Source organism: Kribbella sp. ALI-6-A, from assembly GCF_001984195.1.
In the GTDB taxonomy this organism is placed as follows: Bacteria; Actinomycetota; Actinomycetes; order Propionibacteriales; family Kribbellaceae; genus Kribbella.
Map to the genome: position 1 here is coordinate 738,434 of NZ_MTQN01000009.1, position 57,671 is coordinate 796,104.

The 57,671-nt window shown below is 69.1% G+C and carries 45 protein-coding genes (1 of these 45 cut by a window edge); 20 read left to right on the plus strand and 25 right to left on the minus strand.

Annotated elements, in window-relative coordinates:
- Positions 1–37, minus strand: partial view of an NAD-dependent succinate-semialdehyde dehydrogenase gene (locus BWI15_RS12395; RefSeq protein ID WP_077014466.1) — the 5' portion only. It extends 1,322 nt beyond the left edge of the window; 37 of the gene's 1,359 nt are visible here — the first part of the coding sequence; it begins with the start codon at positions 35–37; the stop codon falls past the left edge of the window.
- 168 nt (positions 38–205) lie between these two features.
- Here BWI15_RS12395 and BWI15_RS12400 point away from each other — a divergent pair, with 168 nt between their 5' ends.
- From BWI15_RS12400 to BWI15_RS12420, 5 genes are all read left to right on the plus strand, one after another.
- Complete coding sequence (locus BWI15_RS12400) at positions 206–1,276, plus strand: beta family protein (protein WP_077014467.1); 1,071 nt, start codon at positions 206–208, stop codon at positions 1,274–1,276.
- Positions 1,277–1,418: 142 nt separating this feature from the next.
- Positions 1,419–3,551 (plus strand): M6 family metalloprotease domain-containing protein, encoded by a 2,133-nt coding sequence (locus BWI15_RS12405; RefSeq protein WP_237771239.1) that lies wholly within the window; start codon positions 1,419–1,421, stop codon positions 3,549–3,551.
- 116 nt (positions 3,552–3,667) lie between these two features.
- Positions 3,668–4,117 carry a hypothetical protein gene (locus tag BWI15_RS12410; RefSeq protein ID WP_077014468.1) on the plus strand — a complete coding sequence of 150 codons (450 nt, stop codon included), beginning with the start codon at positions 3,668–3,670 and terminating at the stop codon, positions 4,115–4,117.
- 11 nt (positions 4,118–4,128) lie between these two features.
- Entirely contained in the window at positions 4,129–4,338 is a 210-nt protein-coding gene (locus BWI15_RS12415; protein ID WP_269087164.1) for a helix-turn-helix transcriptional regulator, read from the plus strand.
- Positions 4,335–5,288, plus strand: coding sequence for an NAD(P)-dependent alcohol dehydrogenase (locus BWI15_RS12420; RefSeq protein ID WP_077014470.1), 954 nt, complete (start codon positions 4,335–4,337; stop codon positions 5,286–5,288). The genes BWI15_RS12415 and BWI15_RS12420 overlap by 4 nt, the downstream gene beginning before the upstream one ends.
- Here BWI15_RS12420 and BWI15_RS12425 read toward each other — a convergent pair.
- Complete coding sequence (locus BWI15_RS12425; RefSeq protein WP_077014471.1) at positions 5,278–6,147, minus strand: phosphotransferase enzyme family protein; 870 nt, start codon at positions 6,145–6,147, stop codon at positions 5,278–5,280. The genes BWI15_RS12420 and BWI15_RS12425 overlap by 11 nt on opposite strands.
- Positions 6,148–6,377: 230 nt before the next feature.
- Between BWI15_RS12425 and BWI15_RS12430 the strand changes: the two genes are divergently transcribed.
- Both BWI15_RS12430 and BWI15_RS12435 read left to right on the plus strand, forming a co-directional pair.
- Positions 6,378–7,136 (plus strand): ABC transporter ATP-binding protein, encoded by a 759-nt coding sequence (locus BWI15_RS12430; RefSeq protein WP_077014472.1) that lies wholly within the window; start codon positions 6,378–6,380, stop codon positions 7,134–7,136.
- Complete coding sequence (locus BWI15_RS12435; RefSeq protein ID WP_077014473.1) at positions 7,133–9,790, plus strand: ABC transporter permease; 2,658 nt, start codon at positions 7,133–7,135, stop codon at positions 9,788–9,790. The genes BWI15_RS12430 and BWI15_RS12435 overlap by 4 nt, the downstream gene beginning before the upstream one ends.
- A 47-nt stretch (positions 9,791–9,837) precedes the next feature.
- Here the strand turns inward: BWI15_RS12435 and BWI15_RS12440 are convergent, their stop codons facing one another.
- From BWI15_RS12440 to BWI15_RS12505, 14 genes are all read right to left on the minus strand, one after another.
- A complete protein-coding gene (locus BWI15_RS12440) occupies positions 9,838–12,711 on the minus strand; it encodes an ATP-binding protein (protein WP_083750712.1) in 2,874 nt (957 codons plus the stop codon).
- Positions 12,712–12,921: 210 nt separating this feature from the next.
- Positions 12,922–14,184, minus strand: a complete 1,263-nt coding sequence (locus tag BWI15_RS12445) for a DUF6923 family protein (RefSeq protein WP_077014475.1) — start codon at positions 14,182–14,184, stop codon at positions 12,922–12,924.
- A gap of 6 nt (positions 14,185–14,190) precedes the next feature.
- Complete coding sequence (locus BWI15_RS12450) at positions 14,191–14,958, minus strand: bestrophin-like domain (protein ID WP_077014476.1); 768 nt, start codon at positions 14,956–14,958, stop codon at positions 14,191–14,193.
- Entirely contained in the window at positions 14,955–16,061 is a 1,107-nt protein-coding gene (gene ispG / locus BWI15_RS12455; protein WP_077014477.1) for a flavodoxin-dependent (E)-4-hydroxy-3-methylbut-2-enyl-diphosphate synthase, read from the minus strand. Before ispG ends, BWI15_RS12450 begins: the two co-directional genes overlap by 4 nt.
- A gap of 40 nt (positions 16,062–16,101) precedes the next feature.
- Positions 16,102–17,172 carry a 4-hydroxy-3-methylbut-2-enyl diphosphate reductase gene (gene ispH, locus BWI15_RS12460; RefSeq protein WP_193432154.1) on the minus strand — a complete coding sequence of 357 codons (1,071 nt, stop codon included), beginning with the start codon at positions 17,170–17,172 and terminating at the stop codon, positions 16,102–16,104.
- 14 nt (positions 17,173–17,186) lie between these two features.
- Complete coding sequence (locus tag BWI15_RS39705; RefSeq protein ID WP_083750714.1) at positions 17,187–18,260, minus strand: family 2 encapsulin nanocompartment cargo protein polyprenyl transferase; 1,074 nt, start codon at positions 18,258–18,260, stop codon at positions 17,187–17,189.
- A gap of 10 nt (positions 18,261–18,270) precedes the next feature.
- The gene (locus BWI15_RS12470; protein ID WP_077014478.1) at positions 18,271–19,662 is read right to left on the minus strand and encodes a family 2B encapsulin nanocompartment shell protein; all 1,392 of its coding nucleotides are present in this window, start codon (positions 19,660–19,662) and stop codon (positions 18,271–18,273) included.
- The gene (locus BWI15_RS12475) at positions 19,659–21,656 is read right to left on the minus strand and encodes a terpene synthase family protein (RefSeq protein WP_237771240.1); all 1,998 of its coding nucleotides are present in this window, start codon (positions 21,654–21,656) and stop codon (positions 19,659–19,661) included. The genes BWI15_RS12470 and BWI15_RS12475 overlap by 4 nt, the downstream gene beginning before the upstream one ends.
- 379 nt (positions 21,657–22,035) lie before the next feature.
- Positions 22,036–23,451 carry a family 2B encapsulin nanocompartment shell protein gene (locus BWI15_RS12480; protein ID WP_077014479.1) on the minus strand — a complete coding sequence of 472 codons (1,416 nt, stop codon included), beginning with the start codon at positions 23,449–23,451 and terminating at the stop codon, positions 22,036–22,038.
- Between the two features lie 411 nt (positions 23,452–23,862).
- On the minus strand, positions 23,863–24,750 hold the full coding sequence (locus tag BWI15_RS12485; RefSeq protein ID WP_077014480.1) for an ABC transporter ATP-binding protein: 888 nt from the start codon (positions 24,748–24,750) through the stop codon (positions 23,863–23,865).
- The gene (locus BWI15_RS12490; protein WP_077014481.1) at positions 24,747–25,565 is read right to left on the minus strand and encodes an ABC transporter ATP-binding protein; all 819 of its coding nucleotides are present in this window, start codon (positions 25,563–25,565) and stop codon (positions 24,747–24,749) included. The genes BWI15_RS12485 and BWI15_RS12490 overlap by 4 nt, the downstream gene beginning before the upstream one ends.
- Positions 25,558–26,433 (minus strand): ABC transporter permease, encoded by an 876-nt coding sequence (locus BWI15_RS12495; protein ID WP_077014865.1) that lies wholly within the window; start codon positions 26,431–26,433, stop codon positions 25,558–25,560. The genes BWI15_RS12490 and BWI15_RS12495 overlap by 8 nt, the downstream gene beginning before the upstream one ends.
- Positions 26,434–26,438: 5 nt before the next feature.
- Positions 26,439–27,533 carry an ABC transporter permease gene (locus BWI15_RS12500; protein ID WP_077014482.1) on the minus strand — a complete coding sequence of 365 codons (1,095 nt, stop codon included), beginning with the start codon at positions 27,531–27,533 and terminating at the stop codon, positions 26,439–26,441.
- On the minus strand, positions 27,530–29,371 hold the full coding sequence (locus BWI15_RS12505) for an ABC transporter substrate-binding protein (RefSeq protein ID WP_077014483.1): 1,842 nt from the start codon (positions 29,369–29,371) through the stop codon (positions 27,530–27,532). The genes BWI15_RS12500 and BWI15_RS12505 overlap by 4 nt, the downstream gene beginning before the upstream one ends.
- A 404-nt stretch (positions 29,372–29,775) precedes the next feature.
- On the opposite strand from BWI15_RS12505, the gene BWI15_RS12510 reads away from it, so the two are divergent.
- The 4 genes from BWI15_RS12510 to BWI15_RS12525 all read left to right on the plus strand — a co-directional run bounded on the left by BWI15_RS12510 (position 29,776) and on the right by BWI15_RS12525 (position 33,923).
- On the plus strand, positions 29,776–30,591 hold the full coding sequence (locus tag BWI15_RS12510) for a class I SAM-dependent methyltransferase (RefSeq protein WP_077014484.1): 816 nt from the start codon (positions 29,776–29,778) through the stop codon (positions 30,589–30,591).
- Positions 30,592–30,682: 91 nt separating this feature from the next.
- A complete protein-coding gene (locus BWI15_RS12515) occupies positions 30,683–32,476 on the plus strand; it encodes a BTAD domain-containing putative transcriptional regulator (protein WP_077014485.1) in 1,794 nt (597 codons plus the stop codon).
- Complete coding sequence (locus BWI15_RS12520) at positions 32,476–33,288, plus strand: class I SAM-dependent methyltransferase (RefSeq protein ID WP_077014486.1); 813 nt, start codon at positions 32,476–32,478, stop codon at positions 33,286–33,288. Before BWI15_RS12515 ends, BWI15_RS12520 begins: the two co-directional genes overlap by 1 nt.
- Positions 33,289–33,332: 44 nt before the next feature.
- Entirely contained in the window at positions 33,333–33,923 is a 591-nt protein-coding gene (locus tag BWI15_RS12525) for a carboxymuconolactone decarboxylase family protein (RefSeq protein ID WP_083750715.1), read from the plus strand.
- 32 nt (positions 33,924–33,955) lie between these two features.
- On the opposite strand, the gene BWI15_RS39710 is transcribed toward BWI15_RS12525, so the two are convergent.
- Positions 33,956–37,420: a sacsin N-terminal ATP-binding-like domain-containing protein gene (locus BWI15_RS39710; protein ID WP_193432155.1), complete on the minus strand. Its 3,465-nt coding sequence runs from the start codon at positions 37,418–37,420 to the stop codon at positions 33,956–33,958.
- A 92-nt stretch (positions 37,421–37,512) separates the two neighbouring features.
- On the opposite strand from BWI15_RS39710, the gene BWI15_RS12535 reads away from it, so the two are divergent.
- From BWI15_RS12535 to BWI15_RS12550, 4 genes are read left to right on the plus strand one after another with little or no spacing between them, the layout of a single operon-like run.
- Positions 37,513–37,728, plus strand: a complete 216-nt coding sequence (locus BWI15_RS12535) for a hypothetical protein (RefSeq protein WP_143465531.1) — start codon at positions 37,513–37,515, stop codon at positions 37,726–37,728.
- 42 nt (positions 37,729–37,770) lie between these two features.
- Entirely contained in the window at positions 37,771–38,367 is a 597-nt protein-coding gene (locus tag BWI15_RS12540; RefSeq protein WP_077014489.1) for a nitroreductase family protein, read from the plus strand.
- Between the two features lie 34 nt (positions 38,368–38,401).
- On the plus strand, positions 38,402–39,205 hold the full coding sequence (locus BWI15_RS12545) for an SGNH/GDSL hydrolase family protein (RefSeq protein WP_077014866.1): 804 nt from the start codon (positions 38,402–38,404) through the stop codon (positions 39,203–39,205).
- 22 nt (positions 39,206–39,227) lie between these two features.
- Positions 39,228–39,824 (plus strand): GNAT family N-acetyltransferase, encoded by a 597-nt coding sequence (locus BWI15_RS12550; RefSeq protein ID WP_083750759.1) that lies wholly within the window; start codon positions 39,228–39,230, stop codon positions 39,822–39,824.
- Here BWI15_RS12550 and BWI15_RS12555 read toward each other — a convergent pair.
- Positions 39,821–40,435, minus strand: a complete 615-nt coding sequence (locus BWI15_RS12555; RefSeq protein ID WP_077014491.1) for a class I SAM-dependent methyltransferase — start codon at positions 40,433–40,435, stop codon at positions 39,821–39,823. The two genes, BWI15_RS12550 and BWI15_RS12555, sit on opposite strands and share 4 nt — an antisense overlap.
- Before the next feature lie 45 nt (positions 40,436–40,480).
- Positions 40,481–40,870, minus strand: a complete 390-nt coding sequence (locus BWI15_RS12560; protein ID WP_077014492.1) for a YciI family protein — start codon at positions 40,868–40,870, stop codon at positions 40,481–40,483.
- A 100-nt stretch (positions 40,871–40,970) separates the two neighbouring features.
- On the opposite strand from BWI15_RS12560, the gene BWI15_RS12565 reads away from it, so the two are divergent.
- Both BWI15_RS12565 and BWI15_RS12570 read left to right on the plus strand, forming a co-directional pair.
- The gene (locus BWI15_RS12565; RefSeq protein ID WP_237771241.1) at positions 40,971–41,870 is read left to right on the plus strand and encodes a metalloregulator ArsR/SmtB family transcription factor; all 900 of its coding nucleotides are present in this window, start codon (positions 40,971–40,973) and stop codon (positions 41,868–41,870) included.
- A gap of 5 nt (positions 41,871–41,875) precedes the next feature.
- Positions 41,876–42,466 carry a dihydrofolate reductase family protein gene (locus tag BWI15_RS12570; RefSeq protein WP_143465533.1) on the plus strand — a complete coding sequence of 197 codons (591 nt, stop codon included), beginning with the start codon at positions 41,876–41,878 and terminating at the stop codon, positions 42,464–42,466.
- A gap of 19 nt (positions 42,467–42,485) precedes the next feature.
- Here the strand turns inward: BWI15_RS12570 and BWI15_RS12575 are convergent, their stop codons facing one another.
- Together BWI15_RS12575 and BWI15_RS12580 are read right to left on the minus strand one after the other, a co-directional pair.
- Positions 42,486–43,439 (minus strand): LuxR C-terminal-related transcriptional regulator, encoded by a 954-nt coding sequence (locus BWI15_RS12575; RefSeq protein WP_077014494.1) that lies wholly within the window; start codon positions 43,437–43,439, stop codon positions 42,486–42,488.
- 84 nt (positions 43,440–43,523) lie between these two features.
- Complete coding sequence (locus tag BWI15_RS12580) at positions 43,524–44,345, minus strand: GNAT family N-acetyltransferase (protein WP_077014495.1); 822 nt, start codon at positions 44,343–44,345, stop codon at positions 43,524–43,526.
- Between the two features lie 666 nt (positions 44,346–45,011).
- On the opposite strand from BWI15_RS12580, the gene BWI15_RS12590 reads away from it, so the two are divergent.
- On the plus strand, positions 45,012–45,188 hold the full coding sequence (locus tag BWI15_RS12590) for a hypothetical protein (RefSeq protein ID WP_237771242.1): 177 nt from the start codon (positions 45,012–45,014) through the stop codon (positions 45,186–45,188).
- A gap of 189 nt (positions 45,189–45,377) precedes the next feature.
- Complete coding sequence (locus tag BWI15_RS12595; RefSeq protein WP_077014496.1) at positions 45,378–45,698, plus strand: hypothetical protein; 321 nt, start codon at positions 45,378–45,380, stop codon at positions 45,696–45,698.
- Positions 45,699–46,206: 508 nt separating this feature from the next.
- Here BWI15_RS12595 and BWI15_RS12600 read toward each other — a convergent pair.
- Both BWI15_RS12600 and BWI15_RS12605 read right to left on the minus strand, forming a co-directional pair.
- On the minus strand, positions 46,207–47,256 hold the full coding sequence (locus BWI15_RS12600; protein ID WP_237771243.1) for a LacI family DNA-binding transcriptional regulator: 1,050 nt from the start codon (positions 47,254–47,256) through the stop codon (positions 46,207–46,209).
- A 61-nt stretch (positions 47,257–47,317) separates the two neighbouring features.
- The gene (locus BWI15_RS12605) at positions 47,318–49,402 is read right to left on the minus strand and encodes a discoidin domain-containing protein (RefSeq protein WP_237771244.1); all 2,085 of its coding nucleotides are present in this window, start codon (positions 49,400–49,402) and stop codon (positions 47,318–47,320) included.
- A 465-nt stretch (positions 49,403–49,867) separates the two neighbouring features.
- Between BWI15_RS12605 and BWI15_RS12610 the strand changes: the two genes are divergently transcribed.
- Positions 49,868–50,800: a DUF1996 domain-containing protein gene (locus BWI15_RS12610; RefSeq protein WP_083750717.1), complete on the plus strand. Its 933-nt coding sequence runs from the start codon at positions 49,868–49,870 to the stop codon at positions 50,798–50,800.
- Between the two features lie 51 nt (positions 50,801–50,851).
- Here BWI15_RS12610 and BWI15_RS12615 read toward each other — a convergent pair whose 3' ends face one another.
- Both BWI15_RS12615 and BWI15_RS12620 read right to left on the minus strand, forming a co-directional pair.
- Positions 50,852–51,853, minus strand: a complete 1,002-nt coding sequence (locus tag BWI15_RS12615) for a sugar phosphate isomerase/epimerase family protein (RefSeq protein WP_077014499.1) — start codon at positions 51,851–51,853, stop codon at positions 50,852–50,854.
- Between the two features lie 386 nt (positions 51,854–52,239).
- Positions 52,240–57,633, minus strand: coding sequence for a ThuA domain-containing protein (locus tag BWI15_RS12620; protein WP_077014500.1), 5,394 nt, complete (start codon positions 57,631–57,633; stop codon positions 52,240–52,242).
- Positions 57,634–57,671: the final 38 nt, after the last annotated feature.

Here is a 57,671-nt window from a genome sequence, read left to right on the forward strand (position 1 = left end):
CCAGTTCACCCGTCGCCGGGTCTGTGACTGAGTACATGGGGGACGAGTCCTCCGTTCTCTACGACAGTGCGCAAGAGCACAGGCTAACTGCTGCAGTACATACTGTATACAGTCATCTCACCTCTCACGATCGTGTCGTCTGCAAGCCTGCGCCAACCCTCGTACCGTTGACGAAGGGTGACGGTGTGTGACAGGAGGCGACCAGATGAACCGAGCGAGCGCCTTCCGGAGTCTTGTCGCGCTGCGGGCGAAAGGGGGCGAGTTCGCGGCTCTCGACGTCGTACCCGACGGCTTTCCGGTCCAGCCTCTGCTCTGCCTCGACTACGACCCGAACGTGTCGACCACGAACCTGCTGGACCGCGTCACCGACGTCACCCGACGACTGGCGGCCATGGACCGGCTGGTGATGCTTGATGCGACGGGGCTGAGCGCCGCACCGCAACTCGTGGGCGGAGCCGCGGGAATCCTCGGCGATCTCGCCGACCGGCTCAGCTTTCCACCGGATCTCTTCGAGTCCCCCGCGACCTTCATCCCGGTCGTGCGCCTCGATGCGACCGACGACCAGCTCGCACGGATCGGGCGACTCGCCGACGAGATGGGCACGGGGTACGCCGTCCGCCTTCGCCCGGCCGACCTGGGCACTGAGCCGCTGTCCGGACTGCTGCGCCGGCTGCCCGGATTTCTCGACCGCCTGCCCGGAGATCTCGACGTGGTCGACCTGATCCTCGACCTCGTCTACCTGCCGGCAGTCGATCAGCGGCTCGTCGAGACGACCGCAACCATCCTCGACGCCGTACGACGCTGGGGATCGTTCCGTTCGACCACGCTCCTCAGCGGCTCGGTGCCGAAGACACTCAACCAGACCGACTTGTGGGAGCAACCTCGATACGAGGAACTGCTGTGGCGAGCAGTGGTCGACGCCGGTATGGACGACGTTCTGCTCGGGGACTACGGCGTGACCCATCCGGTGTTCGAGTCGGGTGGCTGGCCCAGCAAACACATCAGCGTCAAGTACACGTGCGCTGACCATTGGCTCTACCTGCGAGAGCGGATCCGCGAACCTGACGAGGAGAACTCGCGAACCCGCACTGTGCGCCTGGTCAGCCGGCACCTGGTCGCCTCGGGCAGCTTCGCCGGACCGGACTACTCGTGGGGTGATCGCCAGTTCGCCGAGGCTGCGAACGGCGCCGGCAGCGCGCTCGGCGCGACCACCAAACCGGTCGCCTTCGCAACCTCCCACCACCTCGCCTATCACGCGACGCGTGCCGCCGCCTGACCCGTCACTGCCGCAAGACAGGGGAAAACCCTCGAATGACTCCTGTTCGGCGACGGCTTCGACTGGGCATGCTGTGGCGAGAAATCCCCGTCACCCCGGCCTTCGGGGTTACTTGCCGCCCATCGTCGATCGGATACCGCCCGTGCCCGACCAACGGAAGTCCCGTCTTGTCCTGCGGCTGGTGAGTGTGCTCGCCGCCGCGGCCATCGGTGGAGTCGCGCTCGCGGCTCCGGCGCCGGCCACCCTGGCCGACCGGCCCGACCCGGCCAACGCCTGGCAGTTCGACCACTGGCCGCAGCAGCAGCCGTGGCAGCAGGCTCAGCCGCAGCCGGCGGCGAACCGCCTGGCCGGTCCGGCCAGTGGCACCGGAGCGTTCGGTGCCCCCATCGATCCGCAGAACTGGGAGAACCCGGATCACATGACGTGGTCCGACTACAAGAAGCCGCCCGGCACGAACTGGGCCGACCCGGCCGTGAAGGGCTCGACCCGCACGTTCAAAGGTGCGCTGGTCCTGGTCGACTACCCGAACCAGCCGTTCGTGGTGACCCAGCCCAAGCACTCCACCCCGTTCGGCAACCCGAGCGCCGAGGCGAACGGCGTACCGCGGGACCAGGTCGCGCAGTTCTACCACGACTTCCTCAACAAGCCGGGCGCGCTCAACCGCGGCCACACCCTGCACGAGTACTGGATGGAGGACTCCGGCGGCCGGTACGGCGTGGAGCTCAGCGCGTTCGGCCCGTACCTGATGCCCGGCAAGTCGCACGAGTACGCCATGGAGTTCCAGGCCGACGTGGACTGTCCGGGCACCGACGACTGCACGCGCAACATCCGCGCCGACGGCCAGGCCGCGTGGGTCGCCGACCAGGGCCCGCAGGTCCCGGCCGGGTTCGACTTCGTCTTCTTCCTCAGCGCCGGCCAGGACGAATCGTCCACCTGGCAGGAGTTCGGGATGATGAAGTTCCCGACCAGGGAGCAGGTCACCGAGGAGTTCGGCCCGCCGATCCCGGATCAGCGCAACTGGGCCGAGACCCGGTACGTCGAATGGACGTCCTGGGCAGCCGGCGCGTCCATCTGGCCGAACGCCGGCGGCGGGTCGTCGACCCAGGCGGAGAGCTCCGGCATGGGCGTCTTCGCGCACGAGTTCAGCCACATCCTGGGCATCGGCGACAACTACAACAACCCGTACGGCGACCCGCCGCGGCGTGCGTACACCGGCATCTGGGAAATGCTCAGCCGCGGCAGCTTCAACGGCCCTGGCGGACCGCACAGCCGATGGATGATCCCGGCGACCGGCGGCGCCTCGATGGGCGCCCAGCACATGCTGCGCAACAAGATCAAGCTCAAGATGGTCGACGAGCAGAACGTGCTCCGGCTCAACCGGGAGGCCCTCGCGCAGTCCGGTGTCGTGGTCGCCGACGTGACCGCGCGGGTGGCGCAGCCGGGACCGAACGGCCTGTCCGGCATCAACATCACGCTCGGCGGCGGAGACCTCGCACCGCCCTGCAACATCGCCACCGACCCGCTGTGCGACGGCCGCGGTTACCAGAACTACACGCTCGAGGTCGTCGACCGGATGGGCACCGACTCGTTCACCCCCGACTCCGGCGTCCTGCTGGCCAAGACCAAGGACCAGGACCGAGCGCCGTTCGAGTGGGTGATCGACGCCAACCCGCAGGACATCAACATGACCGACTACGTGATGCCCGACGGCACCAAGGTGCCGATCACGATCGGCGACTACCGGCAGCTGTCCGACGCGCTGTTCCACGCCGGCACCAACTCCGGCAGCGAGTACGAGTACGTCGACCAGGCGAACCGGCTGCACTTCTACGTCACCAACGTGAAGCGCGACGCCAAGGGCATCCTGTCCTACACCGTCGCCGTCCGCTCGCTCGACGGCTCCGACCCGGCCCAGCGCGGCGTCCGGGTCCTGCCGACGGTCGGCCTGCCCGCCCGTGACGGGCTGGCGACCTGCAACTTCCCGCTCACCAACACCGGCAAGGCCGCCGCTCCCGCCGGCCAGCACCCCGAGGACGTCAGCAAGTACCTGAACAGCGACGTCTACCGCCTCACCGCCAAGGTCGAGGGCCGCGGCTGGTCCGTCAACCTGCCCAACGCCCTCACCACCGCCAAGGCCGGCCAGCGCGTCACCGTCCCGGTCCAGGCCAAGCACGACACCGGCGCGGCAGCGATCGGCCGCGTCACCCTGACCGCCACGTCCGAGTCCGACCCGACCAAGAAGTCCACGACCAGATGCGTGGCGGTCGCTCGCTAGTTCTCTCCTTTGCCGGGTGGGGGCCATTGGGGTCCCCACCCGGTTCTTCTCTGCCGTCGGCTGTAAAGAATCTTTGACACGATGTCCGTTGTGCTTTACCTTCGAGAGTGTCAAAGATGTTTTACACAGGGGGTGGGATCGTGGCGTTCCAGGAGAAGCGGGCTTGGGTGTTCCTGAGCGTGTCCGTGGTGGGCTATCTGGTGTACCTGGTGGTCGTGCTGCGCCGGGTGGACGGCGATTGGGGTGACACGCCGTACGTCGCGGTGATGCTGTGGTCGATCGGCGCCGCGATCGTGGCGGCGATCGTGGTCGAGATGGTGGTCGCCGGGGCCGGCGCCAAGGAGGACGGCCTGCAGAAGGATCAGCGGGATCTGGAGATCGCGCGGTTCGGGGAGCAGGTGGGGCAGTCGTTCGTGGTGATCGGTGGGGTCACCGCGATGGGGCTGGCGATGCTGGAGGTGGACCACTTCTGGATCGCGAACGCGGTGTACCTGGCGTTTTTCCTGTCCGCGGTGCTCGGGTCCGTGGCGCGGATCGTCGCGTACCGGCGGGGGCTGCCGTGGTGAAGCCGACGCGGGTGACGAACGCCATCCGGGCGTTGCGGTTCGCCCACGACGAGATGACTCAGGCCGAGCTGGCGCGGCGGATCGGGGTGACGCGGCAGACGGTGATCGCGATCGAGCAGGGGCGGTACTCGCCGTCGCTGGAGCTCGCGTTCCAGATCGCGCACGTTTTCGGCGTACCGCTCGAGGACGTTTTTCAGTATCCAGGGGAGGAATCATCATGAGAGCAGTTGTGCAGGATCGGTACGGACCGCCGGAGGTGCTGCGGGTGGCCGAGCTCGAGCCGCCCGTTGCTGGGGGCAACCAAGTGTTGGTCCGCGTGCGGGCGGCGGGCGTCGATCAGGGGACGTGGCATCTGATGGCGGGGCAACCGCGCATCGTCCGGCTGGGATTCGGACTGCGCCGGCCGAAGGTGCCGGTCAGCGGGCGGGACGTCGCCGGCGTGGTCGAGGCGGTCGGCGCCGGGGTCACGTCGTTGCGTGTCGGTGACGAAGTGTTCGGAACGTGCGAGACAGGTTCCTTCGCCGAGTACGCCGTGGGCCGCGTCAGCCGGTTGACGCGCAAACCGGCCAACCTCACCTTCGAGCAGGCGGCCGCGGTCCCGATCTCGGCCGGTACGGCGCTGCAGGGCCTTCGCGGGATCCAGCCGGGAGAGCGCGTTCTCGTGCTCGGCGCGGCCGGCGGCGTCGGCTCGTACGCCGTCCAGCTGGCCAAAGCGTTCGGCGCTCACGTCACCGGCGTCTGCAGTACGCCGAAGCTCGACCTGGTCCGGGAACTGGGCGCCGACGAGGCGCTCGACTACACCCGCGACGAGCTGCCGACGGCGGCGTACGACTTCATCCTGGACACCGGCGGGAACCGCTCTCTGCGTTCTCTGCGGCGTGCCCTGAAACCCAAGGGCCGCGTGGTGATCATCGGCAGCGAAACCAGCGGACCGCTCGGCGGAATGAGCCGGATCCTGCGCGCGGCGTTGATCTCACCGTTCATCGGCCAGCAACTCCGCGGCCTGATCAGCTCGGAACGCGCCGAGGACTACGCCGAACTCCGCGACCTGATCGAGGCCGGCCAGGTCACGCCCGCGATCGACCGGACCTACCCGCTCGAAGAGGCCGCCGCCGCGATCCACCACCTCCGCGACGGGCATCCGCGGGGAAAGCTCGTCATCACCATCTGATGACGTCGGCGACCTGCAGCAACCGCTCCCCGCGGCCACGCAGGTCGTCGTACGACGTGAGCCCGGCTCGATGCCTCCCGGCCCAGTGCACGAAACTCGTTGCCTCGCGCACGACCTGCAGCCACGGCAGCGCCGCGATCTCGCCGTCGCTCAGCGGCAACCACTCGAAGTACCCCCGCCGGAACGCGTCGCTGACCGGCCAGGGCTTGGGTGTCGACCACTCGTCGGAGTCGAAGCTCCACAGTCCGGTCTCGAGATCCATCGCCCGGTACCCCGGGCCGGCGAACTCGAAGTCCAGGATCGCGGTGACGCGATCTCCCACGACCAGTACGTTGCCCGCAGCGAAGTCGCCGTGGATCAGCTGCACCGGCAGATCATCTCGCGGCCGGATCCGGGCCAGCACCTCGCCGACTGCCGGTACCTCCTCCATCAGTTCCATCGGACTGGGCACCAAGGGATGCACCTGCGTCAGGTCGCCGTTCCACACCTTCCGCACCGGCAATCCCTCCAAGCCCGCCAGCGCGACATCCAACTCCCCCAGCGCTCGCCCGCAAGCTTCCGCCTGCCGCGCATCCGACCGCGACGGATGCTCCCCCACGATCCGCCGGCACAGACTCGCCACGCCGTCGCCGTACGGCACCCAGGTCCGGCCGTCCCGCGTCACCACCGGCTCCGGTACGGCGAACGACAAGTCCCCCAGCGCCCGCAGGACGGCGTGCTCGTAGTCCGGCAGCCCCGAGTTCAAGTGCACCCGGAGCACGAACTCGTCGTTCACGAAGTAACTCGTGTTGTTCGTCCCCACCCCCACCGGCCGCACGACGGCATCCGCCAGCCCCCACGCCTTCAGCACGTCGTCCATCCGGCCATCCTCCTGCCCTGTGACCTCGTCGGGCGAACCGTTTTCCCGCGACAGGCTCCTGGAAGGTCGCGTTCGAGTAGGGATCCCGACCACGCCGTGTCCCCCGGATGCTCCCTGATCGATCCCCCACTTCGCCGGAAAGCCGTTGTGCCGGCCGGGCACCAGGAGCAGACTCGGCGCAGGGACGGGGACAAGCTCGGCTGGGGGCCGCTGATCAGCCGGGAGGGGCAATGATCGGCACGGAAGAACCGACGAACCGATCCACCGACGTCGTGCAGGCCGACGAGCTGGTCCGTGTGTACGGCGAAGGCGACACCGCGGTCCGCGCGCTGCACGGGGTGAGCGTGCGGATCGAGCCCGGACAGCTGACGGCGGTGATGGGACCGTCCGGCTCGGGCAAGTCGACGCTGATGCACATCCTGGCGGGGCTGGACAAGCCGACGTCCGGCTCGGTCCGGATCGCCGGTACCGAGATCACCACCCTCGGTGACGACAACCTGACCAAGTTGCGCCGGCAGCACATCGGCTTCATCTTCCAGTTCTTCAACCTGCTGCCGATGCTGACGGCCCGGGAGAACATCCTGCTGCCGTTGACGATCGCCGGCCTGGGTGCCGATCCGGAGTACTTCGACGCGCTCGTCGCACGGGTCGGTCTCGCCGATCGGCTCACCCATCGACCGGCTGAGCTCTCCGGTGGCCAGCAGCAACGAGTCGCGATCGCCCGGGCGCTGGCGTCCCAGCCGACCGTGGTCTTCGCCGACGAACCCACCGGCAACCTCGACTCCCGCACCAGCAAGGAGATCCTCCATCTGCTGCGGCAGTCTGTCGAGGAGTACGGGCAGACCACCGTGATGGTGACCCACGACGCCCGCGCGGCCGCGATGGCCGACCGGATCCTGTTCCTGGCCGACGGCAGGATCGTGAAGGAGACCGGGCGGATCAGTCAGCACGACATCCTGCAGCTGATCGACACGCTGGACCTGCAGTGATCCGCTTCGCGCTGGCCGGGATGCTCAGTCGCAAGCTCCGGACCGCGCTCACCGCGATCGGCGTCGTACTGGGCGTCTCACTGATCTCCGGCACCTACGTGCTGACCGACTCGATCACCAGCGCCTTCGACTCGATCTTCTCCGAGAGCTACAAGAACACCGACGCCACGGTGAGCGGAAAGACCGCGTTCGACACGACCTCGGACTCCGCCGGCGGGGTCGCGCCGCCGTTCACCGCGACCGTGCTGCCCGCGATCCAGAAGCTGCCCGAGGTCGACGCCGCCGACGGCAGCGTGTTCGGCGAGGTCCAGATGATCGGCCGCGACGGCAAGGCGATCGTCTTCGGCGGCTCGCCCAACCTCGGCTACAGCGTCAACCCGGACCTGCCGCAGTTCAACACGCTCAGCCTGGTCGGTGGCAGCTGGCCCGGGCCGAACGAGATCGTGATCGACACCCAGACGGCCGAGAAGAAGGGCTTCGCGGCCGGCGACGAGATCGCCGTTCAGGCGCGCGGCCCGGCCGAGCGGATGCGGATCTCCGGCCTGGTCGAGTTCGGTGAGGTCTCGTCGATCGGTGGCGCCACGCTGGCCGGCTTCGACCTCGCCACAGCGCAGAAGTTGCTCGGCAAAACCGGCCGGCTCGACCAGATCCTGATCTCCGCCAAGGACGGGGTGTCGCCGCAACAGCTTGTCGATGCCGTCGGCAAGGTCCTGCCCGCCGGGACACAAGTCCGTACGGCGCAGGAGCAGGCCGCCGCGGACGCCGAGGAGACCAGTGGATTCCTGGACTTCTTCCGCACCTTCCTGCTGGTGTTCGGCGGGATCGCGCTGTTCGTCGGCTCGTTCGTGATCGCGAACTCGCTGTCGATCACGATCGCCCAGCGCACCCGTGAGTTCGCCACGCTGCGTACGCTCGGCGCCTCGCGACGGCAGATCCTCGGCTCGGTCGTGCTCGAAGCGCTGATCACCGGCGTCCTCGCGTCGGTGGCCGGGCTGATCTTCGGGCTCGCGATCGCGACCGGGCTGTTCAACCTGTTCGACGCGGTCGGGTTCTCGCTGCCGAACAACGGGCTCGTGTTCCGGACCCGCACGATCGTCGTCGGTCTGCTGGTCGGGATTCTCGTCACCGTCGTCGCCAGCCTGCGGCCCGCCTGGCGCGCGACCCGGGTGCCGCCGATCGCCGCCGTACGGGAAGGGGCCAAGCCGATTCCGGGACGCTTCAACCGGTACCGGCCGCTGGGAGCGGCATTGCTCGCGATCGCGGGGATCGCCCTGGTGGTGGTCGGGCTGTTCGTCGACGGGTTGCCGACGTCGACGCTGCTGGTGATGCTCGGCGGGGGTGTCCTGCTGCTGTTCGTCGGAGTCGCGCTGTTCTCGTCCCGGCTGGTCAAGCCGCTGGCCGCGGCGTCCGATCCGGTCGCGCGGTGGTCCGTGGTGACCTTGACGGCGATCGCCTGGCCGGTGCTGGTCCTGTCCTGGCTGATCAAGCGGGCGTTTCGGCGGACCGCGGAGTTCCCGCGCGTACTGCCTGACGGACCGGCGACCACGATCGGCGGGCAGAACAGCCGCCGCGATCCGGCCCGGACCGCCTCGACCGCGGCGGCGCTGATGATCGGGCTCGCCCTCGTCACGCTGGTCGCGACGCTCGGGGCTGGGATCATCAAGCCGTTCGAGGACGCCGTGGACGGCATCTTCAGCGCGGACTACGCGATCACGGCACAGAACAACTTCAGCCCGCTACCGCCCGACGTGGCCGCGGCGGTCGCCGCGACTCCTGGCGTCTCGGCGGTGACCAGCGTGCGCGGCGGACAGGCTTCGGCGTACGGCGAGAGGATCCAGATCACCGGTGTCGACGCCGCCGCGCCGGCGCTGCTCACCTTCGACTGGCGATCGGGCTCGCAACGGTCGCTGGCCGATCTCGGCGCCGACGGCGCGATCGTCGACGCGGAGTACGCCGACAAGCACGCGCTCTCCGTGGGATCGCAGCTCACGTTGACCACGGTGACCGGCAAGGCGCTGCCGCTGAAAGTGGTCGGGGTGTTCCGGCCGCCGGCCGGTGGGTCGCCGTTCGGCAACGTCACCATCTCGACGCCGACCTTCGACGCGAACAACCCGCAGCCGTTGAACGTGTACACGTTCGTCAACCTGACCGGTGGCGTCACGGCCGCGAACACAGCTGCTCTCGAAGGGGCACTGAGCACCTTCCCGAACGCCAAGGCGCTCGATCGTGACGCGTTCAAGAAGTCGCAGACCGACGGCATCAAGAGCATCCTCAATGTGCTCTACGTGCTGCTGGCGCTGTCGGTGCTGGTCAGCCTCTTCGGCATCGTGAACACGCTGGTGCTGACCGTCTTCGAGCGCACCCGCGAGCTGGGCATGCTGCGCGCGGTCGGGCTGACCCGCGGGCAGGTGCGGAAGATGATCCGGCACGAGAGCGTGATCACCGCCCTGATCGGCGCCGCGATCGGCATCGTGCTCGGTCTGGGCCTGGCGCTGCTGCTCGCGGCGCGCCTGGAGGAAGTCGCGTTCGCCGTACCGGTCGCTCAGCTGATCGTCTTCGGCGTCCTGCCCATCGTCGTCGGCATCCTCGCCGCCATCTGGCCGGCCCGCCGAGCCGCCCGGCTGAACCCCCTGGAGGCGTTGCAGTACGAGTAGGGATCAGTCACCGATCACACTCGCCGACCGAGCGGACCCTCGGGGATCTACGGGTTCACCAGCGGGCCGAGGTCGTGGCGGGAGCGGATCTTCAGCTTGCGCATCGCGTTGGTCAGGTGATCCTCGACGGTGCTCACCGACAACGACAGCTCGGCAGCGATCCGGCTGTTGCTGAGCCCGCGCGCCGCCAGCCGGGCGACCTCCAGCTCCCGCGGAGAGAGCGCGTTCCCGTAGCCCCGCCGTCCCCGCCGCGACGTCACTGCGACGCCGGCCTCGCGCAACGCGTCCCGGCACCGCCGCGCGTCCCACCGCGCACCGAGCTTCTCGTACGTCGCGGTCAGCGTGACCAGTTCCGCCGGCTCCTCCGCGTCGAGCGCTCGCCGGGCCTTCTGCTCCAGCACCAGACATTCGTCGTACGGGCGACCGATCGCCCGGTACGCCGACGCCGCGTCCTCGAAGGTGAGATCCCCGACCACTGCCGCCCGCACCAATTTGCCGGCAGCAACAGAAGCAGGAGCGTCGCGGCCGGTCAGACCGGCCTCGAACTCGGTCAACAGTCCCACGGCGTCGTCCCGCCGCCCGACAGCGTCCAACGCAAGACACGCGGTCGCGACCAACTCGCCCGCCCAGGCCCATCCGTCCTTACGCCGTACGACCTGCACGAGCTCCTCGACTGCAGCCAGCGACGCGCGACCCTCGCCGATCGTGAGATAGATCCGCCCGAGTGTCGCCAATGCTGCCGCCCGTACTGGGAGTTCGCCGCCGACCGACATCAGCAACTCCTGAGCCCCGGCGACATCACCCTCAGCCAACCGCATCCTCCCGGCCACGAGGTCGAGCTCAGCTTGCACCAGCGGCGCCGACTCAGCCGCAGCCCTTGCCCTCAGCAACTGCTCGGGCAACAGCTCCCAGTCGCCCGCGAGCCACGCCTGCCACAACCGGGTCCCCACGCCCGCCGGCAGCGCCGCACTCCGCCGGTCATGCCCCAGCCACAACAGGCCCCGCGCCGAGTATGCCGACTCGTCCACGCCCGACAAGTCCCCCAGCGCAACCGCCAACCGCCCGCGATTCCGCCGCACCATCGCACGTGCGACGCGCTCGGGGCCGTCGCTCACCCGGCCGACGTCGCCCGACGCCGGCCGTTCTCGCGAGCCGGGAACACCGGAGACGTCAGTCCGCCCGTTGCCTTCGCCGCGGACACCCAGGCCGCGCGTCGGCCCGTCCTCCCCATCACCGCCCGCCCCGCGCGTCTCCCCCAGCAACCTCAGCGCCCGATGCATCCACGCCCGGTGCTCCGCGATCTCCTCCGGCCCCGTCGTCGGCACCGCCAGCACCGACATCGCCCACGCCGCACTCGCCGGATCCTCCGCCAACTCCTCGACCGCCGCCGCCAACTCGCGCCGCGCGGTACCGAACTCCCCCGCCCGGTCGTGCAGCAGAACCCCGAGCGCCAGCCTCAACCGCCCGCGATCGGCACTCGGCTGCAACGCCTCGTCCAAGACCACCCGCACCGCGACCACTGCTTCGGCCCACAGCGACGATTCGACAGCCGCATGCGCGAGCCGGGTCGCCAGCCGCGCCCGGTCCGGCCACGGCAGGACCTCGATCCGCAGCATCTCCAGCAACTGCGAGATCGCGCTCTCCGCCTCTCCCGCCGCGACCAGCTGGGCCGCGGCGAGCTCGGCCTGCGCCAGCCACACGTCGATCAGCCCGCCCCGCCGCGAGTGGTCCGCGATCCGCGGATGCGCCGCGGGGTCCCGCGCCGCCAGCGCCTCGGCCGCCCGTCGGTGCAAACGCCGCAACTCGTCCGGTGGGATCGTGTCGTACACCGCCCGCTGCGCCAACGCATGCCGCAGGTCGTACAACCCCGGCCGCACCTGCCCCAGCAACCCACGCGCCAGCCCGACGTCAACCGCCTCGGTCAGCTCGGGCCCGTGCACCTCGGCGACCGCACCGATCAACCCGTCCGACGCCGGCGAATCCAGTACGGCGGCCGCCCAGACAACGCGTCGGCACGCCTCCGTCAACTGCTCCAGCTTGATCGTGACCGACGCCCGCAACGCGACCGGCGCTCGCGTCTCCACCAGCGCGCGCTGCACTGCCGGCACCGGTCCGTCCGGCCCGACCGCCAGGTCCCGGAGGAACTCCTCCACGACGAACGGCAACCCACCAGTCCGCTCGACCAGTTCCTGCGCCAACGAATCGGGCAACGTCTCCATGCCGAGCAGTTCCGCCGCCAGCTCCCGTACGGCGGTCGCCGGCAACGGAGGCAACCGCACCTCGGCCGTACGCGTCCCGGCCCGCACGCATCCCGCCAGGGCGGTGATCTCGCCCGCAAGCCGCGTGTCCTCCGGCCGGTACGTCCCCACCAGCCGCACCTCCCGCGGCAACCGGCTCGCCACAAACCGCAGCAGCTGCAGCGTCCCGCGATCGGCCCAGTGCAGATCCTCCAGGAAGAGCACCGCCGGACCGAGCGACCCGAGCACCTCGGTCACCCGCGCGAACACCGAATGCCGCATCCCCGGAACGAGCTCACCCCGCCACGGCGTCCCCGTCCCTGGCTGCTGATTCAGCACCGGAGCCAACGCCTCGAGCGCCGGAGTGAGCGGAACCTGATCCTGCACCGGATGACACTGACCGGTCAGCCACCGCGCGGGATGGTCCCGCGCGATCTCGGCGACAAGACGGCTCTTACCGGACCCGGCCTCCCCCACCACCAGCACCAGACTCGGCGCCGCCGCGAGCGCGGTTCGGAGCACCCGCGTCTCCCGTTCCCGCCCCACCAGCCGCGCCTGGAACGGCCGGTCCGCCCGGTCGTCCCCCTCCAGCCGATCCCGTCTCTCCGACCGATCCCGTCCCTCCACACGACCCCGCCCGTCCGACCGCTCCGGCCGGCCCCCGCTCTCCCCGTGCACCGCCATTCGCCTAGTGCTCAGGGGCAGAACAGAGCGTCATCTCGGCCAAGCAGCCAATAGCCACCCTCTGTGGCAACACCGCCGAACAGTAGCCGTTTGTTTCGTTCAAACTACTCTCAGTCAACAACTTCATGTACATAGTGTGACCGCTCCCCTGTCTTCCCGCACCGCCGACCCGCGTCGAAGTGAGCCGGTCTCACCTCCGATCCGTCCGGATCACCGCCGCATCCGTCGCTGGGCCGCCATCGCCGCGCCGCCGCTGAGGATCACCAGCAACGTCGCCATCGACCACCGCCGCAGCACCTGCACGGTCCGGTCCGGCTCCTCCGGAACCGACGCCATCCGCGGCGCCACGCTGATCACCGGCGGCGTCACCTCGACCGGCGGCCTTGGGGTCGGCCGCGGCCTAGGAATGGGAGTCGACGTCGGAGGCCGCGGAGGTGGCGGCAACTCCACCGCGTCCGTCGGCGTAGCGCTCGGCCGAGGCGTCGGACGCGCCGAGGGTCGCGGTGAAGGTCGCGAGCTGGGCGGCGGAGGAACCGACGGCCGCACCGTTCGCGGCGGCACCGGCGGCGTCGGTGTCTCTTCCGGCGGACGCGGAGTCAGCGTGGGCGGTGGAGGTGGTGGCGGCGGGGGCGGCGGCGGTGCAGATTGTTGCTTCAAGCAACCAGCCGAGTCCCCACTCCACGCCGACGGCAACGAGTTCAGCTCCCGGGCCTCCCCAGAGAGCGCGATCCGAACGGTCCGACTCGGCAACCCCGGACGCGTACGTACGGCATAGAGCGCTCTCCCCGACATCACCACCGAGCTGTACGCCGCCACCGACGGCGCACCCCGAACCTCCGCCACCACACGGACAACCCCACTGCCCGGATCGATGCTCACCACCTTCGCGTGCCCGAACCCCAGCGTGGAAACGCCGTACAGCAGCCCATTCGACGGATCCACGGCGAAGTCGTCCAGCGTCAACGTCCCGACGATCGGCTTCAACCGGACCACCCGCAGCACACTCCGGTACGTCGGGCTGCCGGGATCGATGTCCATCGTGTAGAGCCGCATCGCGTCGCGCAGGTAGAGCCGGTTGCCTGAGACCGCGCCGGCGACCGGATCCGCGACGCCACCGACACCGCGCCGTATCTCACCCAAATCCTTTACCGTCCCACGGCGATCGATCGACACCAGATGCGGCTTCCGCTTCAACCAGCCCTGCCGATCGCGCAGAGCGATCCCGTAGACCAGGTCCTGTCCGCGGGCGTACCCCATCGCATCGATCTGGTAATCGAGCTTGCCCAGCTCAGTGATCCGCCCGGACGGAAACTCGACGCGTCGCAACCGGGACAGGGAGATCGGTCCACTCGAGTCCACGTGCAGCACCACACACGTGGACTCGGCCGACGACTCTTCCACCACCAGCACGGCCGGCAGTACCGCCAGTCCTGCCGCCCCCGCCAATGCCCCACCCCGCCGTACCCCTCCCATCACTGGTCAGCCTCCGCGACTGAGGCGGGACAGCGCCGCGACGAACGCGTCCGGACCGACGTTCGCGCCGCCGGTGAACGGGTTCTGCAACTGGTAGATCGCGAACAGCAGCAGGGCGATCGCCCCGGACAGCATCGACACGATCACGGCGTACGAGTACACGCCCGGTCCGCCGAACAGGAACATCAACCCGATCGACATCACACTGCCGACCAGGATCGCGAACCAGACCACCGCGTTCACCCCGCTCCCGGCGGAGTTCAGCCGCTCCTGCCGGGCCTCGTACACGTTCCACAGCTGCGCCGACGCCTCGACGCGGCTGTCCTCCTCCCGGTCGCTCTTGGTCGGAACGCGCTCTATCTCGTTCTGCAGCTGCGTCAGCAGGGTCCAGCCGCGCTCGTTGACCGGCTTCCCCGCCCGCAGATCGGGCCACTCGTTCTCGGACACCTGACTGGCGTAGTCCTGCGTCAGCTTCTCGATCCGGGCCCGGGCCGGCTGGGCGAGCGAGTCGCTCGCCCAGCGCACGGCGATCAGCGCGTTGGCCTCCTGGTAGGTGTTCTCCTCGGCCTGGGCGGCCGCGTCGAACAGCGAGATCAGCACGAACGCCGCGACCACGACGTTCACCCCGCCGACGATCGTGAACACCTGCCCGGCGACCTCGTTGTTCGCCTCCCGCCCGAAGTGCTGGCGGGCCTTGCGCAGGATCACCGCCATCACCGCGGTGACCAGCATCAACCCGACCACCCAGAACAAGCCACTCAAGGTCAAACTCATGACCGCTCTCCCCACTCGCGTTGTAGCGCCTCCTCGAGCAGTGCCTCGACGATGCGGTTCTCCGGCACCGTCCGGACCACCTCACCGCGGACGAAGATCTGCCCCTTGCCATTGCCCGACGAGACCCCGAGATCGGCCTCCCGCGCCTCACCGGGACCGTTCACGACGCACCCCATCACCGCGACGCGCAACGGAACCGGGAATCCCTCGAACGCCGCCGCGACCTGCTCGGTCAGCGTGTAGACGTCGACCTGCGCCCGGCCGCACGACGGGCAGGACACGATCTCCAACTGGCGAGGCCGAAGCCCGAGCGACGCCAGGATCCCGGCGCCGACCTTGACTTCCTCGACCACCGGCGCGGACAGCGAGACGCGGATCGTGTCCCCGATGCCTTCGGCCAGCAGTACGCCGAACGCGACCGCCGACTTGATCGTGCCGTGCAGCAACGGCCCGGCCTCGGTCACACCGAGATGCAGCGGGTAGTCGCACCGCCGGGCGAGTTCGCGGTAGGCGGCGATCATCACCAGCGGGTCGTGGTGCTTCACCGAGATCTTGAGATCGCGGTATCCGTGCTCTTCGAACAGCGAACACTCCCACAGCGCCGACTCGACCAGCGCGGCCGGAGTCGCCTTGCCGTGCTTGGCCAGCAACCGCTGATCCAGCGAGCCCGCGTTCACCCCGATCCGGATCGGTACGCCGGCCGCCGACGCGGCTCGCGCGATCCCCGCGACCTGGTCGTCGAACGCGCGGATGTTGCCCGGGTTCACCCGCACCCCGGCACAGCCCGCGTCGATCGCGGCGAACACGTACCTGGGCTGGAAGTGGATGTCCGCGATCACTGGCAACGGCGACCGTGCCGCGATCGCGGGCAGCGCGTCGGCGTCGTCCTGCGACGGTACGGCGACTCGCACGATCTGGCAGCCCGCCGCGGTCAGCTCGGCGATCTGCTGCAGCGTCGCGTTCACGTCGGCGGTCGGAGTTGTCGTCATCGACTGCACCGACACCGGTGCGCCCCCGCCGACCGGCACCGACCCGACCATTATCTGCCGCGACTTCCGCCGGACCACCGGAACGCTCGGCACACCCAACGACACCGCCGTCATCGCCGCCTCCTGGCGGATTGCGCCGGGCACGCGACACCCGTCATGGCTGCCTCACCGCGACCGGCAACGTGAAGTGAACGGTCTCCCGGGTGATCTCCCGCTCAACCACCTCGACCTCGCCGCGTTCGCGGATCGCCGCGATCACTCCGTCCACCAGCCGCGGCGGCGCCGACGCGCCCGCGGTCAACCCGATCACCCGGACGCCGTCCAGCCACTCCTCCCGGACCCCGGTCGCATCGTCGATCAAGTACGCCGGGGTGCCGCGGCGAACGGCGAGCTCGACCAGGCGGCGCGAGTTCGACGAGTTCTCCGAGCCGACCACGAGAACCAGGTCGGCTTCCTCGGAGAGCGCTCCCAGTGCCTCTTGCCGGTTGGTGGTCGCGTAGCAGATGTCGGCCGAGTCCGGTCCGCGCAGGTTCCGGAACTTGTTGCGCAGGGCATCGAGGATCGCCGTGGTCTCGTCGACCGCCAGGGTGGTCTGGGTCAGGTACGACACCCGGTCGGGATCGTCGACCTCCAACGCGGCGACGTCTTCGACGCTCTCCACCAGCACGGTCCGGTCCAGGGCCTCTCCCATCGTGCCCTCGACCTCCTCGTGCCCGGCGTGCCCGATCAGTACGACGGTGTCGCCGCGCGCGGCGTACCGGCGGGCCTCGGCGTGCACCTTCGTCACCAGCGGGCAGGTCGCGTCGACCACGTCCAGCCCGCGCCGCTCTCCTTCCGCGCGGACCGAAGGCGCCACCCCGTGCGCCGAGAACACCACGGTTGCGCCGTCGGGCACCTCGTCCAGCTCTTCGACGAAAACCGCCCCGCGGCTCTCCAAATCAGCCACCACGTGCGTGTTGTGCACGATCTGTTTGCGCACGTAGACCGGCGGCCGGCGGTGCTCGAGCAGCAGCTCGACGATCTCGATCGCTCGTTCGACCCCCGCGCAGAACGACCGCGGTGAGGCCAGCAGGATCGTCCGCCGGTCCGCGGCCCCCGTCCCCGCGACGGCCGGTCCGACCGCGCTTGCCGCGCTTGCCGCGCTTGCCGGCGCGACCGGCGCGACCGGCGCGACCGGCGCGACCGGCGCGACCGGCGAATGGGCCAACTCCGTGTATTTCGGCATAGCTCCCCCCATGCTCATCGGTCCCGACGGGTCGCCAATCGCGCCAGCCGCTCCAGGTCGTCCGCGGGCCGCCCTGTCGTCGCCGACCGCAACTCCCCCAGAGCCGCGGTCAGCAGAGCGTCGGCCTGGGCCTGGCTCTGAGAGCGCGATCCCGCCTGGTCGATCAGGTCTGCCGCCCGGACCAACTCCTCGTCGGACAGGTCGTGCGTCCCGCCGTACAGCTCGGCGAGTCCTCGCCCCGCACGGGTCCCGGAGCCAAGCGCGGCGACCACCGGCAACGACTTCTTCCGGCGCCGCAGGTCGGAGTGGACAGGCTTACCTGTGACCCGTGGATCGCCCCAGATGCCCAGGAGGTCGTCGACGTACTGGTAGGCCAAGCCCAGGTCCTCACCGAACAGCCGCAGATGATCGACCTGATCGGTCCGGCCGCCGCCCAGCAACGCCCCCAGGGCGGTCGAGCAGCCGAGCAAGGCGCCGGTTTTCAGCTGGGCCATCCGGATGCACTCGGAGAGCGCTACTTCGTTTCTGGTCTCGAAGTGCGCGTCGGCCAGCTGTCCCTCGACCAGTTCCTGCACGGCCTGGCCGAGCATTCTCGCGGCCTGGTCGGCCGCCGGATGCCCGCTGGCCACCAGAACGTCGAACGCCAGGCCGAGCAAGGCGTCACCCGCAAGGATCGCCGGACCGAGACCGAAGACCGTCCACGCCGTCGGCCGGTGCCGGCGCGTGGTGTCGCAGTCCATCACGTCGTCGTGCAGCAGTGAGAAGTTGTGCACCAGCTCGACCGCCACCGCGGCCGGGATGCCATCGGCCGCCGTACCACCGACGGCCTGGGCCGCGAGCAGCGCGAGGGCCGGGCGCAGCGCCTTTCCACCGTCCGCGCGGGTCGGCGTACCGTCCTCGTCCTCCCAGCCGAAGTGGTAGTTGGTGATCCGTTGCGTTGCCAGCGGCATCTTTCCCACCGCCGCCCGCAACGCCGGCTCGACCTGGTCCCGGGACCACGCCAGCAACTGCTGGGCCGGAAGTTGCGGACTCGGGAGTCGTTTCACCGGTTGGTCCGCGGGCGGGCCGGTCCGTTCTACTGTCGTCATCGTGGACTCCTCATCCGCCGAGTTCGACGTGCTCGAGGACACCGAGGGCGTCCGGCACCAGGACCGCGGCGGAGTAGTAGGTGCTGACCAGGTACGACGTGACGGCCTTCTCGTTGATGCTCATGAAGCGGGCGTTCAGGCCCGGCTCGACCTCGTCCGGCAGTCCGGTCTGACGCAGGCCGATCACGCCCTCGTCCTCGAGGCCGGTGCGCATCACCAGCACCGACGTCGTGTTGTCGGCGTCGATCGGGATCTTGTTGCAGGGCAGGATCGGCACCCCGCGCCAGGTCTGAACCCGCTGGCCGTCGACGAGAGCGTTCTCCGGGTAGACCCCGGCCTTCGTGCACTCCCGCCCGAACGCCGCGATCGCCCGCGGGTGGGCCAGCAATGCGCGCGGTTTGCGCCGGCGGGTGAGCAACTCGTCGAAGTCGTCCGGGGTCGGCGGACCGGTGCGCGGGTACAGGCATTGCTTGAAGTCCACGTTGTGCAGCAACCCGAAGTCCCGGTTGTTGATCAGCTCGTGCTCCTGGCGTTCCCGCAGCGCCTCGATGGTCAGCCGCAACTGCTGCTCGGTCTGGTTCATCGGATGGTTGTAGAGGTCGGCGACGCGGGTGTGCACGCGCAGGATCGTCTGCGCGACGCTCAGCTCGTACTCCCGCGGCGCGGGGTCGTAGTCCACGAACGTCCCGGGCAGGTCGTCCTCCAGCGCGTGACCGGAGGAGAGCGCGATCTCGGCCTCACCGTTCTTGTTCTGTGGCGGCCGCGGACGGGACCGGATGTCGTCCAGATACGCCCGCAGCACCTCGGAACGATCCTTCAGCTCCTCCAGGGACTGCCGGGTGAGGCGCAGCACGGTGCACCGGGTCGTCGTCCGGGCGGTGTACTCCCAGATGCTCTCCGGCGGATCCAGGAACAGCTGCTCGCCCAGATAGTCGCCGTCGGCCGAAAGGCCCAGGTCGGTGCCGTCGCCGTACGGGCCGATGCCGATCCGGCTGACCTTGCCATGGGCAATCAACAACACGTCGTCGATCCGGCTGCCGAACTCGGTGAGCGCGTAGCCGGGTTCGTACTCCTCGACCCCGAAGCGGTTCGCCAGTTCCTGCAGCACGTCGGTGTCGGCCAGCTCGCGCAGCGGTGCCAGTTCGGTCAGCTCCTGCGGGATCACCCGGACGTCGGCCCCGGAGACCGAGAACGTCAGCCGGCCGTCCCCGACCGCGTAGCTGGTCCGGCGGTTCACCCGGTAGGCGCCGCCCTTGGTCTCCACCCAGGGCAGGATCCGGAGCAGCCAGCGCGGCGAGATGCCCTGCATCTGCGGCACGGTTTTTGTCGTACTGGCCAGCTGACGCGCGGCCGCGGTGCCCAGACTGAGCTGCGGTTTGACCTCGGTCTCAGATGTCGTCACAGTGCACCCTCCAGTCGCTTACCACTCATGGGTCGCCGGATCCGCCCGGCCGACGTTCCCAGCCCCGTCGACAGGCCCAGCACCTTCCGCGGAAGATGCAGTTGCTCGGCCTCGTCGTACCGGCCGCAGCCCTGGTGCCAGACGAGAATCCCGGACATCCAGTTCTGCAGTTCCTCGGCGTAACCGGTGAGGACCCGCCGGGAGGCGTCGTCGAGCTCGTAGTCGTCGAACAGCACCGGCAGATCCACCGCGACCAGCTGCTCGAACTGCCGCATCCGCGCCGTCATCAACGCGTTCACGGTCGCGAACGCTGTCGGCAGGTCGCAGTCGAGGAAGTTCCGTACGACGAGCACGCCGTTGTGCAGCTCGCCCTCGTACTGGATCTCCTTGCGGTACGAGAACACGTCGTTCACCAGGCAGGCGTAATCGGCGGCCGCGTTCTCCAGCGCCCGGATCGGCCGGGTCCGGTAGATCCGCGGTGGCACGGTCCGGCCGTGCCCGATCCGGCACAGACTCATCGTCAGGTCGGACCCGAACGTGCGTCGGCGCATCTCCAGGTAGTCGACCGGGTCGGGGATCCGGTGCTGGAACTGGTTCGCCAGCTCCCACAACCAGCTGTCGGTCATCGACTCGATCGCGTGCTTGAACGCTGCGCGAGCCTCCGGCGCCATCGGCCCCGCGGTCCGCTGCCACAGATCGGAGAGAGCGCGCTCCAGCCCGTTCACCGGGGCGATCTGCCCGTTCAGATCCAGCGGCATCAGCGCCGACAGCCGCCGGTTCGCCGCCTTCGCACCGGTCAGATCATGGGTTCGGCCGAAGACCACCGGGTAGTAGTCGTCGGCGTACGTGCCCCAGGCCAGCCACTGCGTCGACACGTCGAGCGCGTCCGGCTCGGCGTCGGGATGAATGCCCGCCGCACACAACGCGAGATCCGCGATTTCCAGCAGATGCCGGTCCCAGACCACACCGTCGGTGATTCCGATCCGCTCACCCCAGTCGAGAACGTTGGATCGCGCTTTCTCCAGATGCGGGCTGAGCTTGGCCCGGTACGGCATGTACAGCTCGGGCAACTCGACCGGCTCCACCACCTCGTACGGGCGGTGCGTATGCGTCCGGATCCGGTACGGCGCCGACGTCACCATCGACTGCAGGATCCGGGCCGCCGACGTGCCCAGCCCCTTCGGCCCGTCCAGAAAGGCGCTCGGCCCGAGCGTCGCCGCCTGACCGCCGTCGTTCATGTAGCGGCTCGACCGCAGGTGCCACTCGTGCCCACCGGACTGCCAGTCCTGCAGTCCCTTCACGTAGCTCAGGACGTCGAGCCGCCCCTGCGGGCTGACCCCGTGCTCCTCCAGCAGCGGCGGCACCTCGGTGAGCGCCGTGTTCTCGAACTGGTGCAGCCGCGACGTCAGGATGTCGTTCACCAGATCGGCCGCGCGCTGCGGAGAACATCCGAGAAAGCGCTCCACGACGAGAACGCCGTTGTTCAGCTCGCCTTCGGTCTCCACCTCGCGCTGGTACGAGAACAGGTCGTTGCGCAGGTGCACCGCGTCGGAGAAGGTGTCGCTCAGCACCTTCATCGGCCGCAGGTGCGCGACCTCGTCCGGTACCTCCGCCTGCACGGCGTACTCGACCAGGTTCGCCGACCAGGGCGCGCCGCCGACCTTGCGGCGCATCTCGACGTACTCGATCGGGTTCGGCAGCCGGCCCGCGCTGATGTTGGACAGCTCCCACAGCGACTCGGCCAGCAACGCCTCGGTCGTCTCCACGAACCGCCGCCGCCAGCCGGTCGACATCGACGGCACGGTCCGGTTCCACAGATCAGTGAGACCGCGCTCCACCGGGTTCTCCGGCGTCGCCGTGATCGGCCCCTCGACCGGCATGAACGCACTCAGCCGGTCCAGGTACGCCTTGGCGCCGGCCGTGTCCTGGGTCTTCTTGTAGAGCTCGAGGAAGTGGTCGTCGAAGTAGAACACCCACACGTACCAGTCGGTCACCAGGTCGAGCGCGGCCGCCCCGGGCGTCCGGATGGGTGTACGCGCACAGCAGCGCGTAGTCGTGGGACTCGAAGTCGTGCAGGTCCCAGATCGCCTTGCCCTCCTGCGGTACGTCGATCATGTCGAACGCGTACGCCCAGGCCCGGCTGTGCTCGCGCGCCTGCTCCAGGTGCGGGTTGATCCGCGCCGGATACGGCACGTAGAAGTCCGGCAACTGGTACGGCTGCTTGTTCTTGTTCCCGGTGGCGGACTGGGCGCCGGCCGTCGTACTGGTCTGCTGGACCGGTCGTTGACCGCCCGGCTCGTCCGTCGCGTCCCGCCCGACGCGGGAGACGAGCCGGGCGGCGGCTCCCGGTGGTTTCGGCGCTCTCATCCGGTCCTAGCCCTCGCGACCGATCTCGACGTCCTCGAGAATGCCGAGTGCGTCCGGCACCAGCACGGCGGCCGAGTAGTAGGCGCTGACCAGGTAGTTGATGATCGCCTTCTCGTTGATGTTCATGAACCGCACCGACAGGCCCGGCTCGTACTCGTCCGGCAGTCCGGTCTGGTGCAGGCCGACCACGCCCTGGCTGTCCTCACCGGTGCGCATCAGCAGGATCGAGCTGGTCCGGGTCTGGCTGACGCCGATCTTGTTGCACGGGAAGATCGGCACGCCCCGCCACGCCGGGACCCGATGGCCGCCGAAGTCGGCGCTGTCGGGGTAGATGCCGGCCTTCGTGCACTCCCGCCCGAACGCCGCGATCGTGCGCGGGTGGGCCAGGAAGAAGGCCGGCTCCTTCCAGACCAGACCGAGCAGCTCGTCCAGGTCGCCCGGCGTCGGCGGCCCGGTGCGGGTCGGGATCCGCATGCTCAGATCCGCGTTGTGCAGCAGGCCGAAGTCGCGGTTGTTCACCATCTCGTGTTCCTGGCGTTCCCGCAGCGCCTCGATGGTCAGCCGCAACTGCTGCTCGGTCTGATCCATCGGGTGGTTGTAGAGATCCGCGACCCGGGAGTGCACCCGCAGCACGGTCTGCGCGACGCTCAGCTCGTACTCCCGCGGCGTCGTCTCGTAGTCGACGTACGTGCCGGGCAGGTCGGCCTCACCCTCGTGACCCGCGGAGAGCGCGATCTCGGCCTCGCCGTACTCGTCCTGGTCCGGGAGCGGGTTGGCCCGGAACGCCTCGATGTGCGACCGCAGGCTGTCCGAGCGCCCGACCAGTTCCTCGAACGACTGCTGCGTCAGCGTCAGCAACGTGCACGGGGTGATCGCCTTGACGGTGTACTCCCAGTAGTCCTCGGACTCGAGGATCGCCCGGTACGTGAAGTGGTCGCCGTCGGCAAGCGTCTGCAGCACGGTCTCGTCGCCGTACTTGCCGGCACCGATCTTGTTCACCTTGCCGTGCGCGATCAGGCAGATCCGGTCGGCGGGCCGGCCCCGCTCGACGATCACGTCGCCGGGCTGGAACTCCTGCTGCTCGAACCGGTCGGCGAGCGCGGTCAGCACCTCGACGTCGTCGAAGCTGCGCAGCAGGGCCAGCTCGCACAGCTCCTGCGGGATCACCCGGACGTCGGCTCCGGTGGTGGTGAAGGTGACCCGGCCGTCACCGACGGCGTAGTTGAGCCGCCGGTTCACCCGGTACGCACCGCCGTTCACCTGCACCCAGGGCAACAGTTTCAGCAACCACCTCGAGGTGATGCCCTGCATCTGCGGCTCGGACTTGGTCGTGGTCGCCAGGTTCCGCGCGGCAGCGGTTCCGAGGCTGAGTTGCGGTCGCTGCGTGGCGGCGTCGGACGACGCCGGTTCGGTCAAGGTCACGCGAAAAGCACCACCAATCGGGGTCGGACCGCCCGATCGCAGCACGCAGCGCCCCGCGAACACCGTGGGGTCCGGTCGGCGATCTGGCGGACAGCTCTACTCGGGCAGGCAGGAAGGCTTTGCGGGCAGGCCGCGGTGAGCGGCTGGTCGGACACAGGTGAGGGTCCAGCCGTGGTCCCCACCGGTGTTCGCCTCGAGCACCGGTGGCAACGCCGGCGCGGGACGGATCCGGCCGGTGGACGACTGCGCAGGACGCCCAGTTCGCCCTGTGCCCGGCCTGTCCGGCCCGAATACGAACTCACCGTAACCGAACTATCACCGCGTGCGTCAAGAGACGCACACGGTGACGATCTTGCAAAGCCCTCAGGACCCCGAATTAATGGCCGTGGAACCCCGACTCAATAGGTGTTCTCAGATGATCGGGGTCTCCGGAGCAGTGGCTTTCGGCGTACCGGCCTCGGCCGTACCGGACAGTTCGTCGACCTCGATCCGGCCGGTCCAGCGCTGGTCGGGGTCGGGTTGCGGAATCGAATCCAGCAACAACCGGGTGTAGGGATGCGACGGTTCGTGCATCACGACGTCGACCGGTCCGCGCTCGACGATGCGGCCGCGGTTGATCACCATCACCGAGCCGCCGAGGTAGTACACGGTGGACAGGTCGTGGGTGATGAACAGGGTCGTCATCCCGTACTCACGCTGGAAGTCCAGCAGGATGTCGAGAAACAGCCGGCGAACCTGGGCGTCGAGCATCGACACCGGCTCGTCGGCGATCACGAACGCGGGCCGGAGCATGTGGATCCGGGCCAGCATCACCCGTTGCCGCTGGCCACCGGACAGCTGGTGCGGATACCGGCCGAGGACGCGGTCCGGGTCGAGCTTCACGGCGTCGAGAGAGCGCTCGATCAGGGCCAGTCCCTCGGCCCGGCTCGTGGCCAGACCGAACTTCTTGACCGCCTTCCAGAGCACCCGATCGACGCGGTAGAAGGGATTGAAGATCGCGTACGGGTCCTGGAAGACCGGTTGCACGTTGCGCCGGTAGTCGTCGTACTCGTCGCGGTTGAGCTTGAAGATGTCCTTGCCGCCGTACTTCACGGTGCCGCTGGTCGGCTTCTGCAGGCCGAGCACGTTGCGCGCGATGGTGCTCTTGCCGCTGCCGCTCTGACCGACCAGGCTGACCACCTGCGGAGGTTCCGGGGAGAGCGTGAAGCTCGCGTCCTCGACCGCGGTCAGGTAGCCGCCGGCCGCGCCGCGCGCGTGGAACCGTTGCTGGACGCCACTGAGTTCGATCGTCTTGGTCACGATGCCCTCCTGCCCAGGCGCGGGATCGACTCGATCAACTGCCGGGTGTACTCGTGCTGGGGCTGCTTGTAGACCTGCCGTACGTCGCCGACCTCGACCAGCTTGCCCTCGTACATCACCGCGACCCGGTCGACCAGCTGCGCGTGCACGCCCATGTCGTGCGAGATCACCACCAGCGTGACGCCGAAGTCGCGCTGCAGGTCGACGAGGCTCTGCAGGATCACCCGCTGGATCGTCACGTCGAGCGCCGTGGTCGGCTCGTCGGCGATCACCAGGTCCGGCTCGAGCGCGACACAGATTGCCATCAGCACCCGTTGCTTCATCCCGCCCGACAGCTCGTGCGGATACATCCGGGCCACATCCGGCTCCAGCCCGACCTGCGCGAGCAACCGCGGGATCAGCTCGGAGAGCGTGTTCTTGCGATCCGGCGCGTGTTCCAGGATGACGTCGCGGAACTGGTCGCCGATCCGCATCACCGGGTTGAGCGAGCTCATCGATCCCTGCGGCAGGTACGAGAGCGCGCTCCAGCGCAGCACTCGCAGCTCCTCGCCCTCGACCTTCAGCAGGTCGACCGGCGACCGCCCCCGGGGACGGAAGATCGCGCTCCCCGCGGTCACCTTGCCCGGTGGCTTGAGCAGCCGCAGCAGCGCGACGGCGAGCGTGCTCTTCCCGCTCCCGGACTCCCCCGCGATCCCGAGGATCTCCCCGCGGCGTACCGCCAGGTCCAGCCCGGAGACCGCCTTCACCTCACCGCGGTTGGTGGAGTAGCCGACCTCCAGGCCGGAGATCTCCAGCACGATGTCGTCGTCACTCACCAGCCACTCCTCTCAGCCGCGGGTTGTAGACCTCTTCGAGCCCGATGTTGATCATGTTCAGCGCCGCGAACAGCACGGTCAGCAGCACGATCGGTACGACGAACATCGGCCAGGCGCCCAGCGTCAGCGCGCCGGTGTTGATCGCGTTGAAGATGATCTGACCGAGGTCGATCACGCCACCGGGGCCCAGACCGATCACCTCCAGCCCGACCAGGCCGAAGATCGCGCCGAGCGCCGACGAGGCGAACCCGACGCCGATGAACGGCAGCAGGTTCGGCAGCAGTTCGGTGACGATGATCTCCAGGTCACGGGCCTTGCTCACCCGCGCCAGGTCGACGTACGGGCGTGACCGCAGGCTGAGTACCTGGGAGCGGATCGTCTTGGCCGCGAACGGCCAGCTGAAGATCGAGATCATCACCCCGACCTGGAACAGGCTGACGTTCTTGGCGTACGCCGACAGCGCGATCAGCAGCGGGAACGTCGGGATCACCAGCAGGATCCCGGTGAAGGTCGACAGCACGTTGTCCACCCAGCCGCCCTTGTAGCCGGCCACGAACGCGACGATCACGCCGACCACGGTCGAGATCACGCCGGCGATCGCGCCGATCTGCAGCGACACCGAGGTCGCGCTGATCACCATCGCCAGCACGTCCCGGCCGAACTGGTCGGTGCCGAGCAAGTGGTCCGACGACGGCACCAGCCAGCGCTCGTACGTCGCCAGCTCGAGCGGGTCCTTGCCGTTGCCAATGGCATCGACCAGGACCGGGCTGAGAACGGCCAGCAGGATCATCAGTGCGAGCAGCGCCAGGCCGGTCGCCAGTCGCGGACTGTGCCGGATCGTGTGTCCGGTCGCGGTCAGTAGTCTCATCGCGATCACTTCCAGTACTTGACCCGAGGGTCAAGCAGGGGCAGCAGGAGGTCGAGCAGCAGGACGGCGGTGAGCACCGAGAAGATCGCCATGTCGGTCACGCCCAGAATCGTGTTGAAGTCGAGCTGCTGGATCGCCGTCACCAGCGTCGACCCCAGGCCCGGGTAGTTGAACAGCTGCTCGACCAGCACGTTGCCGTTGAAGATGAAGCCGAGCGAGATGCCGAACGCGGTGATCTGCGGCAGGTAGCAGTTGCGCAGCGCGTACCGGGTCAGGATTCGCCACGGCTTGAGGCCCTTCGCCTCGGCGTACACGAGGTAGTCCTCGCCGAGGACCGGGACCATCAGCATCCGGGTGGACAGGATCCAGCTGAAGGTGCCGATCAGCACGATCGACATCGCCGGCAGGAACCCGTACTTGATCACGCTGCCGATGAAGTCCGGACTGAACCCGGGAGTGATCGTCGAGTCGTAGGCCGACCGGGCCGGCAGCATGCCAAGCGTGTAGGCGAACACATAGACCAGGATCAGCGCCACGAAGAAGAACGGAACGTGCGACAGCGCGATCGACAGGTTCGTGATGATCGTGGAGCCGAGCTTGCCGCGCCGCCAGCCGGCGATCGCGCCGATGATCACCCCGAGCACCCAGCTCATCGCCGCGGCGATGCCGAGCAGGCCGATCGTCCAGGGCAACGACCGCAGGATCACGTCCTGCGCCGGCGTCGGATAGTTGATCAGCGACGGGCCGAGATCGCCGTGCAAGATCAGGTTCTGCATGTACTTCAGGTACTGGGTGAAGATGTTGCCGTCCAACCCGAACTCGGTCTGGTACCGCGCGATCACCTCCGCGCTGGCCGCCTGGTTGTAGACGTAGTTCTGCTGCAGGGTCTGGATCAGCGTCTGGATCGGGTCACCGGGAATCATCCGGAAGAAGAAGAACGCGATCGTCAGCGCGCCCCACAACTCGACCAGGTACAACCCGAACCGCCGGATCGCGTACGCCGCCAGCGGATGCCGCGCCAGCCAGGCCCGCAGGCCGCGGGAGGGAGCGCTCTCCGCGCTCTCCCCCGCGACCGTCGCGGACGGCGCGGTGGCGGTCACGCCGGCCCCTTCTGGCCGGTCGGCTTCAACCTTCCGAGCACGAAGATGAAGTGCGACCACCAGTTCAGCGGGACCTGGTACAGGTCGTCGTCGGTCGGCCAGCCGGTCCAGAACGTCGTGTTGAAGTACGACGGGTAGCCGGTCTGGATCACCGGCATCAGCGGCAGCTGCTGGAAGTAGATCTCCAGCGCCTCGTCCAGCAAGGGCTTGGCCTCCGGGCTCTTCGGGTCCAGCTGGGCCAGCTTGCTCGAGATCTCGTCCAGCTTCGGGTTCTTCAGCCGCTGCTTGTTCTTGCCGGCCGCGTTCTTGCCGATCGGCTGCGCCTTGTCACTGGTCCAGTCGGTGTAGAGCTGCTGGGGGTCGAACGCGAAGCCGGCCCAGTTGGAGTCCAGGTCGTACTCGCCGCGCTCGAACTTCTCGCTGTGCACGGGACCGCTGAGTGACCGCAGTGTCGCCGGCACACCGACCTTGGCCAGGTCGGTCTTGATCACGTTGGCGATCGCGTATTCCTCTTTGTCGACCGGCGACGCGGTGATGATCTCGAGGTTGATCTCCTTGCCCTTGTACATCCGTTTGCCGGCCGCGTTCTTCGGGGCGATCTCGTCCAGCAGCGCGTTCGCCTTGTCCGGGTTGTACTCGAACTTGTACTTCTCGGCCAGCTCGTCGTTCTTCCACTGGTCGTTGCTCGGGTAGTCGGCCCACGGGTAGATCGCCGCCGGCACCTCCACCGGCCAGATCGACTTGCCGATCTTCTCCCGGTCGATCATGTAGTTGATCGCCCAGCGCATCTTGGGCTCGGCGATCACGCCCCGCGCCGGGTCGCAGTTCGGCCAGATGACCCGTGGGTTCGGGTCGTGGAACTGGGTGGTGACCAGGTTCGGGTAACCGGTGTTGCGCAGCTGCTTGGCGTGCTGCTCGTCGATCGAGCCGACGTCGAACTCGGCCCGCTCGAAGGCCAGCGCCGCGGAGTCGTTCTGCTTGGCCGTGCTCTGGTACACCACGTACTGCGGCGCCGGGTCGAGCTGGTCCTTGGCCCAGTAGTCGGGATTCTTCTCCCAGACGTACATCCGCTGGGCGCGAATCATCTGCTTGAGCTTGTACGGGCCGGTGCGCGTCGGCGGGTTCTCCTTGAACTTGGTCGGGTCCTGGCCCTTCCAGATGTGCTCGGGCAGGATGTCGAACCCGCTGCCGATCGCGACGATGAAGTTGTAGTGCAGCCGCGGACCGGGCTTCTTCATCTTGATCACCGCGGTGTGGTCGTCCGGTACGTCGATCGACTGGACGAACTCGCCCAGCTCGCCACCGCCGCCGAACAGGTCCTTGCGATCCTTCAGCAGCATGACGGTGAACTTGAAGTCGTTCGCGGTGAGCGGTTTGCCGTCGCTCCACTTGACCTTCGGCTCGAAGGTGATGGTCAGCTCGGTGTGGGTGTCGTTGTACTTGTAACCCGTGGCCAGCCACGGCTTCAGCTCGCCGTTGGCCAGGTTCAGGTAGAACATCGCCTCGCGGCAGACCGACTCGAACCCGGCGCCGGACTGCCAGCCGTTGGGGATCATCGTGTTGAAGCTGTCGAAGACGTTGTACTCGACCTGGCCGACCACGACCGTCTGGTCACGCGGCGTGGGAATGTTCGCCTTGCCGATCTGCACCGATTTCGGGGCGGCGGCGGGCTTGTCGTTGGCTGGTTTGTCGGAGTACGAACCGCCGCTGCCGGAGCAGGCGGCCAGCAGGCCGGACAGACCCAGAGCCGCACCTCCCCCGACCACACTGCGGCGACTCATCTGGTGGCGCAGAACGTCTACGACGTTTTCGAACTGCGGGCGCGGCGCGTCGTTCACGATCGGATCTCCTTCGGTCCGAGGGTGTGGCTCGGCCTCGGTCGGCGCGGCGGGCCGCGCCCCGGCCGGGTGTGTCGAATGGCATCTCCGTTTCGCGTACTCGGGAGCCGGTGTCACTGATTGAAACGTTTCCCGGACTATAAGTAGCGATGACAACGATGGCAAGAGTTCGCTGCCAGGATTGGGAAATCCGTCAGTTTGCGCTGCTCCGTCGCTAGACCAACCGCTGACAACGATGGCTTGCGCTCCGTGATCGCGCCGCCGGCTCGGCCGTCACACGCTTTGTCACACGGTGAGCCGGTTCGCTCGTCCTGTCGCCACCGCAGGTGGCGGCGAGCCCGGGAAGGTCCCGGGCGACTCGTGTCACTGGGGGACGCGGCAACCAGTTCCAGGGGGAACCACGCATGACGAGTACCACTGTCGATTTCGAGGCGATCAAGGCCAAGCAGCGGGCGGGCTGGGAGACCGGCGACTACCCGCGGGTCGGCAACACCTTGCAGATCATCGCCGAACTGCTGGTCGAGGCGGCCGACGTCCGGGCGGGGCAACGAGCCCTGGACGTCGCGTGCGGCCAGGGCAACGCGGCCCTGGCGGCAGCACGCCGGTTCGCCGACGCGACCGGGATCGACTACGCCACCAATCTGCTCGAGCAGGGGCGCGAACGCGCCGCCGCCGAGCACCTGCCGGTGACCTTCACCGAAGGAGACGCCGAAAACCTGCCCGTGCCGGACGCTTCGTTCGACCTCGTGCTGAGCACGGTCGGCGTGATGTTCGCTCCGGACCACCAGCGGGCCGCGGACGAGCTGGTCCGGGTCACCAAGCCGGGCGGCAAGATCGCGCTCTCCAGCTGGACCCCGACCGGGATGGTCGGGCAGATGTTCAAGGTGGTCGGCAAGTGGGCTCCGCCGCCGGCCGGGGTGAAACCCGCTGTGCTGTGGGGCACCGAGCAGCACCTCGCCGAGCTGTTCGGCGACCGGGTCGAGTGGACCGCGCTCGAGAAGCGCGAGTACGTGTTCCGGTACCACTCGGCCGAGCACTTCTCGGAGTGGTTCCGCGAGTTCTACGGTCCGATCACCAAGCTGGCGGCGAGTCTGCCGGAGGCGGACCGGGCCCAGTTCGCGGCCGAACTGGCCGACGTACCGCGCGGCTTCAACCAGGCCGACGACGGCACCCTCGCCGCGCACGCGGAGTACCTGGAAGCAGTCGGCGTACGCCGCTGACAGCGCATCGACCGGCGGCGGCCGAGGGGACCGTCGCCGGTCGGTGACACCGGTGGGGGTACGGGTTCACACTGAGGTCGGGGGTGGGGTCATGAAGGGGACGATCAGGCTGCTCGGCCGGCCGTCGATCGAGTACGACGGTGGGCCCGTGCGGCCGCCGCGAGGACGCAAGAGCTGGGCGTTGCTCGGCTACGTGCTGCTCGCGGAACGTCCTCCGGCCCGCAAACGCCTGGCCGAGCTGCTGTTCGCGGACGCCGAGGACCCGCTCGGCGCGCTCCGCTGGACACTGGCGGAGCTGCGCCGGGCGCTCGGCGTACGGGAAGTGCTCTCTGGTGATCCCGTGATGGTCTCGCTGACCGGTGTGATGGCCGTGGACGTGCTGCAGGTGCTCAGCGAGCCCGATCCGGAGCACCTGCTCGCGGTCGAGGGTGAGCTGCTCGAAGGGGTCGAGCTGGACTCCTGCCCGGACTTCGAGTCCTGGCTGATGGTCGAGCGGCAACGGGTTGCGTCGGCGGTGGAGGCTCGCCTGCGCGAAGCCGCGGTCGGCCTGGTCGCGGCGGGGCGGGCGCGGGACGCGATTCCCTTTGCCAGCAAGGCGGTTGCGTCGAATCCGCTGGAGCAAGGAAACCACGAGTTGCTGGTGCGGAGTCTGGCGGTCTCGGGCGATCGGCCGGCTGCGTTGCGGCAGATCGCGGTGTGCGAGGACGTGCTGCGCCGCGAGCTCGGCGTCGAGGCCTCGGCTGCACTACGGCAGGCGTCCGCGGTCGATCGCGGGCCGTCGCTCGAGGTCGTCGGGAGTCGCGCCAGCGCGTCGAGCGCCTTCGAAGCGGGGCGAGCGGCCGTCGCCGCGGGAGTCGTCGAGTCGGGACTGGAGTGTCTTCGCAGAGCGGTCTCCGAGGCGGCGCGCTGCGGTGACACGGAGCTTCAGGGACGCGCTCTCGTCGCTCTCGGCGGTGCTCTCGTGCACGCGATCCGCGGGCGGGACGAAGAGGGCGCGATCACGTTGCAGGAGGCGATCCTGGTCGCGGAACGGGCCGGCGATCGCGCGACCGTCGTCGCGGCGTACCGGGAGCTCGGGTTCGTCGAGGTGCAGGCCGGGCGGCGGGCGACGGCCGAGACCTGGCTGGCCAAGGCGGCGAACCTGGCCGAGACCGACGAGGAGAACGCCGCGATCCTCGGCGTACGGGGGATGAACTCATCGGATCTCGCCGACTATCCGGCCGCGCTGCGTCAGCTGGAGGAATCGGTCGACCTCGCGGCCCGGTGCGGCGATCCGCGGCAGCAGGCCTGGTCGTTGTCGATCCTCGGGCGGGCGCATCTGCTCCGCGGCGAGTACAGCCAGGCGAGCGCCGCGATCGCCCACTCGCTCGAACTCGTCAGGCAGCAACGGTGGGTCGCTTTCATGCCCTGGCCGCAGGCGTTGCAGGCCGAGCTCGACCTGTACGCCGGACGGGTGGGCGCAGCCGCCGAGGGTTTCGAACAGGCTTGGGCGCTCGGGTGTCAGGTCAATGATCCCTGCTGGGAAGGGATTTCGGCCCGCGGACTCGGCCTGCTCGCCGCTGAGCGCGGGGACTACCAGGGTGTGGTGCATTGGCTGGATCAAGCGGCTCGCCGCGCCAGCCGTGAACCGGACCGCTATCAATGGGTGCACGCGCATGTTCTCGACACGGCCGCCGGCACCGCGATCGACCAAGGCGATGAGGCGCGCGCTCGGCCCCTGGTCGCCCAGCTCGCCGCTCTCGCCGCACGCTGCGACATGCGCGAGTTGGTCGTCCGCGCCCAGCTCCATCTCGGCCGGCTGGGTGATCCGCAAGCGGCCCAGTCCGCCCGGCGGATGGCGGCCGGCATCGACAATCCGCGTTTGACCAATCTGTTAGAGGCCTGATGACCAACACTGTCACGACGGACTGGACGATCGTCGACGAAGGGTGGGGCCGCAAGGCCGTCGACTTCGCGACGCTGAGCGAACCGACCAACTGCCGCGAATATGTTGCCTTGCACCACCATCTCGGGGTCGCCGACGGCGACCGCCTGCTGGACGTCGCGTGCGGCGCCGGCCTGGCGGTCGAGCTCGCGCAGTTGCGCGGCGCGGCGTGTGCCGGGATCGATGCGTCTCCCCGGCTGATCGCGGTTGCTCGCGATCGCAGCCCCGGCGCCGATCTGCGGGTCGGTGACATGCACGCGCTGCCCTGGGCCGACGAGAGCTTCGACGTCGTGACGAGCTTCCGGGGCATCTGGGGTACGACGCCCGCGGCGCTCGGCGAGATCCACCGCGTGCTTCGCCCTGGCGGACGCGTCGGTCTCACGGTTTGGGGGCATCTGAAACAGTCGCCGGGCGTGTGGGCGTTGGCGCCGTTCCGCCTGGCGGCGGAATCCAAGGTGCTCAACCAGGCGAAGATGGTCTCCCTCGGCCGGCCGGGTGTCGGCGAGGAACTGCTCGCCCAGTTCGGCTTCACCGGGATCGAGCGGATCGCCGTGCCCTTCGCGTGGGAGTTCCCGGATCCGGTCGCGTACGCGCGAGCGCTGGCGTCCACCGGGCCGGCGTACGAGGCGATTCAGCAGGTGGGCGAAGAGGAGTTCCACCGTCGGGCGGTCCTCGAGGCGACGGAGAAGGTGCGCGCCGGGCTGCCGTTGCGTGCCGAGCTGGCGGTCGCCGGATTCGTTGCCCACAAGCCTGAACTCGACGCGGCGACATGAGCGCCGCCGGATCCGCACCGAACCTTTCGATGGGAGCACATTCGATGACTTTCCTGCCCTTTCCCGAGCCCGACGACGCCGCCCGGGCGAGCTTCGCCGATGATCTCGCCGAGCTCGGGTTCGTGATGAACGGGACGCGGCTGTGGGCGTTCCATCCGGGATTGCAGGACGGCTTGTTCGCCCTGCTCGGCTCGCTGGTTCGGGAACACGATCTTGACTTCCGGACCCGGGCGATCCTGGTCACCGCGACCGCGTCCTCGCTCGGTGACTCGTACTGTTCCGTTGCTTGGGGCACCAAGCTCGCCCGGGAGACGTCGGCCGAGCACGCCGCCGCGGCGCTCACCGGTGACGACGCTTTGCTCTCCCCCGCGGAGAGCGCTCTCGCAACCTGGGCCCGCAAGGTCGTCCGTGAGCCGAACGCGACCACCGCCGACGACGTCGAATCTCTTCGGCGGTTCGGCTGGACCGACAAGCAGATCTTCGGGCTCACCGCGTTCGTGGCGCTGCGGATCGCGTTCTCGACTGTCAACGACGCGCTCGGCGTACGGCCGGATGCGGAGTACCACGACCTTGCTCCCGCAGCCGTGCTGGAAGCCCTCCCGGCCGGGCGGCCGCTCGAGTCACCTCGCCGCTAGCTGGTCGCGTCGCGCTACCGCTGGCTCGCCCGCTAGGTGGACGGGGAGGGGTCGAAGGTCGCGTCGATCCGCAGTTCGGACGCCCGAGTCGGGTCGCTGAGGACCGCGAGGATCACGTGCCGTTGATCCCAGCGTCCGGCCGCCCACGCGAGCGCCTTGGCCAGACCGTTGAACGTCGCCGCATGCGGCGCACCGTCGTCGTCGACCCACCAGGACACCTCGACGCCGTCGACGGTCAGCTCCTCGTGCTCCCACCAGAGCGCCGGTACGTCGGGCACGAGTTCCCGGACGATCGCCGGTACGTCGGCCGCCGTCCCCACCCCGTCGATCTTGCCCGCGGCAACGTCCCCCGCCATGGGCACTTCGAGCAGATCACTCAACCCGTCCGCCACCACCCCGGACGCGACCACGAACCCACCGAGATCGCCGCGCTGCAACCACATCGGCGCATCCGCCACGACAGCGTCACCAGCGGCAACGACCCGGCTCATCACCTCGTCGACCTCACCCGACCACCCGGCATCCGCACCGGCGTCACCCGCGTCGCCGGACCACCCGGCGCCCGCACCCGCGCCCGCGTCACCCGCGCCCTCGGACCACCCGGTATCCGCGTCGGCACCGTCCACACCGCCCTCCGCGGCTTCCAACGGTTCTCCACCCAGCACCCGCACGTGGTGCGGCGCCGAGTCCGGGTACACCGTCAGCGTCCCGAGCTGCTGCCAGAGACTCAGGATCGCGCTCTCTCCGATCTCCCGCCGCGGATCGGCCAGCCGGTCCAGCAGCTGCCCGACCCCGTCGACATCGAGGTCGCCCACCGTGCGCACCAGTCCGACCGCGGTCCGAATCTCCGGATCCAGCCGAGCCGTCCACTCCGGCGCCGGATCGAGCAGACTCGCCAGCACCGGATCCACCTCGGGATCCGCCCGCCCGGCCAGCGGCTCGCCGTCCTCCAGGAGAACGCGCTCTCTGATCCACCACGCCGCGTACGACGGAACCCCGTACGCGCGATCGTCCGGCCCGACCACCCGCGGCCGATCCACCAGGGCCCGCCGCAAATCCGGCGACGATCCGAACAGCTCCAGCACGCGCGGCCAGGCGTCGTCCGTGACCCAGTCCAGATCTCGTACGGCGACCAACTCGCCGACGGTCACCCCGTACCGCGAACCATCCGGCGCGACGTCGTCGGCCCAGTCCTCGATCCCGTCGAGGTCGGCCAGCTCGTCCGGCAACTCGTCGAGCGTGACGTCCGCGGCCGCGACGGTTCCGAGCGTGCTCAGGACCCCGATCGCACCGAGCGCCTCGGCGCCGTACCGCTCCAGCGCGTCGCGGTCGATCGGTGCGACCTCGTCGTGGTCCAGCACCGCCTCGGCCTCGGAGCCGGGGATCACCAGCGCGTTCGCCGGGACCAGTTCGCCGTCCGCGTCGCGCAGCAGGAGATCGGACAGCCACCACAAGCCATCGGCCTGGGCCGGATCCACCGCCACGACGGAGAGCACCGCCGCGGCGATCAGCTCGGGATCGTCGGCGTCGGCCGAGTTCTCCACCGCCGCCCGGACCGCGCTGTCCTCGAGCAGTGTCCGGGGAGTCGCGGGGAGCGCTCCCAGGCGTTCCAGCGTTTCGTGCGCCGCGTCCGGGTGAACGACCCGGACGCCGTACTCGCTGAAGGTCGCCAGCACGTCGCTCGGCAGCTCCCGCCCCGGCAACAACAGCCCACGCACACCGCGAACCAGCCGGCCATCGGCCAGCGGCACGGGCAACGTCCCCAGCGCCTCCCGCAGCAGCGGATCCGTGACCATCCCGGAGAGCGCTCCATACGTTTCCCGCCACCACTCGGGCGACTCCCCCGCCGCCCCGAGCTGATCCACCAGCTCGGCCAGATCGAGCCGCCGAACCCCGAGCGCGTCCAACGCGACCCGATCACCGCGCCCGCTCCGCACCAGCCCAGCCACAATCGGCGCCAGGACGCCGTTGAACGTGTCGTCGGCGCCTTCCACCACCACCGCGTCCCGCGGGGCCAACAGCCGCCGATCGTTGCCATCGGCCACCTGATCGACGACGCCTGGATGGTCGCCGCCAGCCAGCTCGTCGACCTGCTCGGCACGCACCTGCCCCGCGGGCACCTCCTCGGCGTGCACCTCCTCGGCGTGCACCCGCGCGGCGTGCGCCCGCGCGGCCTCGACCCCATCAGCGTCGCCCTCCGCGGCGCCGACCCACACGGCGCCGACCCGCTCAGCGACGCCCTCCGCGTCGACGGGCACCATCGGTCCGGACCGAACGCCACTGCGCGCGGCCTCACCGGCTGCAGCCTGCTGCGGATTCCCCACAGCCGGCAGCAACGGTGTCGTCGGCAAGACCCTCAGAATCGCATCGCGGAGAGCGCGATCCAGCGCCCCCGCAGCAAGGCCGGTCGGCACCAGCGGGAGTACGTTCACGCCGGCTTCGGCCTGCTGCTGAAGCAGACCGGCGTACGCGCGGGCTGCCTGCTCCACCAGATAGTCGGTCAGCGGCCCCTTGGCAACATGCCGACGAGCCGGATCGAGCGGAAAGGTTGCCAGCAGCAACACCGGCAGCGACAACGGCTCGTCGGTCGGAGTCGGCGCATAGACGGTCCGCGGTACGGCGGCGTCCGCCGAGCGGGGCAGCGCCCAGAGCACAGACCAGTACGGCCGGCTCCGCTCCTCGACCGGGCGATCGGCGAGCAACCGCTCTCTCGCGTTCTCGTCGAGCACCCCCGCGGCCCGTCGTACCACCCATCGCGACGTCACGTCGGCGAGTACCCGCTCCTCGCCGTCCACGTCGATCTCGATCCGCTCCAGCCCCGGCAAGGCGAGCAGCAACGGATCACCGGCCTCGGCGAGCAACCGCTGGACGAGCTGCCGCGCGGCGTCGTCCCGCAACGGCAGGATCACCGCCGTGTCGAACCCCTCCGGCGGCTCCCCCTCGGCGGCGAACGGCAGCCGCAGGACCGGCACCTGGCCGTCGCGCCGACGGACCTCCAGATCCAGTCCCTCCGACCCCAACGCCGCCACTGCCGCCGCCGAGTCCGCGCGCGAGAACCGCACGCCGCCGGACCGCGACAAGATCACCGGCTCGTCGCTCACCGCGAGCACCGCGGAGAACCCGACCCCGAACCGCCCGACCGCGACCGTCGCGGGATCCGCGTGCTGCGCGTCGCCGCCAGCATCCACCGCGTCGTCCCGCTTCGCCGAGGCGCGCAAGGTCGCGAGCGACTCCACCCCCTCCGCCGTCAGCGGAGCACCGGTGTTCGTGACGACCAGCGTCCCGTCCCGGAGCGAGAACCGCACCCGGCCTGGCACCCCGGCCCGCACCGCCGCGTCCGCCGCGTTCTGCGCGAGCTCGACGACCACCCGGTCCAGGTAACCACCGAGTGCGAGATCCTCCTCCGCGTTCGCGTCCTCCCGGAACCGCACCGGCGCCGCCGCCCAGCCCGCGAGAACGCGCTCTCTGATCTGGGAACTCCCGAAGTCTTCGCTCACGGCCGGAGCCTATGCGGCGCTGCGCCGGGGACGGAATCGCGGCCACGCATGGGCGCGGGTACCGACAGGTGAACCGCGCCGAGGAGGCCGTCATGGGAGTCCCCATCGTCATCGCACTGCTGCTGATCGTGCTGGCGGCTGTCGGCTTCTTGCTGTGGACGCTGTTCGCGGCCGGCCGGGGCGCGGTGGCAGCCGGCCAGTCGATGGCATCCGATCACCCCGAGGAAACCGCCCCGCACACCCAGGAGCGGACCAAGAGTCGATCGGTCGACACCACGCCCCCGGACGACGAGCCGACCGCACGCTGAAACGGCGTACCGCGAGAGCCGTCGACCGCGTACGTTGCACGAATGGACTTTCAGGACGTGGTACGACGGCGGCGGATGGTTCGGCGGTACGACGTGGCGCGAGCGGTGCCGGAGAACGTGGTGGAGCGCATTCTCGACAACGCTCAGCGGGCTCCCTCGGCCGGGTTCTCGCAGGGGTTCGGGTACCTGGTGCTCGACACCCAGGACGACATCGCGCGGTTCCGGGCGGCCGCGACCCCGGACGAGCAGCCGGAGAACTGGCTGGCCGCGAACGTGCAGGCCCCGCTGCTGATCGTGGTGCACTCGAACAAGGACGCCTACCTCGACCGGTACGCCGAGCCGGACAAGGGGCACACCGACCGGGCCGAGGACTGGTGGCCGGTGCCGTACTGGGACGTCGACGCCGGGATGTCAGCCCTGCTCATCCTGCAGACCGCGGTCGACGAAGGCCTCGGCGCCTGCTTCTTCGGGCTTCCCGCCGACCGGATCCCGGTCTACCGCGAGCAGTTCGGCGTACCGGACAACTTCATGCCGATCGGCGCGATCTCGATCGGCTACTCCGACGAACCGCCCCGCGACCTGAGCAAGCGCCGCAAGCCGACCGGCGAGCTGGTCCACCGCGGCCGCTGGACCACCTGACCGAAACCGCCCGCCGACCGGTAGGTTGGCGGCCGTGATCTCTCCTGGCAGCCGGTACGTCGCACTCGGCAGTTCGTTCGCGGCCGGGCCGGGGATCGCGCCCGTGCTCGACAAGGCCGCGGGCCGGTCCGGGCGGAACTATCCGCACCTGGTCGCCGAGCGGCTCGGGCTCGACCTGGTCGACGTCACGTACTCCGGCGCGACCACCGCTCACCTGCTCACCGACCGGCAGGACGACGCAGCGCCCCAGATCGATGCCGTCGGCCCGGACACCGCGCTGGTCACGGTGACGGCCGGCGGCAACGACCTGGACTACATCGGCTCGCTCCTGCGCGGCAGCCTGATGAACACCCTCGCCAAACCGGCGACGATCTTCGGTCGCCGGGTCGCGAACCGGATCCGCGCCCGGGTCAGCTACCTGCGCGACGACACCGCGTACGACGCGACCGCCGCAAGCCTGGCCGAGATCGTGCGCCGGATCCAAGATCGCGCTCCCTCGTCCCGGATCCTGCTGGTCGACTACCTCGCGGTCGTCGGGCCCGCGACGCGGCCGCGGCTCGACGTACCGCTGAACGAGGAGCAGCTGCCGAGCGTCGCGCTGATGGCGGACCGGTTGGCCGGTGCGTTCGCGCAGGCCGCGGAGAAGACGGGCGCGGAGCTGGTCGCGCTCTCCGACGTGAGCAAGAAGCATGCGGTCGGTTCGGCCGAGCCGTGGACGACGGGCTTCAGTCTGCGCTCGCCCCGGTTCGGCGGCGTCGTCCCGTACCACCCGAACGAAGCCGGCATGGCCGCCGTCGCCGAGTACGTCGTACGGCAGCTCGAGCAGGGGCCGAACTAGCCGTCTGCTTATGCTGCGAGGCGTGGCAGATGACCCTCCGCAGATCCGGCCGGCCGGGGCCGATGACGTCGAGCCGATGGTGCAAACGCTGGTGCGCGCGTTCGAGCACTACCCGATGTCGCGGCTGGCGATCGACCCCAACGGCTACCTCGCCCGGCTGGAACGCTACTACCGGCTCTTCGTCACCGGGATCGGTCTGCCGCACGGCAAGGTGTGGACCAGCAGCGACCACAGCGCGGTCTCCGTCTGGACCACGCCGCGGACGCCGCGGGACGTCTTGGCCCGGGTCGCCGACGAGTTCCACGAGATCGCCGGAGAGCGCGCTCTCCCGATGGAATCCGTCGGACAGGCGATGGCCATCCTCCGCCCGGACGAACCGCTGTGGATCCTCGGCATGGTCGGCGTCGACCCCGACCGCCAGGGTCAGGGCCTCGGCCGTGCGGTAATCGCACCGGGCCTGGCCCGCGCTGACGCGGAAGGCGCAGCCACCTTCCTCGAAACGCAGACCGCCCGCAATGTCGCCTTCTACGAGTCGCTCGGCTTCGACGTCCTCGGCGAGATCGATCTCCCGAACGACGGCCCGACCCATTGGGCCATGCGCCGCAAACCCCGGACCTAGCCGGGGCGTCGTGCCCAGAACAGCGTGTGCCCACTACTGCCTTCGGGCACGAACTCCTGCTCCTCCACGGTCAGACCGCTCCGGACGATCCACGCACGATTCGTCTCGGCGTCCGCGTGGCTCCACCACATGCTGACCCCGCTCTCGAGCCAGTCGCCGTCGACGCCGGTCCACTCATCCTGACCGGTCGTACAGACGAACCATCCGCCGGGTCGCAGCCACCGCGCGACGTTCGCCAGCACCTCCTGCTGCTCGTCCTGCGGCAGGTGGATCAACGCGTAGAACGAGACCACGGCGTCGAACGACTCGAACGGAAAGTCGAGCGACGCCGCGTCGGCCTGGATGAATGTTGCCTGAGGCACCAGCTCGCGCGCCCGGCGGATCTGCACCTCACTGATGTCGACGCCCGTTACGGAATGGCCGGCGGCCGCGAGCTCGCGGGCGAGCGGGATCCCGCTCCCGCAGCCGATGTCGAGCACCCGGCTGCCCTGGTCGAGCCGCTGCGTCAGCCGGTCGATCCAGGCCCGGTACTTCGACTCGCCGCCGTACGCCTCGTCGTAGCGCACCGAGAGCGCGTCGTACCCGCGCCGAACGATCTCTTTCGGGTCCATGACGCACGACGCTAGCGAGCCGACGCGCTCCGGGCGAGCCGATTGTCAGGCCGGGGCTTCGCCCTCCGGGTGGACCTCGACCGGCTGATTGCAGGGCTTACCACCGGGGCCGGGCGCCTGGGAGATCCGCAGCGCGATCTCGAGAGCGCGTTCCTCGTTCTTCACGTCGACCACCCAGTAGCCGGCCAGGACCTCCTTGGTCTCGCTGAACGGCCCGTCGGTGATGATCGGCTCACCGTTCTCGGTGGCTTGGACGGTTTTCATCTGGTCGGGACCCGACAGTCCCCGGCCCTCGACCATCTCGCCGGACTCGACCAGCTCCTTGTTGAGCTCGTCCATGAAGCCCACCATCGCCATCACGTCGTCGTGCGACCAGGTCCCGGGCATCTCGTCCCAGCCTTGCTTGTTCGAGTGGATCAACAGCATGTACTTCATCCCAGCTCCTCCAGCTCCGGCCGGCGGATGCCGCCGACCCCACCGAAACGCCATCCGGCGCCTGCGTCAACAACGTCGGAGCCACTTCCGCGTTCTCGACATGGCCATCGAACCGAGATATTCATTGACAGGAATATTCTTGAATGCGAATATTTCCGGCATGGACAAGCTTGCCGCCGCCCTCGGGGACGCCGCTCGGTGGCGAATCGTCGAACAGCTCGCCGATCATCCGCGATCCGTCGGCGAACTGGCTGAACTGACCGGGCTGCGGCAACCCCAGACCACCAAGCACCTGCAGACGCTCGCGCGGGCCGGCCTCGTCACGGTTTTCCCGCTCGGCCAACGCCGCGTGTACGCACTGGAGAGCGAACCGCTGCAGGCACTCGAACGCCGACTGCGCGAGCTGGCCGAAAGGACCGTCGCCCACGCGGACGAGCGCGACGTGATCGCGCGCTACCGAACGGCCATCGAGCGCGAGTCCGCGGTGGCCGACCAGGACCGATGGGCCGACGGCCGCCTGTTCTCCTTCGAACGAGTGCTGGCCGCGTCGCCGGACGTCGTCTGGCGGTACTGGACCGACCCCGAGCTGCTCGCCTCCTGGTGGGCGCCGCGGCCGATGACGATCGTCGACGCCGCGCTCGAACCCAGTCCGGGCGGCCGTGCCGTTCTCGAGTACGCCGATGCGGAGGGCCACCGATACCGGTCCGAAGGAACGGTGAGCACGGCGCGGGACAGCGAACGGCTCGTGTTCACCCTGGCCGTTCTGGACGCGGAGAGCGCGATCTCGTTCTCCAGCCAGTACGCCGTGGAGCTCGCGGCGGCCTCGGCCGGCACGCGTTTGCGGCTCGACCTGCGGATCGACGAGACGACCGTCGACGCGGTCGCGTACATCGCCGGCATCGAGACCGGCTGGAACCAGGTGCTCGACAACCTCGCCGAAGTGATCGGCGAAGGCGCCGCGTCGCGGCGTACCGCAACTTCGACCACGGACAAGGACTGACTGCCATGAACCAACGCACGGTGACCGCGAACCTGGCCCTCACGCTCGACGGGCGCTACCACGGACCGGCGGGGCCGAACGACTTCGGTGCGTTCGCGCCGTACGTCAGCTCGGAGGTCGCGCGCGATCAGCTGACCCGGATCTGGGAGAGCGCGACCACCGCCGTTCTCGGCCGGAACAACGCCGAAGGCTTTCTCGGGTACTGGTCGCCGGTCGCCGAGGACCCGGCCGCGGACCCGCGCGACCGCGGCTATGCGAAGTGGCTGGTGGAGACCGAGAAGGTAGTCTTCTCGACCACGCTGACCGAGGCGCCGTGGGAACGCACCCGGCTCGTCAACGCCCCGGCCGCGGAGGTGATCACCGAGCTGAAGTCCACCGGTGACGGTGACATCCTGGTCAACAGCAGTGCGACCCTCATCAAGCCGTTGCTCGCCGCGGACCTGGTGGACCGGCTGTACCTGATGGTCTTTCCGGAGATCGTGGGTGGTGGGCAGCGGCTGTTCGACGACGGGCTGCCGGCGACGAAGTGGTCGCTGTCCCACCAGGAGACCGGCGAGCTCGGCGAGATGGCGCTGGTCTACGACCGCGTTCGCTGACGGCGGGACCGCTCCCCCGTCAGAGCCAGTTCTGGCGGGAGGCCTGAACACCGAGCTGGAAGCGGGTCTGCGCGCCGAGAACCTCCTGCAGGCGACTGATCCGCCGAGCGACGGTTCGCTCGCTGACGCCGAACTCGCGCGCGATCGACTCATCGGTCAGACCCGCACTCAGATAGGTGAGCAGGCGTTTGGTCTCCAGCGCCGGCGCTCCGATCGCCTCGGTGTTCTCGGTCCCGCCGGTGATCGGGACCGACACCCGCCACAACGCGTCGAAAACTCCGACCAGACCGGTCAGGAAAGGCGAATGGTGCACGACCATCGCCGCGGTGTTCACGATCCCGCCGACCGTCGTACGGGCCGAGACCAGGGCCCAGCGGTCGTCGACGACGGTCAGGTTCAACGGGACCTGAGGGAAGACCCGGGCCTGCTCGCCGGCGTCGACGCACTGCTGGACCATCCGGAGCGCGTCCGGGTCCTGCAGCACCCGGGTGCCGTAGATGACCTCGTACGAAACGCCGCGCGAGAGCGCGTCGAACAGGCCCTCGACGATCTGGTGGTTCGGCGAGGCCAAGTTGCCCACTGTCATCGCGCGAACCTGCTGCTGGGCGTCGACCTGTACGCGGTTGAGCACTTCTCGCGCCGTTTCGGCCGAGGGCAGCAGTTCGACGTACGTCTGCTGACCGATGCCCGCGGTCCACAGGTCGGAGAGCAAGGAAGCGCTCTCCCGGGCCAGCTGCGCCTCCGTCGTGCGGCGCCGAGCGACGGCCTCCATCGCGAGATGCGGCGGTTGCGGGAGAACCTTGTCGTCGGACCGCTCCATCAGTCCGATCGCGGCCAGCTCGCGTAGCGGCGTGTCGAGGTCGGCGCCGTGGCGCTGCACCAGATCGGCCTGGTCGAGGGCACCCCGAGCGATCAGGTCGAGGTAGATCGCCTCGGCCTCGGCAGAGATCCCCAGCGCCCGGAGTTGGTACATCCCTCCTGTCTACCAGTTGAACGCCGGGCCAACGTAGACCTTCTGAGCCCCGTTCCCGCGAGATCACTCACACCGGCGAAGCGGCTACCGGTCGTGACGCTCGCCGTCGCGAGGGGTGAAGACGTACGGCGTCGTCGTGGTGACGGGCAGGAAGCCGAGCCGCTGGAGGATCGGCGAGCTGTCGTCGGAGGCGTCGACCTGGAGGTAGCGGTGCCCGAGCTCGACGGCTCGCGCCGCGCGGACAGCGACCAGGGCCTTGTAGATGCCGCGACCGCGCCATTCCGCCAAGGTCGATCCGCCCCAGAGACCGGTGAAGTCGGTGCCCGGCTTGTGGACGGCCCACGCGGCGGAGACAACGGTGCCGTCGGCCACGGCTACGTAGATGTCGGTGTCGCCCGCAGCGCTACGGCCGGCCAGATCCTGAGTCAGCCAGGACCAGTCCTCGCCCCAGACCGTGGACTCCATCGCCGCGATGCGTTCGAAATCGGCCAGGTCTGTCGTCCGGCGAATCGTCACGCCGTCGACAGCCTCCCGCCCCCGCAGCTGAGCGGCGACGACCGCGCTCTCCGCGATCACGACCGTTTCCCGCTCCTCCGGGACGAACCCGGCCGCCGTCAACCGGTCAGGCAGGTCCTTGGGCAGGTCGTGGCCACGGGTCTTCCACTCGACCGCCTGGCCCTTCGCCGCGAAAAAGTCCCGCTGGCGCGCGATCAGCGCGTCGAGTTCGGCCCCGTCGAGGCCCTCGAGAGAGCGGTAACTCACGAACCCCCGCGTCGGGTACTCCACCCGGACCACCGGGCCGTCCGTCGTACTCGGGACACCGGAGGTCTCGGCGTCACCGCGCAACTGCTTGTCGTACGCCGCCAACAGTTCGGCGATCCGCTCGTCCCGCGTCGTTTCCGTCACCGCAGGACTGTTACACGCGGCCGGGTCGCCGCGCGCTCGAATTTCGAAGGCGCCGGACCGGAGCCGAGGCGCTGGGGTGATCCGCTCGTGGTCGAGGACGCCGGTCAGTCGAGCGGTCCGGCGACGCAGGCCCGCCGATAGCCGAACCGCGCCGCCAGCCGTCGCCACCACGCCACATGTGCGGCAGGTCCCAACCGCCCGTCACCACAAGCGTCCGCAGGCCGGGGATCGGTCGCGCCAGCTCCGGAGCGCGCTCTCCCGCGACGACCAGCCGCCCGACGCCGGCCGGGTCCGCCGTTGACCGTCTCGCGGACTTGGTCGGCCGCGTTCTGTCGCGCGACCAGCAGGTTCAACGGGTCCATCGTCGCTCCTCCAGCTCGGGGCGCCGTACCGGCGCCTTCACTGGTACGTCGGACCTCGGCCGGCGTTCTTGACATCACTCCCGCTAGGTCAACCAGACGGACCTGCTGGGTCCGGGTTCCGGGGAGCTGGACCCGAGGCTATTGGCCACGATGCTTGGGACGCTGCGGGATGCTGTCAGGCGCGGTCGTGCAGGGTGACCTGGTAGCCGTCGGGGTCGGCGAACGTGAACGTCCGGCCGAAGGGGCCGTCGATGGGCGCGGACACGGTGGGGTGGCCGTCGGCGGCGAGACAACCGTCGGGAAAGTGCTGCCCACGCGACTCACGCCTCGCGGCCGAGCCAGCCTCAAGAAGGCGTCCGCCGCGGTCCGGTCCGTCGAGGTCAGGATGCTGGCCGGCCTGACCGAGACCGAGCGGTCAGACGCGTTGCGGATCCTGCGAAGCATGATCCATTCCCTGCGCGACGGCGATCCGGATGCCTAGGGTCCTACCTGCATGTTTCGTCCCCGCCTGGAGTTCGCGGACGCAACCCTCGTCGCAACTGCCCGGCTCCAGGCACACGTACCGCGACAGCGCCGCCGTCGCCAACTGGCTGCATAGACTGGTGCGCTCGTGGTCCAACCCGTGACGTCAACGCGTGCACTGACAACGCTCGACCCGAAGGACTGAGCCGTGCCTGACCGACCTGAGATTGTCTGCATCTGCGGCTCGACCCGGTTCGTGGACGAGATGCGCGCGGCGAACCGCGACTTGACCCTCGCAGGCGTCATCGTCCTCGCGCCAGGCGTCTTCCTGCCCGAGGATCGCGAAGCACACGAGTCCATCACCGACGAGCAGAAGACCGCGTTGGGCGCCCTCCACCTGCGGAAGATCGACCTGGCCGATCGCGTCCTGGTCGTCAACCCCGGCGGGTATATCGGGGAGTCCACACGCAGCGAGATCGCCTACGCCCGCGCCACCGGCAAGCCGATCACGTTCACCGATCCTGTCTGACCAGTCGACGCTCAGCGGGAAACGAGTGTCGGCCAGTCGGCTGGCGTGTTGCCAGAGAGTCCTGGATGTCGTCGGACCTTTGCTCCTGTGGCGTGATGTGGTTGAAGTCGCCGAATGGCCCACCCGGAACGTGGTGGCCAACGGGCTTTCGGCGGGCTGGGTCCAACAGATGAGCCCAGGCGGCAGAGCCACGGCCTTGCGATGTCGGCCCGGGGTGGTGGTGCCGTGTGGCTTCGGGTGGTGGTGAGATTCGAGTAGTCCGCAGGGAATCGAGGTGTTCTGGGCTGGCGATAGATACGACGCCCGAGCGGCCGAGCCAGCCGAGGGCCAGATCCCGGCCCCGGAGCGTGACCTTCATGCAGGCGACCTTGAAGCCGAGCACACGCCCTTTCGCGCTGATCCGCTGCAACTCTGTTCACTGGAGGTAGATCGCGAACCGATCAGATCGTTCCGGGGGCGCTGCGTGAGCCCGAAAGACAGCAGCAAGGGACATCTGCTCTTCTCCTCTTCAGGCTGAGTCTCGTTCGACCAGGTGTGGGTCGAAGATCTTGCACTCAGGCCGCCAGGTCGGGCTGGTGAACTGCGCCAGCAGGAGGCGGGACATCTCCGCGGCCATCTCCTCCATCGGTTGAGCGATGGTGGTCAACGCGGGAACCGACGTACTCGCAGGGGTGCTGTTGTCGAAGCCGATGACCGCCACATCGGCGGGTACGACCCGGCCGGCGTCGCGTAGCGCGCGGAGAGCGCCGGCGGCCATGAGGTCGTTGGCGGCGAAGACGCCGTCGAGGTCCGGGACCCGGGTCAGCAGATCGATCATCGCCACTTCCCCACTGTCCTGGGTGAAGTTGCCATAGGCAACTGACACCGACGGCTGACCGTGCCTGGCCATGGCCTGGCGGAAGCCGGTGAGGCGGTCCTGGGCAGCGGGGACGTCGGTTGGTCCGGCGATCGTGACGACCCGACGGCAACCCCGGGCGACCAGGCGGTCGGCGGCGAGGCCCGCGCCGACCTCATGGGCGAGGTCTACGTAGCTGATCGGCGCATGGAGCGCCGGCCGGGCGAACAGCACGGCGGGCAGGCCGGCGTCCACGAACAGGCCGGGCAGGGTGTCGTCGGCATGGGTGGAGACCAACAGTGCACCGTCGGCGTTGCCGTGGCGGACGAAGTCGACCGCTTCAACCCGCGCCTGCTCGGAGTCGGCGAGCACGAGGGTCGGGTGGATGCCCATCGTGCGCAGGTGCTTGACCATGGCGCCGGTGATCCGGCCGAAGAACGGGTCGCCGAAGATTTCTTCCGCGCAGCCGTCCGAGCCGGAGATCACCAATGCGACCGCACCGGTCCGGCTGCCGGCCAGCGCACGGGCGGCCTTGTTCGGCCGGTAGCCGGTCTTCTTGATCGCGCGGTCGACCTTGGCCCGCAGCGCCGGTGCGACGGTGGTGACGTCGTTGATCACCCGCGACACGGTGGCCCGCGAGACGCCGGCCTCGGTGGCGACGTCTTCCAGGGTGGGTGCCCGACTGTCCTTCATGGCAACGGATGTTATCTCTGTCAACGTCAAGTCCCCTGCTCGTTGTCCACAGGTACGGCGGCCCGCCCCCGGGCCGCCGTACCCGGTCATGTCAGCGTCGGTAGACGCCGAACTCGTAGAGCGAATAGCCGAAGCCGGTACCTCGTTGCGTGCCGGTCAGCCGCACATAGCGGCCCGAACCGGTCACCCCGAGGTCGTCGACGTCACCGTTGCCGTCGGCCGTGCTGTAGACCGGCCGCCAGTTCGAGCCGTCGTCCGAGGCCTCGATCCGGTACGACCGGGCGAACGCGCCCTCCCAGATCAGCTGGATCCGGTCGAACGACGTCACAGCACCCAGATCCACCTGGATCCACTGCGGATCGGCCCAGTCGCTGGCCCAGCGCGTGGTGTTGTTGCCGTCGGTCACGTTCGACGGCGGGTACGGTGCGCCGTCGCCGACCTGCTGGTACGACGACGCGGTCACCGGCTTGCCGCGGGCAACGTTCGTACCCGCGACCGGCGGCGCCACGACCCGGAACGAGCGGGTCTCGATCCCGACGTTGCCCTTGCCGTCCCGCACGTAGTCGTACAGCTTCCAGACCCCGAGCCGCTGCGGCACGGTCACCGTGAACGGCCCCGTCCCCGACGACGGGGTGGTCACCAGCGAGCCGTTGTTGTCGATGTACTTGCCGCCGACCTTGAACTCGTGCGTCAACGCGTCCCCATCGGGATCCGTGACGGCGACATCCACCTGGATCGTGCCCCCGGCCGGTACGTCGGTGGTCCGGCTGAGCGTCATGTTGCTGATCACCGGCGGGGTGTTGCCGCCCGCCGGGCCGCCGTACGCCTGCCGGATCGCGTAGTACGAGAGCCGCTTCTCGCCGCCCGGCGCGATGTTGAACCAGACCGCGCCGAAGTCGTTCTCGTTGCCGTAGTGGAACAGCGTCGCCCCGAGCGCGACGCCGGTGTGGCCGGTGACGCAGTTCCAGGCCTGCAGGTAGCCGTCGCGCTTCTGCACGTCGGTCGGCTCGTTCGGTACGCCGTTCGCGTCGTTCGGCACCTCCCACTCGCCGGCGGGTCCGCCTTCGGTGAGGATGTACGGCTTGGTGTAGCCGCCGTTGATCCAGTCCTGCCTGACCTGGCAGACGTTGCCGTAGGAGTTGACCGCGAGCAGGTCCAGATCGGGCGAGTACTGCTTGTAGTACGGCCAGGCGCCGGTCCAGGCGTCGGTCGACGTGACCGGGTGGTTCGGGTCGATGGCGTGGATCGCCTTGGCGCCCTCGTTGACGAACTTCGCGTACTCGATCCGCTGCTGCTCCAGCTCCGCGCCGGAGTAGCAGTTCTGCAGGCCGAGCACCGACTCGTTGCCGACGTTCCACAGCAGCACGCCGGGGTGGTCCTTGTACTCGGTGGTCCAGCGCCGAATCTCGCCGAGCATGGTCTGCTTGTACGTCGTGTCGGTGACGTAGTTGACACAGCCGCCGCTGCCGGGCCCACCACCAGGCTGGAGCCAGTAGCCGGCGATCACGCGCATGCCGTTCGCGGCCGCCGAGTCGAACAGCGGCTTGGAGCTCGCGTCCGTGCCCCAGGTCCGCAGCGTGTTGACGCCGATCGACTTGAGCTGCGGCAAGTGCTGCGGGGCGTCGGCCGCTGCCGGCCCCCAGGTCAGTCCCTTCACCTGCCACGGCGCTCCGTTGACCAGCAGCTGCCAGTTGCCCTGGGTGCCGGCGACCTGGACGGTGCCGTTGCCGGGCTGGGGGCCGCCGGTGCCGGGCGTGCCGTGCACCTCGAACTCCCAGAGCGAGTAGCCGTAGCCGCCGACGCGCTGCGTGCCGGTGAGGCGGACGTACCTACCCGTGCCGTTGACGGTGAGCGAATCGGTGCCGCCGTCGCCCGTCGTCGTGCTGTGGAGCGGGCGCCAGTTCTGGGCGTCGTCGGAGACCTCGACCCGGTACGCCGTCGCGTACGCGGCTTCCCAGTGCAGGACGACCTGGCTGATGGTCGCGGCCGAGCCGAGGTCGACCTGGAGCCACTGCGGGTCGCTGAAGACGCTGGACCAGCGGGTGTTGAGGTTGCCGTCGACGGCCGCGGTGGCCGGCGTACCGGCGCCCTCGGACGACGAGGCGGTGACCGGTCGGCCTTGGGACAGCAGGGTCGCCGCTTGGGCGGGTGCGGCTTGCAGAACGAGGTTGCCCAAGAGCAACGTGCTCAGCGCAACGGTTGCTGCAAGCAACGAACGGCCCCGCCGCCGGACGCGGGGCCGAAGGCCGGCGGCCGCGCGGTCCCGGGACCGGACACGGCCCGGTCCGGCGCGGTGGTCCGGCGGAGGGGGTGGAGTGGGCGGAATCATCGAGGCGTGCTCCTTCGCTGTGTGCGTTCGGGCGGGACAGCACAGCGACCGGCCCCCGGCATCACACCCGCCGGGAACGGTGCGCGAGAGTCAGAGAGCGCTCTCTCGCGCTCTGATCGTGGAGCCTGGCGAACGGGTTGTCAACGGTTCGTTCACGCTCGCCCGGTTCCGGAACCGGGCGGGGGTTGACACCGCCGACGCCCGGATCAAGGCTGTTTCAGAGAGCGCTCTCCCGCGATCCCAAGACCGCGGGCCGCGTAGTACCGAGTCCCTGCCCACCGCCCCGCGGAATCCCCCGACAGGAGGACATCCGTGTTCAGCAAGAGGAAAACAGTCCTGTTCGCCGGCGGCACCGCCGCCCTGATCCTGAGCGCTGTGCTGACCGCCGTCACCGGCTCGTCCGCGCAGGCCGACGACCTGGTGACCCACCACGAGTTCCAGGTGAACTGCACGGTCAACCACCGTGCGAACGACGACCCCATCGTGTTCCCCAACCTGCCCGGCGCGTCCCACGAGCACAGCTTCGTCGGCAACAAGACGACGAACGCCGCCACCACTCTCACCAGCCTCACCGCGGCCGGCGCGTACGCGACCACCTGCCTCAACCCCGACGACCTCTCGGCGTACTGGTGGCCGACGATGTTCCGCGGCAACCAGCCGGTGATCCAGACCTGGCACCAGACCATCTACTACAAGTCCGGCATCCTCGACTACCGGGCCGTCCGGCCGTTCCCGCCGGGCCTGCGGTACGTCGTGGGCAGCCCGACCGCGAGCCAGGAGGAGTTCCGCACCGCTCCCGGCGCCGTCGAGGGCTGGGAGTGCGGGGACTCCGCCCACAACTGGGACTTCCCGGCCAGCTGCCCGGCGGGAACCCAGCTCAACATCCGCTACCAGGCCCCGAGCTGCTGGAACGGGCGCGATCTCGACTCACCGGATCACAAGAGTCACATGGCGTACCCGGTGAACGGTTCCTGCCCGGCCAGTCACCCGAACCCGGTACCGATGCTGGAGTTCAAGATCGCGTTCCCCGCCGACGGGAACACCACCGACGTCCGGCTGGCGAGCGGACGTGGTTACACCTGGCACTACGACTTCTTCAACGCCTGGGACGTGCCGACGCTCGCGGCCCTGGTCAGCCACTGCATCAACGGTGGCCTGCAGTGCAACTCCAAGGGCTTCGACCTCTACAAGCCCGACCGCGGGCAGGTCCTCGGCGACAACTACCGGTTGCCCGGACGCCCCTGAAGCACCTGTGGTGCCGGGTCAGGGCAGGACCCGGCACCACAGGAGGACTTGTCAGGAAGAGAAAGCGGCGTCGAACGAAGCGGTGGGCGGGTCGAAGGCCAGCTTCTTCACGAACTGCAGCGCCTCGGCCGCGCCGACCAGCCGGTCCATGCCGGCGTCCTCCCACTCGACCGAGATCGGGCCGTCGTACCCGATCGTGTTGAGCATCCGGAAGCACGCTTCCCACGGGACGTCGCCGTGGCCGGTGGAGACGAAGTCCCAGCCCCGCCGCGGGTCGCCCCAGGCCAGGTGCGAGCCCATCCGGCCGTTGCGGCCGTTGCCCACCTGGCGCTTGGCGTCCTTGCAGTCGACGTGGTAGATCCGGTCCTTGAAGTCCCACAGGAAACCGACCGGGTCGAGGTCCTGCCAGACGAAGTGGCTCGGGTCCCAGTTCAGGCCGAACGCCTCGCGGTGCCCGATCGCCTCCAGCGTGCGGGTGGTCGACCAGTAGTCGTAGGCGATCTCCGACGGATGCACCTCGTGCGCGAACTTCACGCCAACCTCGTCGAACACGTCGAGGATCGGGTTCCAGCGGTCGGCGAAGTCGGCGTACCCGGCGTCGATCATCGCCGGCGGCACCGGCGGGAACATCGCGACGGTCTTCCAGATCGCCGAGCCGGTGAAGCCGACGACCACGTCCACGCCGAGCGCGCGGGCCGCCCGGGCGGTCGTCTTCATCTCTTCGGCCGCGCGCTGACGGACACCCTCGGGATCCCCGTCGCCCCAGATGTGCGCGGGCAGGATCGCCTGGTGCCGCTGGTCGATCGGGTCGTCGCAGACCGCCTGGCCGAGCAGGTGGTTCGAGATCGTCCAGACCTTCAGGTTGTGCTTCTCGAGGATGTCGAGACGGTTGCGGACGTACGCGTCGTCCTCGGCGGCCTTGCGGACGTCGAGGTGGTCACCCCAGCAGGCGATCTCGAGCCCGTCGTAGCCCCATTCCGACGCCAGCCGAGCCACCTCCTCGAACGGCAGGTCGGCCCACTGGCCGGTGAACAGGGTGATCGGTCGAGCCATGTCTTACTCCTTCGTCGTTCGGTACGGCGTGCAAGAAGCCGGGCTGGGGCGGGCGAGTACAGCTGAGGTGAGGGAAAGCGGTGGGACCGGGGGCGGCCAGCCGGGCGGCGTCGGCGTCGGCCGGGGTCAGCGTCGGGCGGGGTCGGCGTCGGCCGGGGTCTTCGGAGTCGATCGGGCTGCGGCCGGAAGTCGGTCGAGGGTGTCCCCGGCGCCGCGGCCGGAGCGCTTGCACCGGGCGCCGGGGACGGGGCGGTGAAGCCCCCGCCGCCGGGCGGGACCGCTCTGCCGTGCGCCCGGTGGGGCCGAACCACCTGGCACTCGACAGCTCCTGCACGCCTCTCCGCGTCGGACAGGGTGCGATCCCGCACAGCGACGTGTTCATCGGGTCAGAGCTTCCGCTTCAGGTCCGACCCGACAGCTACCAGCAAGGTCCGGGCCGGCACGTCCCGGACCGTGCGTGCCTGCGCCAGGAACAGGTCGAGCGCGACCGCCGCGACCGCCTCCCGGCCCTGGCGATCGTGCTTCTCGGCCAGTGTCAGCTGCACCTTCATCACCGTGGCCGTTGCTGGCGGCAACGTCTTGGCGACCCGGTACCGCTCGACCAGCTTCAGCGCCTCGGCGTACGACGAGAACACGGTGAACGGCACCTTGGTCACCGACGTGTTGCCCGCCTTGTCCGTGGCTGTGGCCGCGAGCTCGTGCGCACCGAGCCCGAGCGCGACCCCGTCCAGGGTCCCGCCGGCCGGGAGCGCTTTCCCGTCGACGGTCAGCGTCACGCCGGAGAGCCCGGAGAGCGCGTCCTCGGCCGTGGCCGAGACCGTGACCACCGAGGCCACCCCGAGCTGGCCACCGGCCGCCATACCGGTCACCGTCGACTTCGGTGCGGTCCGGTCGACCTTGACCGTCACCGACTCCGGCGCCGACACGTTGCCCGCGGTGTCACTGGCCCGCACCTGGATGGTGTGCGTCCCGTCGGTCGAGAAGGTGACCGGAGCGGTGTACTCCGACCAGTCCCCGTCGCCGATCTTCTGCTCCAGGTACACCTGTCCGGGCTGGTTGTCGGTCGCCATCGCCGTGGCGACGACCGCGCCGGTCCACCAGCCGTTCAGACCGGACGGCGCCGACGGGTTCAGCGACAGGCTGACCTGCGGTGCGACCGTGTCCCGGACGAGCTTGAAGTAGTCGAACTTCGCCGTCTTCGAGGCCAGCTGGTCGGCCCCGAAGGCGTAGATCCCGAAGCTCGCCGACGCCAGCGCCGGGTTGGTCACGGCCGGGAGAGCCGTCCAGGCCAGTCCGTCCGCGCTGTACGACCCGGTGAACGTCGAGCCAGTCTTGGCCAGCCGCAGGTACCAGACGCCCTGCGTCGGAGCCGGCGCGTTTGGTGCGGGCTCGACGATCGCGTTGTTCACCTCGCTGCGCAGCTCGATCCCCCGCGTCACCGCGGAGCCCGGAGCGTTGGTCGCGAGGTAGTCCAGCTTCACGTAGTTCGCGTCGTCGCCGTACACCATCAGCCCGGCCTGCTGGTACCGCTCGTCGAAGGCCGAGGCGTCCACCTTGGTCTCGATCGTCCAGTCACCGTCGGGAGCCGGCTGCAGCAGCAGGTTCTTCGGGTTGGTGGCCGTGCCCTGGTAGATGTCGCCGTTGCTGGTGTCGATCTCGACCGCTCCCCCGGTCACCCGGTACGCCGCCGGGTCGGGCCGCACGATCGCGGACCACCGGCACGCGTCCAGCGTCGTACCGGCGAACTCGTCGTCCGGGGTGGGGACCTCGGCCGTGTCGTCCGGCGTGATGCTGAAGTAGTCGAACTGTGCCGCCAGCGGCAGCGCCTCGGTCCGGTTGGCCAGACCGAACATGCCGATCCGGGGATTGCTGATCCCGGCCAGCTGCTTGGTCTCCGGCATCTCGGTGAAGGTCGCGCCGTCCGAGCTGTACGACGACTTCAGGTTCGCGCCGTCACTGGTGAACCGGACCCACACCGTGTCCGGGTACGCCGCGCCGAGGTTCGCCGTGTTGGACGCGGCCACCTCGTTCGGCGCACCGGCCTCCTCACGGATGAACTGGAAGATCCGGTCCGCCGCCGACGGAGCACCGGTCGACCGTCCCTGCAGCACCATCTTGGCGTAGTTGTCGTCGTCGCCGTACACGATCAGTCCGGCCTGCTGGTAAGCGAGCCGGGCCGGCATCGTCAGCTTCGCGGTCGCCTGCCAAGCACCGGCAGGCAACGGCTGCAGCACGATGTTCGGCGTACCGGTGTTGCCGGTGCCGTAGATGTCGGTCGCCGTCAACGGCAGCACCAAGTTGCCACCAGCAACCGACAGCTCCTGGTTGCCCCGGACAACCGCACTCCACCGGCCGGTGTCGAGCGTCGTACCGTCGAAGCCGTCCGACCGTCCGGTCAGACACGTCGGCGCCGCCGGCGAGTCCACCTTGATCGTGATCTTCGCGGTGCCCTTCGCCCCGCGGGCGTCGGTCACCGTGACCGTCGCGACGTGCGTCCCGGCCACCGTGTAGGTGTGGCTGGGCGAAGCACCGGTGCCGGTTCCGCCGTCGCCGAAGCTCCACGCGTACGACAACGGGACGTCACCCTCGGGGTCGGTGGCCGACGAGGTGAAGTCCACCTCGAGCGGCGCCTTGCCCTGGACGACCGAGGCCGACGCCGTGACGACCGGCCGCTGGTTCTCGGTGACGCCCTTGCCGATGAACTTCACCCAGTTGACGTTCAGCTGACCCGTCGTCTTGACGAAGTACAGCGGACCGCTGGTCAGCGAGGCGCCGCTGACCGGCGCGGAGAAGTTGCCGTACGTCTGCCAGGCACCCGTTGGCGTCACCTGGATGGTGGCGACGACCGGGCCGTCAGTGGGCGAACCCTGCCGGACCTGGACCGTCGCACCGGCTTCGGGCGAGGCGGCCCGCAGCTCGATCCGGTCGATCCCGGTCAGGTTGGTCGGCTTCCAGCCCCACCAGTCGCCGTCCTCGATGAACCCGATGTTCTTGCCGCCACCGGCGGTGTCACCGGTGTCCTCGACCTGGACGCCGGGCGTCGCTCCCGGGCCACCGGTCTCGCTGAAGTACTCCGCCTCGCGGGTCTTCGGCTGCAGCTGCACGACCTTCTCGGTGGTGATCGCACCGGTGCCGGGGGCACCCTTGTCGGTGTACTTCACCGTCACGATGCCGAAGATGTTCGCGCCGACGTGCCCCTCGTCACCAGGAAGCGGGAACGTCCCCTCGCAGCCGTGGTACAGCTCGTACCCGTGCGCGTGCTCGTCGTGCCCGAGGGCCGGCTGGGTGACCACGTCCTGGCAGTTCACCGTGCCGTCCTCGGGATCGGTGACGGTCACCTTGTAGCGGATGGTGTCGCCGAAGTCGAAGAAGCCGCCGTTCAGCGGAGCCTCGATCGAGATCGTCGGAGCGGTGTTGCCGGCGGTGATGGTCCGGTTCGAGACCGCCGTCCGGCCGTCGCTGTCGGTCACGGTCAGCCGGGCGGTGAAGACCCCGGCCGTGGTGTAGGTGTGGGTCGGCTTGGCCTCGGTGGAGTCGGTCGTCCCGTTGCCGTCGAAGTCCCACGCCAGCGTGATCGGCTGCCCGTCGGGATCACGCGACCCGGTGCTGTCGAAGGCGACCGTCAACGGCACCGGCCCGGACGTCTTGTCGGTGCTGAACTGGGCGATCGGCGCCCGGTTGCCCTGCACGTAGTCGATCCGGTAGATACCCGAGTCCGCGTTGTTGCCACCGAACCCGCTGCCCCACTCGATCACGTACAGCGCGCCGTCCGGGCCGAACTGCAGCGCGTGCGGCCGGACGAAGTTCAGCTTGCCCAGCATCCGGGACACGTCGGCGACCTTGGACCGGTCGTCGTTGAGCTGCACCGAGAACAGCCGGCTGTCGTTCCAGTCGGCGAAGACCGCCTTGCCGTCGAAGTACTGCGGCCACTTGCGGTCGGAGTCGCTGTCGGGGTCGAACTGGTACGCGCCACTGGTCATCGGCGCGCCACTGCCACCGATCTCCGGTACGCCGGTGGTCGACTTGCCCATCCACAGGCTGGCCGGGATCGCCGCGGGCAACTGGGTGATACCGGTGTTGTTCGGCGAGTTGTTCACCGGCGCGTTGCAGTTGAACGTCGCCCCGGACGTCCCGGTGGCGAAGTCGTGGTCGTTGTACGGCGTGTTGTTGCCGACGCAGTACGGCCAGCCGTAGAAGCCCGGCTTGTCCAGGATGTCCCACTCGACCCGGCCGTCCGGGCCGCGCGTCGGTGAGACCTGCCCGGCGTCGGGACCGTAATCGGCCACGAACAGGTGATTGGTGGTCGGGTCGATGCCGATCCGGAACGGGTTGCGGAAGCCCATCGCGTAGATCTCCGGACGGGTCTTCTCGGTCCCGGCCGGGAACATGTTGCCGGCCGGCACCGTGTAGGAGCCGTCGGGCTCGATGTGGATCCGGAGCACCTTGCCGTTCAGGTTGTTGCTGTTGGCGGAGCTGCGCTGGGCGTCCCAGGCGGCGCGGCCGGACCGCTCGTCGATCGGCGAGTAGCCGTCGGAGTCGAACGGGTTGCTGTTGTCACCGGTGGCGATGAACAGGTTGCCGTTGTTGTCGAACTCCAGCGCGCCACCCGCGTGGCAGCACTGCGCCCGCTGGGTGTCGATGCGGATGACCTGCTTCTCACTGGCCAGGTCGAGCGTGTCGCCGTTCACCTTGAACCGGGAAACCCGGTCGAAGGCCTCGGTACCGGCCGGCGAGTAGTACAGGTAGAGGAACCCGTTGGTGTCGAAGGCCGGGTCGAGCGCGATGCCGAGCAGGCCGAACTCCTGACCGGTGTAGACGTTCAGGGTGCCCGCGGTGACGACGCTGCCGTCGGTCTTGACGATCTTCACGGCACCGTTGCGGTCGATGTAGAAGACCCGGCCGTCCTTGGCGATGGTCAGTTCCATCGGGTTGGAGGTGTCGTCGTCGAGCGTGACCTTCTGGTAGCTCTCACTCAGCGACGCGCCGCAGTCGGCCGGCTGAACGCCCGCCGCGGTCTTGATCCCGCCGAGCAGGTGCTCGCGGAAGGCAGGTTCGGCGTACGACGCGATCGTGTGGCCCATCCCGGTGTACCAGGCGCGGCCGCCGTCGTAGTCCTGGCACCAGGCGATCGGGTGCTCGGCGCCCATGTTGCCGCCGGTGTAGGTCTTCTCGTCGAGCGAGGCGAGCACGTGCACGGAGTCGCGCGGGTTGGTCCGGTAGTTGTACCACTCGTCGGTGCGGTTCCAGGTGGTCGGCGCCTCGGCGGTCGACGGGTGCGCGTGGTCCTCGACCTTGACGTCGGCGTTCGGCGTACCGGGTGGGTGGCTGTCGAAGTAGCTGCCCACCAGCTTGCCGTACCAGGGCCAGTCGTACTCGGTGTCGGAGGCCGCATGCACGCCGGCGTAACCACCGCCACCGCGGATGTAGCGCTCGAACGCCGCCTGCTGCTCGGCGTTGAGCACGTCACCGGTGGTCGACAGCCAGATGACCACCTCGTACTTGGCCAGCTCGGTGTCGTTGAACATCGCCGCGTCCTCGGTCGCGGTGACGGTGAAGTTGTTCGCGGCCGCCAGGTCCTTGATGGTCTGGATGCCGGTCGGGATCGAGTCGTGCCGGAACCCGGCGGTCTTGCTGAAGATCAGTGCGTTGAAGGTCTCGTCGCCGTGGCCCGGATGGGCCCGCGCCGGAACTGCGCCGAGCGGAATCGCCAACGTGGCGATCAGCGCCAGCAGCACGGCACGGAGAACCGTGCCGTGCAGGCGCCTGCGTAGCTGGTGCATGAGGTGCTCCTTATGGGTCGGATAAGGTGCGCGCTCCA

Bases quoted from the DNA above. Each gene is read 5' to 3' on its own strand.
- BWI15_RS12510 (WP_077014484.1), top strand. From the start codon at position 29,776: ATGACGAGTACCACTGTCGATTTCGAGGCGATCAAGGCCAAGCAGCGG.
- BWI15_RS12445 (WP_077014475.1), bottom strand. From the start codon at position 14,184: ATGGGAGGGGTACGGCGGGGTGGGGCATTGGCGGGGGCGGCAGGACTG.
- BWI15_RS12555 (WP_077014491.1), bottom strand. From the start codon at position 40,435: ATGGACCCGAAAGAGATCGTTCGGCGCGGGTACGACGCGCTCTCGGTG.
- BWI15_RS12515 (WP_077014485.1), top strand. From the start codon at position 30,683: ATGAAGGGGACGATCAGGCTGCTCGGCCGGCCGTCGATCGAGTACGAC.
- BWI15_RS12495 (WP_077014865.1), bottom strand. From the start codon at position 26,433: ATGAGACTACTGACCGCGACCGGACACACGATCCGGCACAGTCCGCGA.
- BWI15_RS12620 (WP_077014500.1), bottom strand. From the start codon at position 57,633: ATGCACCAGCTACGCAGGCGCCTGCACGGCACGGTTCTCCGTGCCGTG.
- BWI15_RS12615 (WP_077014499.1), bottom strand. From the start codon at position 51,853: ATGGCTCGACCGATCACCCTGTTCACCGGCCAGTGGGCCGACCTGCCG.
- BWI15_RS12565 (WP_237771241.1), top strand. From the start codon at position 40,971: ATGGCCATCGAACCGAGATATTCATTGACAGGAATATTCTTGAATGCG.
- BWI15_RS12440 (WP_083750712.1), bottom strand. From the start codon at position 12,711: ATGGCGGTGCACGGGGAGAGCGGGGGCCGGCCGGAGCGGTCGGACGGG.
- BWI15_RS12430 (WP_077014472.1), top strand. From the start codon at position 6,378: ATGATCGGCACGGAAGAACCGACGAACCGATCCACCGACGTCGTGCAG.
- BWI15_RS12540 (WP_077014489.1), top strand. From the start codon at position 37,771: ATGGACTTTCAGGACGTGGTACGACGGCGGCGGATGGTTCGGCGGTAC.
- BWI15_RS12560 (WP_077014492.1), bottom strand. From the start codon at position 40,870: ATGAAGTACATGCTGTTGATCCACTCGAACAAGCAAGGCTGGGACGAG.
- BWI15_RS12450 (WP_077014476.1), bottom strand. From the start codon at position 14,958: ATGAGTTTGACCTTGAGTGGCTTGTTCTGGGTGGTCGGGTTGATGCTG.
- BWI15_RS12425 (WP_077014471.1), bottom strand. From the start codon at position 6,147: ATGGACGACGTGCTGAAGGCGTGGGGGCTGGCGGATGCCGTCGTGCGG.
- BWI15_RS12410 (WP_077014468.1), top strand. From the start codon at position 3,668: ATGTTTTACACAGGGGGTGGGATCGTGGCGTTCCAGGAGAAGCGGGCT.
- BWI15_RS12535 (WP_143465531.1), top strand. From the start codon at position 37,513: ATGGGAGTCCCCATCGTCATCGCACTGCTGCTGATCGTGCTGGCGGCT.
- BWI15_RS12400 (WP_077014467.1), top strand. From the start codon at position 206: ATGAACCGAGCGAGCGCCTTCCGGAGTCTTGTCGCGCTGCGGGCGAAA.
- BWI15_RS12570 (WP_143465533.1), top strand. From the start codon at position 41,876: ATGAACCAACGCACGGTGACCGCGAACCTGGCCCTCACGCTCGACGGG.
- BWI15_RS12420 (WP_077014470.1), top strand. From the start codon at position 4,335: ATGAGAGCAGTTGTGCAGGATCGGTACGGACCGCCGGAGGTGCTGCGG.
- ispG (WP_077014477.1), bottom strand. From the start codon at position 16,061: ATGACGGCGGTGTCGTTGGGTGTGCCGAGCGTTCCGGTGGTCCGGCGG.
- BWI15_RS12525 (WP_083750715.1), top strand. From the start codon at position 33,333: ATGACTTTCCTGCCCTTTCCCGAGCCCGACGACGCCGCCCGGGCGAGC.
- BWI15_RS12520 (WP_077014486.1), top strand. From the start codon at position 32,476: ATGACCAACACTGTCACGACGGACTGGACGATCGTCGACGAAGGGTGG.
- BWI15_RS39705 (WP_083750714.1), bottom strand. From the start codon at position 18,260: ATGACGACAGTAGAACGGACCGGCCCGCCCGCGGACCAACCGGTGAAA.
- BWI15_RS12575 (WP_077014494.1), bottom strand. From the start codon at position 43,439: ATGTACCAACTCCGGGCGCTGGGGATCTCTGCCGAGGCCGAGGCGATC.
- ispH (WP_193432154.1), bottom strand. From the start codon at position 17,172: ATGCCGAAATACACGGAGTTGGCCCATTCGCCGGTCGCGCCGGTCGCG.